Source organism: Nesterenkonia rhizosphaerae (assembly GCF_039544555.1).
Classification (GTDB): Bacteria; Actinomycetota; Actinomycetes; order Actinomycetales; family Micrococcaceae; genus Nesterenkonia; species Nesterenkonia rhizosphaerae.
Genome location: NZ_BAABLW010000007.1, coordinates 399,096 through 455,422, shown reverse-complemented (window position 1 = coordinate 455,422; position 56,327 = coordinate 399,096). Strand labels below are relative to the sequence as shown.

Genomic DNA, 56,327 nt, shown 5'->3' with positions numbered 1-56,327 from the left:
CTTCTTCGGGACAAAACCAGACTTGGTCAGTGCGGCGAACCAGGATGTTGATTCATCTGCAGCGCTCGCCCCAGGGGCTGCAGGTTCAACAATAGGCACGGGCGCAGTGGCGTCCTCAGGCGCATTCTGGTGAGGTCCTGCGGCAACATACCGTGCGATGGCCACCGCCCCGAGGAAACCGATCATGGCAGTAATGACCACGAAGAGAATGAAATCCTGGTGCCGCCTGAAAGCCATATCGGTGAGCATCACGGACCCGACGATGATCAGAATGACATCGACGCTGATCACACGGTCCAGCACCGAGGGGCCGCGGAAGACCCGGTATACCGCGCAAAGAGCGCCGATGGCCAGCAGCGCCTGAGTGATCCAGTAAGCGATCTCAAGCATCAGACCTCACCTGCCAAGCGCCGGGGGTCATCCGAGAGTGAAGTCAGCGGAGCATCCCGTTCAGTCTTGGAGAACCCTGCCATCCGTCCAAGTCGGCGTTCGGCTTTCACCACCGCCAGATCGGAACGGTTCCCGCAGGTGCGGATGATCAGTGCCTCCGTGCGCAGGGCGTCTCGGCGGATACGTTCGGCGTCGGTGTCATCGGTGACGTTCAATGCATGCAGATACAAGGTGGCGGTAGTGCGGTCCACATCGATCACCAGGGAGCCTGGCACCAACGCCAGGGAATGCCCGGTGAGGGTCACGATGAGATCATCATGGCTGCGCAGCTGAATGGAGATGATGGAGTTGCGCACCCTGGGGCCCTTGACCACAGCAATCCATGAGACCTGGAAGCTGGCGTAGACCATCTTGCCCAGGAACCGAACCAGGAAGACCAACCCCCAGAATAGGTTGATTCGCCCCGAACCGCGTAGCGGCGGCAGATAGAAGAGCCGAACGATGATCACGGCGTAGACCAGGCCAATGATGAGGGTGCCGAGCTCGAAGCTCTGCCACACCGCCATCCAGAAGAAACCCAGGAAGAGGATCAGTGGCAGTTCCAGCCGCAGCGGAGTCTTGGGTCTACGCATCAGTCACCGCTTCCTTCCTCATGCTGATCATGCTCAGGGTCATCAGCGTCGGTCTCAGTGCCGTCTTCCACGGTGGAGGAACCGTCCTCGTCGGTCTGGTGCTCAGGTTCCAGTGAGGTGCGAATAGGCGCAAACTCAGCTGCGCCGTCGTCGCCGGTGTTCAGGTCGATGAGGTGACCGGTGGTGAACTCCACCAGCTCCTCCCGCACACCGTCCACACGCTCCTCCCCCAGTACCGCCTCCAGGTAGGGAGTGCGTTCATACATATCCTGGGCAGCAGCGCGCGAGAAATTCATCAGCGGGCCGGCGAAGACTGTGAAGGCCACAGAAAGAATCACCAGAGCTGCAGTAGGAAGCACCATTGTGGGAGGCAGCAGCCGCTTATTCGCCGCCCGCGCGTGGGCCAGGGACTTCGGCGTCAGCAGCCGGCTGCGTTCCTCAACATCTTCGGCTTTCCGCCAGAAGCCGCGGGACCAGATCCGCGCGACTGCCAGCAACGTCAGCAATGAGGTGACCACCGAGGCCACCACCAGAGTCCAGGTGATCCAGGTGTTCTCTGCGATGCCGCCCTGCATCATGCCCAGCTTGCCGACAAAACCCGAGAACGGCGGAATGCCTGCCAAGTTCATCGCGGGGATGAAGAAGAGCACCGCCAGGGCCGGCGACAACTTGGCCAGACCACCGAGCCGGTCCACATTCGACGTACCAGCTCGGCGTTCAACCAGACCGGTGACCAAGAAGAGGGTGGTCTGAATAGTGATGTGGTGGGCCACGTAGTAGATCGTGGCGGCCATACCGATGATGCTGGAGAGCGCCAGGCCGAACACCAGGTAGCCGATATGGCTGATCAGCGTGAAGCTGAGCATACGTTTGATGTCCGCCTGGGCCAATGCCCCCATGATGCCGACAATCATGGTCAGTGCAGCCACAATCATGAGCGCCGTATTGATCCGCTCCCCTGGGAACAGCAGCGTTTCTGTGCGGATCATCGCGTAGATGCCCACCTTGGTGAGCAGCCCCGCAAAGACCGCGGTGACCGGAGCAGGGGCTGTGGGATAGGAGTCTGGCAGCCAAAAGGCCAGCGGGAAGACTGCGGCCTTGATGCCGAAAGCCACCAGCAGCATCACATGCAGCATCAGCTGGGTGCTGGGCTCCAGGTCCCCGAGCTTCAACGCCAAATCCGCCAGGTTCACTGTCCCGGTGGCGGCGTAGATCAGGCCGATGGTGATCAAGAAGAGCATCGAGCTCAGGATGGAGACCACCACATACGTCACCCCGGCCCGAATACGGGCTTCACCGCCGCCCAAGGTCAACAGCACATAGGAGGCGGTCAGGAAAATCTCGAAGCCCACGTACATGTTGAACAGGTCCCCGGCCAGGAAGGCATTGGAGACACCGGCCACCAGGATCAGATACGTGGGGTAGAAGATCGAGACCGGCCCGGAATCGTTCTTCTCCTCCGCAGCGCCCTGGCCCACTGCGTAGAGCAGCACGGCCAGAGTGATGACTGAGGAGATCACCAGCATCAGTGACGAGAACCGGTCAATGACCATCGAGATGCCGAAGGGCGCTGGCCAACCGGCCAGGCTCACGGCATGGGTTCCACCGTTCCAGACCTCAGAGAGCAGGAACATCTCCAGCACCACGGTAATGATCAGCGTGCCTACGGTAATCGAGCGCTGGGTGCTTTGGTGCCGGTAGAACGCAAATGCGAAGGCCGCGCCGAAGAAGGGCAGGAGCACCGCCAGGGGCACCAGAGTAATGATGCTGAATTCCATGGCTACTTCCTCCCCTCTTTCTGCTCGGCCTGCTTGCTGGCAGGTTCTTCGTCTGCAGTGTCCTGCTCCGGTTCGGGGACGTCCTCGGAGGTACGCAGCTTGCCGGTATTGGGGTCAAGCTCATCGATGAACTCGGACGTTTCGGTGCTGACCTCAGCGTCTTCTTCGGGGTCGTAGGCGCCGACCGCTTCGGCCACGCGGCGGTCCTCCTCGTCGTCGGCGACTTCATCCTGACGAGCCAGGACCCAGGAGCGATAGATCAGCGCGAGCATGAAGGACACCAGCGCGAAGGCGATCACAATGGCCGTCAGCAGCAGGGCCTGCGGCATCGGGTCCAGGTATTCCTCGGCGTCCACCCCGTCCCGCACAAGGGGCGATTCTCCGGCCCGTCCTGCGGTCTGCAGGATCAGCAGGTTCACACCGTTAGAAATCAGGATGATGCCCAGCAGCACCCGAGTCAGGGATCGCTCCAGCAGCAGGTAGATGCCCACCGCCATCATCACGCCCATCACCACCAGCAGCGTCAGATTCAGCGTCATCGCGCCACCCCCATGCTGGTTTCGGCGTGGATGCCGTGGCCCAATGTTGAGCTTCGCCGATTCTCCTGTTCGCTGCGCACGTCGATCTCCGAACCCAGGCTGCGCAGCACATCAACGATCAGGCCCACTACCACCAGGTAGACCCCGACATCGAAGAGCACGCTGGAGACCAAGTGGTGTTCCCCGATCACCGGGATCGCCAGATCCACAATGAAGCTCTGGAAGGCCTGCCCGCCGAAGATCAGCGGGAGCACACCGGTGAAGCAAGCCACTGCCAGACCCCAACCCATCAACGCGCCAGCAGAGAACGGAATCGCGGCTTCAAGCTCGTAGCGACCGCCTGCCAAGTAGCGCAGCACGAAGGCCAGACCCGCCAGCAGGCCGCCGGCGAAACCTCCACCAGGAGTGTTGTGCCCAGCCAGCAGCAGGTAGACGGAGAGCAGGATGATCGCGTGGAACATCAGCCGGGTGACCACTTCAAAAATGATGGAACGGTGCTCCGGGGCCAAGGTCCGCCCCGCCACCAGCCAGGCTTCACGGGCCACCGTGGCGAAGGAGCGGGCGACCTCCACCTCTTTGATCTGCTTAGGTGAGAGTGCTTTGTCAGACAGCACCCGTCCCACCGAACCGGTGGGCACCTCATGCAGTTGGCGACGCTGCACATCTCGGCGCTTCACGAAGATCAAGCTGGCCACACCGGTGGCCGCTGCGGCCAGCACGGTGATCTCACCGAAGGTATCCCAGACGCGGATATCCACCAGAGTGACGTTGACGATATTGCGTCCGTGGCCGACCTCGTAGGCCATCCACGGGTACTCAAGACTGATGGGCTCATGGATACGCGAGCCCATGGCGATCGCGGTGGCGTACATGATCACCAGACCGAAGGCTGCGCCCAGCAGTGCGCGGCCCACCCGGAAACGGGTGGGGTTCTGCGTCCAAATTCCAGAGGGCAGGCTGCGCAGGGCCAATACAAAGACCACCAACACAATGGACTCCACCAGCAGCAGAGTCAGCGCCAAGTCAGGGGCTCCCTGTAGGGCGAAGATACCGGCGATGCCCCATCCGCAGAGGCTGACCATCAGCACCGCCATAAAGCGTTTCGGCGCCCATACCGCGCCTAGGCCGCCACTGATGATGATCAGCGCGAGCACGATCTGCATCGGCTGCTCGGCCACAATGACCTCTCCAGGCCAGACCTGGCCGCTGAAGGCGATGACGCCGGCAGGAGCCGCCGTGGCCACCAGCAGGATGATGAAGAGATACCAGCCCAGGGAACCACGCTGGGTCTTGGAGGTCAGCCAGACAGCCACATCGTCCAGCGTCCTGATAGTGGCCCGGTACATGCGTTCCGCATCCAGAGCCGCCGGAACTGCGCGAGCGTCCGAGGTCACGCGCCCACCCAGCCAGAACAGGCCCAGACCGAGCGCCCAGGTCAGCACCGAAAGCCCAAGTACCGGAGTGAAGCCGTGCCACAGTGCCAGATAGGTCGGGTGAACCTCCGGTGCCACCGGATCAAAGAGCGTGGCAAACGGCTCGATAAGCGCCTGCACCGGTCCTGGGACCAGCGCCAGCAGTACCGTCAGGCCCGCCAGTACAGCGGGTGAGGCCAGGAATACCGCATCAGGGGTGCCGCGGAATGCAGTAGCCGGAAGCACTGCGCCGTCGTCGTCAGTTTTTGCCGCGAAAGCACCCCATAGGAACCGCACCGAGTACGCCACCGTCAGTGCCGAGGCAATGACGACGCCGACCATCACCACCCAGCCCCACACGGGACTGACAGCATCGGCCGGATGCAGCGCGTAGCTGTAGAAGGACTCGAAGACCACCTCTTTGGCAACAAAACCGAAAAGTGGGGGCAGGCCCGCCATCGAGGCTGCAGCGATTACCGAAATGACCAGCAGCGGTTTCTGCGCCCGACCGATTCCGGAGAGCACGCGCAGGTCACGTGTGCCAGTTTTGTGGTCGATGATGCCGACCACCATAAACAGAGCGGCTTTGAACAGACCGTGGGCCAGCAGCATCGCCGCACCCGCCAGAGCGGCGTCCTCGGTGCCCAGGCCGTTGACCATAATCAGGAAGCCCAGCTGGGAGACCGTGCCATAGGCGAGAACAAGCTTGATATCGGTCTGCCGCAGCGCGCGGTACGCGCCGACAATCATGGTGGCCAATCCCAAGCCCAGCACCAAGGGAAGCCAGAACGTGGAATCGTGGAAGCCAGGGGCGAAGCGAGCCACCAGGTAGACACCGGCTTTGACCATCGCCGCGGCATGCAGATAGGCCGAGACCGGCGTGGGTGCGGCCATGGCCGCGGGCAGCCAGAAGTGGAAAGGCACCAGCGCGGACTTGGAGATGGCGCCAAGCAGGATCAGCACCATGGCGATATCCACCGCCACGCCGGTCAAGGTGTCCGCGGCGGCCATGATCTCCGAGATCCGGTAGCTCCCAGCCAGTTGGCCGATCCAGAGCAGACCCACCAGCATGGCCAGCCCGCCCACAGTAGTGACAATCAGCGCCTGGATAGCTGACCGGCGTGCAAAAACACGGTGGGCTGAGTAGCCGATGAGCAGGAAAGACAGGATCGTGGTGAGCTCCCAGAAGATGAAGAGCATCACCAGGTCATCAGAGAGCACTAGGCCGAGCATGGCGGCGGCAAAGGAGAACAGCTGCGCCGCAAAGGGGCCAGCGGCGGTCTCGGCTGGCGGAAAGTACCGTGCGCAGTACAGCATCACCGCGGCGCCCACACCAGAGATCAGCAGGCAAAGCGCCAGCGCCAGTGCATCCATGCGGAAGGCCAGCTCGACGCCGAGCTGGGGAATCCACTCGAGGATCTCTGCTGGCGGAGCATTGGGCTGCCCAGAAGCAGCACCCTGCTCAGCCTCCAGGACCGCCGGGATATAGCTCAGCGTCCAGACGAAGGCTGCCATGAGGATAGCGGCAAGCAGATAAAACGTGGGACGCCCGAGGCGGCTGAAGATCCAGGGGGTCGCGATGCTCACTGCGAAGAGCACAGCAAGCACTACAACCATTAAAGAACCCTTTCCAACACCCTGAGAGTTCCCTCCATGTTAACAGGTATGCGTTACTATCCGCCTCGTGAGCACCCTTTCAGCGCAAAGCGCACAAGCCCTGGACAAGGCCCTTATTGCCAAATGGAGTCTTTGGAGCTGGGGCAACGCCACCGTCAGTGCACTGATGGTGACATTTGTCTTCGGCACCTACATCGCCGATGCGGTGGGCCCCGGCGGGCAAGGTGCGCAGTACCTGACCACCGCCAACCTGGTGGCCGGCGTCATCATCGCACTGACCGCACCGGTGATTGGCCAGCGCGCGGATAAAGCCGGGCGACGGCGCCTGTGGCTGACTATCAACACGCTGCTGGTGGTGGTGCTGTGCGCCGCCTGCTTCTTCGTGAAGCCAGAACAGTCCTATCTGCTGCTGGGGGTGAGCTTGATGGCAGCAATGACGCTGTTCGATGAGTTCGCCAACCTGAATTACAACGCAATGATCACCGATATCTCCGACCACAACCGCATGGGCCGGGTCTCTGGTATCGGCTGGGGCGCAGGCTACCTCGGCGGCATCGTCATCCTGGCCATCGCCTACTTCGGTCTAGTCGCCGGTGAGCCCCCCTTCCTCTTTGGGCTCAGTGATGACGAGGCGATCAATATCCGCGTCGTCGCACTCGTCGGTGCCGCCTGGTTCCTGCTCTGGGCCCTGCCATTGCTGTTCACTCGGATGAAAACCGCAGACCAGTTCACCGCTGATGAGCGGGTTTCTGTGCTGGAGTCCTACCGCCGGCTGATTCGAGTGGTGGTGGGGCTGTGGAAGGACGATCGGAACACCTTCTGGTTCCTGGTGGCCTCCGCGGTGTACCGCGACGGACTCAGCGCAGTGTTCACCTACGGCGCGATCCTGGGCGTGACCATCTACGGATTCACCGCAGGAGACATTCTGCTGTTCGGCATCGCCGGCAACGTGGTGGCAGCTCTGGGCGCCATCGCCGGCGGTTTCTTCGACGACCGCTTCGGCCCCCGGCGCGTCATCATCACCTGCGTCAGCGCGCTCATGGCGCTGGGAGCCATCATGTACTTCTTCGACGTCGAGCGCGAGATCCTCGGCATGACCATTACACCCACAGGAGCGTTCTGGGTCTTCGGGCTCTCACTGTGCCTGTTCGTAGGCCCGGCGCAGGCGGCATCGCGAGCCTTCGTGGGTCGGTTGGCACCGCCGGAACGAGCCGCCGAGCTCTTCGGCCTCTATGCCACCGCCGGCCGGTCCGTGGGCTTCTTGACCTCCGGCATCAGCGCCGTGCTGCTGACAGTGACCCTGGGCGCCGACGCGCAGGTGGAGGATGCAGAAAAGGCGCTGATCATCGGCATCGTCGTCGTATTGGCCGTGGGCCTGGCGCTGATCCTGAAGGTCCACAACCCCACCAGCACCGCCAAGATGCGGGAGCACTGAGCTGGTTGAACATCACAGCTAGTCCCGCGGGCGCCCCCCCCCGCCCGCTAGCCTCAGCACACTGAATTAACGTAAGAAAACTGCCGAAACTACCCCCAAAATCAGGAGAGTTTCGGCAGTTTCCTTACGTTTTGTGCGGTGCGGGCGTGGGCCTAGGAGATGATCGTGCGGTGGAAGTTCTCATGTGAACGCGAGGCGGTAGGTCCGCGCTGCCCCTGGTACCGGGACAGATGCACCCCGGCGCCGTAGCCGTGCTCAGCCGGCGAAGACAGCTTGAAGAAGCAGAGCTGACCGATCTTGGAGCCCGGCCACAGCTTGATCGGCAGAGTCGCCATATTTGAGAGTTCCAGCGTCACCTGACCGGAAAAGCCTGGGTCGATGAAACCCGCCGTCGAATGGGTCAGCAGTCCCAGTCGGCCCAGGGAGGATTTCCCTTCCAACCGGGCAGCAATGTCATCAGGCAGAGTCACCGTCTCGTAGGTGGCTCCGAGCACAAACTCACCGGGGTGCAGGATGAAGGGCTCTTCCGGGTCTACCTCGACCAGACGTGTGAGATCCGGCTGCTCCACCGAGGGGTCAATATGGGCGTATTTGTGATTGTCGAAGAGCCGGAACATTCTCTCCAGACGCACATCCACACTAGAAGGCTGGATCATCGATTCATCCAGGGGATCCAGCTGGATACGACCGGCGTTCAATTCAGCGCGAATATCAGCATCAGAAAGCAGCACTGAACCAAGCTACCACCGAAGCCCCGGCCCCAGGAGTCTGGGGCATAAGCCACACCGCACACTAAGGTGCCAGCGGTTTGCCGATCTTAGGATCATGCTTGCTGCGGGTGAAGACGGTGACGGTATCAGCGACCTCTTCCAGCTCTTGCAGCCCGATCTTTCCGGTCATAATGACACTGGTTTTCGGGTGCCGGGCACGTACAGCCCGGGCGACCTCGGCGGCGTCGATCAGCCCGTGATCCACGGCTCGGGTGATCTCGTCCAGGATCACCAGCCCGCCCTCCTCAGAAGCCATGGCCCGGCGGGCCTCCTGCCAGGCCCAGCTGGCCAGCTTCTGCGGGTCTTCCCCGCCCCAGGTCAGCCCGGGGGTGAAGACTGGCCAGCGGATACCATCAAGGGCGGTCAGGGCGGCTTCGGCCCCATTCCAGGCCCCGCCCTTGAGGAACTGGACCATAGTCACGCTCATACCCTGGGCGCTGGCCCGCACGGCATAGCCGAGCGCGGCGGTGCTCTTGCCCCACCCCTGCCCGGTCAGCAGCATCACAAAGCTCTGTGTCCCCACAGAGTCTGATCCTACGGGCTCCAGCCGGTCGGCGTATCCGCAAGCACCGCCGCGTTCCCACGCAATTCAGCGCATGAGCTGATCGGCACCCAGCATCCGGCGTCGAACCATGGAACTCAGCTGCTCAGCCAGCACCACCACAATGAGAATCATGATGATGATGGTCATCGCGGTATCCCACTGGCGCAGCGTGAAGGCCGGTGTCAGCTCCATGCCGATTCCGCCAGCGCCCACCATGCCCAGGATCGTCGCCCCACGGATCGACTTCTCCAGGCAGTACAAGCTGGTAGCGGTAAAGGAGGCGAAGGATGCCGGCAGGATCGCGGTGACCACCACAGAAATAGCGTTTGCTCCGGTGGAGCGCACCGCATCCAGGGGCCCGCGTTCCACCTCCTCGATGCGTTCGGCGAAGAACCTCCCAGCGAAGCCGATGACGTCCACGGCAATCGCCAGAATGCCAGCCAACGGACCCAGTCCCACGGCCATGACAAAAATCAGCGCCCAGACCAGATCCGGCACCGAGCGCAGCGTGGTGAGCACAAAGCGCATCGCCCAGGCCACCGGCAGAAAGGGTGTGGTGTTCTGCGCGGCCAATAAAGCCACCGGCACGCTGAGCACCACACCGATCACCGTGCCGATAATGGCGATCTCCAGGGTCTCCAGCATGGCCCAGGCCAAATTGCTGCCGCGATCAAGATTCGGCGGAAATGCACCAGTGGCAAACTGCCAGAGGTTCTCCGGTGCCCGCAGCAGCCGCTGCATGGAGATGTCCATCCGCCACAGGCCGTTGACCGCCAGCCCCAGCAGCACCGCCAGGATCACCATGGAAGACCAGCGCGGAGCGCGCCAGCGCGACGGCGGGGATGGCACCGCTGCTGCGCCGTCGGCGGGGATGCTGCCAGATCCGTCTGCCTCAGGCGCGGCTTCAGTGTGCTGCAGCATAGTCTTCATGCTCGGCCTCCTCGGTGTAGAGCCCTTCAAGCTGCTCATCGGCGACCTGGGACATCACAGTGTCCATCTCGACCTGACCGTTGCGCAGCGCCACTACCCGGTGCCCGTAGGCCCGGGCCAGTTCCAGCTGGTGCAGGGTGCAGATCAGCGTCAGTCCCTGCTCTTCGGTAACCTCCCAGAGCAGATCCATCACCGCACGGCCTGCGCGCGGGTCCAGGGCGGCCACAGGCTCATCGGCCAGCACGATCTGCGGACGCTGCATGAGCATGCGCGCAATTGCCACGCGCTGCTGCTGACCTCCGGAGAGCTGTTCGGCCCGGCGCTGGGCTACTGCACTGAGCCCCACACGCTCCAGGGCTTCCATCGCCTGTTCGCGCTGCTCACTGCGCGCAGTGGAGGCGAACCAGTTCCGCGGGGACCGCGCCCGCCCCAACGATCCGTGAATCACATTGGTGAGCACCGAGAGCTCCCGCACCAGATTGATCTTCTGGAAGACAACCCCGACGTCGCGGCGCAGTGCGGTGATCTCTCGCTTGCCCGCCGTCGTCACCTCGGTGCCAAGTACCTCCACGGATCCTGCGGTGGGGCTGATCAGCTTGGTGAGGCACTTCTGCAGAGTGGATTTCCCCGAGCCGTTCGCTCCCAGCAGCACCACGGTCTCTCCGGCGGAGACATCAAGGTCAACCCCGGAGAGCGCGCGGGTGCCGTTGGGGAAGTCCTTGACCAACCCGGATACTCGGATGACCCGCTGTTCAGCAGGGGGTTGGATCACTGCTCATCCTCGTCGGGCAGATCGGCGTACTGGTCAAAGCCTGCGGCTTCGAAAGCACGCCGCGTCGGGTCGTAGTCCACATCCTCTGCGGCGACAAATTCCGAACCGATGTATTTGTCATTCTCGCCGGTCTGCACAATGGCCTCGAGCAGAATGTCCTGGTTCTCCAGCAGGCTGTCCTCCAGATGCTGGGCGCATTCATCCCCGAGCCCCACACGGGCGATAAAGAGGTCGTTGGGAAGGTCCGGCCCTTCCTCGAGGATCTCCACGGCGTCGGCGCCCATGAGTTCCTGCAGTTCCTCGAAGTCCTTGATGCCGGTGCCCAGGGCATCCCCATCGCCACCGGCGAAGGCTTCCAGCTGAGTATCTGAGAGCGGAACGATGGTCACGTCCCCGGCCTGCGGGTCAAGTCCTGCGGAGTCCAGCATCTCCAGCGGTCCCAGGTGTCCGGAGGTGGAGCCGACTTCCTTGGTCAGCATGGTGCCGCCTTCGAGGTCTGCCACCGATTCCAGATCCGAGTCGGTGCGCTTGAAGATGGCGGCCTTGTAGTTGTCGCGGGTGACTCCCACCAGCGGGATCGCGTCGGCTTCTGCCTTGAGCACCACGTATTCGGCTGGGCCGGTGAGCAGCACATCGAGGTCGTCGTACTCCAGGGCGGTGGCAGCGGCGGTGCGCGAGGACATCGGCTGGAATTCCACGTTCAGTCCGGTGACCTCTTCAAGCGCCACCCGGAAGTCCTCGAATTCCAGGACCAGGGTCTCCAGTCCTTCGACTCCGGTGTCGGAGAAGCGCAGCGGCTCGTGGGCAGCGCAGGCCCCGGCACCATCAGCAGCGGCAGCCTCAGCGGTATCGTCGGCCTCCGCGGAGTCGCTGCCGCAGGCAGCCAGAGTGAGCACCGCTGCTGCAGCGGCAGAGAGCGCAAGAAGGCGTCGTGACATGAGGGTTCCTCCAACTAGGTGCATGTGAGTGGTTCGCGAACTCAGTGTCCTCCGCTGATGTGAACCGTCTTTGATCGTTCAGTGAACTGCCGGGAAAGTTCCGGTGAAGCCACCTCAAATGTGGGTTACGTGAAGGTGAACGACGACGACGCCGCAGGTCAGCCGGGATCCGCCGGTCGCCGGGGAGTATTGTGGGGCGCAGCAATTGGTTGAGGGCGGTGTCTTCTCCCGCCCCATAGACCGACTTTGCGCCTGCCTCAGCATGCCCCGTCCAGAAAGGAGCGCCGGATGACCGCAGTCCTTTCAGGTTTCACTGTGGTGTGGCTGATTATCGCTGTGGGCTTCGCCCTGGGACGATTCAAGATCCTGGGCAGCGAGGCCCGGCTGATTCTGAGCCGAGTGGTCTTCTTTGTGGCCTCCCCCTGCCTGCTCTTTGTGACGATCTCCAATGCCTCCATCACCCAGGTGCTGGGACCGCAGTTCGGCGTGGCAGCGGTAGGGGCCTTCACCACATTGGGCCTCTACCTGCTGGCCGGTAAGTTCCTGCTGCGCGGGCGACGGTTCTCTGAATTGGTGGTGGGCGCACAGAGTGCTTCCCAGGTCAACGCCGCGAACCTCGGCTTCCCCATCGCGATGTATGTGCTCGGCGATATCTCCTTGGCTGCTCCGGTGGTGATGTTCCAGCTGGCCATCTATATGCCGGTGCTGGTGGCCACCTTGGATCAGTGCACCGCCAAGCAGAGCAGCACCGCTAAGGTCCGGCCTTCTGCGCGGGTCGCGGTGCTGCGCCGGGTTCTGCAGACCGTTGGCAACCCGGTGATCGTGGGAGCCCTGCTCGGCCTGCTCTTCTCCTGGCAGCAGTGGCACTTCCCAGGCCCAGTCCAGGAGTCCATCGAGCTGCTCTCCGGTGCAGCGATTCCGCTGCTGCTGCTGTCCTTTGGACTCTCCCTGGTGGGCAGCCATCCGCTGGACAAGGCCTCTGGGCGCCGTCGAGATGTGCTGCTGGCCTCGGTGATCAAACTGATCATCCACCCTGGCTTGGCCTACCTGATTGCCGCTTTCCTCTTCGGGCTGGAGGGCACCATGCTCTTCGCCGCAGTGGTGATGGCATCGCTGCCGACAGCCCAGAATGTGCTGGTCACCGCCGTGCGCTATCAGACAGGTGAGATCGTGGCTCGGGATACTGTGCTGGTCACCACGGTGTTGGGCATTCCGGCGATGCTCGCCGTGGCGCTGCTGATGGGATAACACCTCTTCGGCAGCGATAACCCAGTACGCTTGTGCCGATGAGCACCTCCCCTACTCCGCCACCGCCACCGCGGCCGGGTCACTCCGGCCAAGGCCACCGGAATCAGCCTTCCAACCCACCAGCACCGCGGTTGAGCGCTGATGATGAGTCAACCACTTTTATGGACCGGGTAGCCCACGACGACGGCGACGCCGCTGAGCAGAAACCTGCCTCTGCCTATGGCCTGTATCTGGGCTGGGGAGCGGCCCTACTGCTGGCAGTGATTCTGGCGGTGGTCGCGGTCTGGCAGGTCAACGAACGTGTCTACACCCCGGAGGCAGCCGCCGAGCACTACTGGGAAGCTCTGAACCAGGGCGAGGGTCGAGAAGCGTTGGGCTTCCTCTCCTCGGCACCGGAGTTTGATCAGGTCACAGTTGATCATGTGCTGCTCGACGGTGACGCCCTGCAGCGTTCTGCTGAGCTTGTCGAAGGCGCTCAGATCGGCGGTGATGAGGATATGGCTGAGGTCAGCTTCATAGTGGGCTCTGAGAATTACCGCACTCCACTGCCCACCGTGCTCGCCGGTACTACATGGGGGTTCTTCGATGACTGGCGGGTCGCGCCGTCGGCCATCACCTGGTTTGAAGTGGAAGTCCCCGGTGCACCCCAGGGCGGCATTGGGCAGGTCCAGGTCAACGGAGCACCGGTGAATCTTGACGAGGAGACTGCCCGGCTATCTGCCTTTGTCCCCAGCGCCGTCGAGCTCTCGGTGGACAGCCAGTGGCTGGTGGGATCGGCTGAGCATGTGGTGGTCCATCCCCCGCAGGATCAAGATTCCGCAGAACGGGTCACGCTGGACCTGGAGGCCTCGGAGGCAGCCGTTGAGCTGCTTCACACGGAGATCCAGGAGTTCTTCGACGGCTGCTCCGAAGAACAGGTGCTGATGCCAGCAGGCTGCCCCGTAGGGGTGACCACCAATCATCAGGTCAATGCCAGCACCATCGACTGGCAGTTCCCGGACCCGGAGGATGTGACCCTCAGCTTTGACGCCGAAGGGTGGCATATCAGCTACGAGAGCCTCATTGCTGAGGTCAGCTACGAAGCTCGGCACTACCACACCGGTGAACAGCTCACCGAGACCGAACAAGTGCCCTTTGACCTCGATGTCCGGGTGGGAGCCTCCGGCGAGGACCTGATTATTACTGTGGCCGGACGTGACGCTGCCCCGGCTGAACCCGCAGGATGGTAAATCAGGGACCATTCAGGGCAAGCTCAGGGGGATGTGTATGCGGGCCTCGAATAGACTCGACCTGTGCCCACTGAGATGACGGAAACCCGCGATCCCGCGGACTTGAGATCCGCCGTCGACCCTGAAGTTCTGGAGGTCAGAGGGCTTACCTCAGTTCAGGTGGCCGAGCGGCAGCGGTTAGCGCTGGCAAATGTGCAGCCGCATACCACCTCACGCTCAATTGCAGAGATTCTGCGCACCCACCTGATGACGCTGTTCAACTTGATCATCGGGGTCTGCGCGGTGGTGATCATCCTGCTGGGCCGCTGGCTTGACCTGCTTTTCGCGGTGGCCGCCGTGGGGAACGTGATCATCGGTCTCATCCAGGAGTACAGCGCCAAACGAAAACTTGATGCCATCGCCCTGCTGCATCAGGACAATATCCGGGTCCTGCGTGATGGCATGGTGCTGCTGGTGCATCGGGAACAGGTGGTGCTCGACGACGTCGTGGAGCTCCGCCGGGGAGATCAGGTCCCTGCTGACGGTGTAGTGCTCTCCTCAGATGCGCTGGATATCGATGAGTCCATGTTGACCGGTGAGGCCGTACCGGTCTCCAAGCATCGCGGGGATCAGGTGCTCTCCGGCACGGCGGTGCTTTCCGGCACCGGGCGGTTCCAGGTGACTGCCGTGGGCGAGAAGGCCCATGCCGTGAAGCTGGCCGCTGAGGCGAAGAAGTACCTGAAGATCAACTCCGAGATTCGCCGGGCGCTGGAGAAGATCGCGTTCTGGCTTTCGTTGGCGCTGCTGCCTATTACTGCGGTGGTCTTCAACGGACAGATGCAGGCCCACGGCGGTTGGGCTGCGGCGTGGGAGTCCACGGCATGGCGCGAGGCGATGGTCACCGCCGTCTCGTCGGTGACCGCGATGGTTCCGGCGGGGTTGGCGCTGATGACCACTATTGCTTTCGCTGTGGCGGCGGTGAAGCTGGCGCAGAACCAGGTGCTGATCCAGGAACAACCCGCAGTAGAGATTCTGGCCCGGGTGGATGTGGTCTGTTTTGATAAGACCGGAACCCTCACTGATGGCACTATCGCTTTCCACGGGGCAAGCCTGCTCGATGAGGAGGGCATTCCGCTACGCTGGGAACGCGGTGCTGCTGGGACAGCTGTTGAAGGCACTGCGGAGACGGCTGCACTAGGCCGGGCCATGCAGGGCGACACAGCGCTGGCGGGTACCCGCCCCTGGCAGCAGGTGCTGGCGCATTTCGGCGCTGATGAACTGGCCAATCCCACGGCTGCAGCGCTGAACGTCCCCTTCACCGCCCTGCCGCGGCACCGTCCGGTAGCCCACGTACAGTTTTCCTCCATGCGTCGTTGGTCATCGGTGAGCTTCGCCGACGACGCCGGGGAGCTCGCCGGGCACTGGGTGCTGGGCGCTCCCGAGATTCTGCGCAGTCCGGCCGCTGCCCCTGATGTCAATGTTGCCCGGCTGCTCTCCCATACTGATGCGATAGCCGCCCAGGGCTTGCGTGCCCTGGTGCTGTGTTGGGCTCCTCTTCGGCCAGCCGGGGATCCTGGGGATCTGAAAACCACAGTCTCAGGCTCCGGGAAGTCGGCAGATCAGGCTCCGGAACGGCTCCCGGCCCAGATGCGCCCGGCGACGCTACTGACGTTTAAAGAGAATGTCCGTCGTGACGCCGCCGAAACCCTCGAGTTCTTCCGCGAGCAGAACGTGGCGCTGAAGGTGATCTCCGGAGATAACCCGCATACGGTGGCCGCAGTGGCCCGTGACGTGGGCATGGTCTTCGATGATGATGGCGTCGATGCCTCTCAGCTTCCTGATAGCGAGGAGGCGCTGCGTTCGGCGGTCTCTACGCATACCGTATTCGGGCGGGTCACTCCCGAGCAGAAATCCGCCATGGTCAAGGCGCTGCAGGCCAATGGTCACGTGGTTGCGATGACCGGTGACGGCATCAATGATGCCCTGGCGGTGAAGAACGCGGATCTCGGAATCGCCATGGGCAACGGAGCTCCGGCTACCAAAGCGGTCTCCCGGATGGTGCTGTTGGATGGTAAGTTCTCCCGGCTTCCAGGGGTGCTGGCGGAGGGCCGCAAAGTCATCGCCAATACTGAGCGCCTGGCACATCTGTTCCTGACAAAGACCGCCTACGCCATCATCCTGGGCATGTTCTTCGCCTTGGCCTTCTGGCAGTTCCCGTTCCTGCCCCGGCAGTTCTCCACTGTGGATTTTCTGATGATCGGCTGCCCCGCGTTCTTCTTGGCGATTATGCCTAACACTCAGCGCTACCGCGGCGGGTTCTTGAAACGTTCGGCCCTGTTCTCGTTACCTCCTTCGCTGGCCATTTGTGCCGCCCTGATCGCAGTCAGCGCCTTCGGCCGGCATTTCCAGGAGGAGGCTTCGGAGATCCAGACTGCTTCCTTCATCTGCCTGGCCCTGGTGGGCCTGTGGGTGCTCAACACTGCCCTGCGACCGCTGACCGGAGTCCGCATTGTGCTGATCGCTGGAATGTACCTGCTGCTGACTGCGGTGCTTTTGGTACCGATATCCCAGCAGTATCACCTGTTCACCCTGCCCAGTGCCGAGTTGCTGGCAGCGGCCTTCGTGGCGTCGTTGGTGGGCTGCGGACTCGTGGAAGTCGGACACCGCGGCTATGTGGCGTTGGTGGAGAAAAGGTACGACGACGCCAGCTGAGCAGCCGGTGTTCGCTACTGGGCCGTCGTCGTTGAAGTCGAGCTCAGGTTTCATCAGAAACTCTGTCCGCACTGACCCTGGCTGAGTACGTGGTGAATCAGGGTTCTTTCAGGGTTAATTCGGGGGATTCTCCCAGTGACATGGGAGGTTTTATCCCGTTAAGTTGAAAGAGCAGCCTTTTGACCCACCGCGACAAGGAGCACATCATGGGACTGATTTCACTCGGCGCAGGCGTGGCCATCGGCTATGTACTGGGCAGCAAGAACGGTAAAGAGAAGCTGGATAGGCGCCTGGACTCGGTGAAGAAGTCCGCCGAGGAGACCTGGCAGGATCCCAAGGTACAGGATTTCGTGCATAAGGCCTCTGAGACCGCCACACGGGTGGCTCACGATGTCGCCGAGAGCGCAAAGAAGGCCGCGGCCTTCGCCTCCGAGACAGTCAATAAAGGCAGCGAGACGGTCGCAGAAACTGCAGAGGCAGCCGAGGTCAAGGTAGAAGAAGCCGCCGAGGAGTACGCAACGGCTGAGACCAAGAGCACCGGCCACAGTGATGGGCATTCGGGTTCCACGTCGAACTCCGAAGGCCGGGACACTGACGACTGGACCAACGAGGGCGGCGCTAAGTCCTAACTGGCGCAGCATTGGTACAGCACCCAATAAACTGTGGGGCATGCCAACGGAACTCACCAGCGATATCGGCTCTCACCCGGGCCACACCCCACGGGACGAGACGGAACAGGAGCCGGTTACTCAGGACGACGCCGCCGAGGCGGAAGATCAGCCGCTTCCGGAGAATGCGGTCGAGCGCTTCATCGCCGAGCATGTCCAGCCGCGACGTCATGAGTTCCGCAGTGCCGAGCAGCTGCCCAGTGCGGCTCAGCTGCTCGGCACTGCCCTAGCTCGGCGTCGGATTGAGGTCAGGAAGATCGTGGAGGGCCGCTGGGCGTTCTATTTCGCAGGCACGGTCATCGGTGGCTTGTCCCACGGCCTCACCACTCTGGTCAGCGCTCATGCCAGGAGAGTGCTGGGCGACCCCGAAGCGCTGCGCGGTCACTTGAAGTTGATGGATATCCCCTGTGCCGAAGAAGACACCGAGTCTTCGGGACTGCGCCTGCCTTCGGGGCTGCAGCTGCGAGGCTTTGTAGTGGGTCGAGAACTGGCCAGCATGCTGGCGCTGATCCCACCCTATGAGTACGACGACGCCGTCGGCGGCCCGGAGGCCGTTCGCCTGCTGGACAGCACAGCCGCTGATTCCGGTGCCGGGCTGCCGCAGGTGATCGCCGCTGACGTGACCGAGCTGGTTTCTGAAGACATCAGCTCCCTGGCCGTGGATGCAGTCCGGGCAGTCCCGGGGCTCTTCGCCGCCGGTGTGGACCTCGAGGTCTTCTCTTTGGACTCGTTGCGCTCAGCCGTGGTGCTGGATGTGGATGAGAGCGCTGATCTGTTGCCCCATCACGTCCCTACCCTGGGTCCGGGGCGCGATGTCGCCGATGCAATTGCTGAGCAGATACTCATCAGCGCAGCCCTGTGACGCTTACCGGACGCTATCCTTAGACCTTATGGCTCAGACCTACTTTCCCGCCTCGGCTCCGCCGCCGCCACCACCGCGGGCTCAGCGCCCTGATGTAGAGCTAGGTTCTGAACCTTCGGCTACTGAGTGCTTCATCGCTGAGCACATCGAGCCACGCCATGAGGCCCTGCGCCGCTGGAGCTCCACCCTGCCCCATGAGGAGCTGCTTCAGCGTGCTGCCCGGCGCAAGAAGATGACGATTAAGAAGATCACTGATTCCAATCAGCTCTTCTTCCTCTCCGGTGTGGTCGTGGGCGGTATGGACGGGGTGATCACTTCGCTGGTCAGCCACCAGGCTCGCCGAGTTTCGCGTTCCAAGGCGATGACCAAACGGTATCTGACCGCGTCAGATGTTCCCACCCCCAAGGGCAAAGCCATTAACCCCACAGAGTTCTCTCGTGCGGTGAAATATTTGAAGTCCTTGGGTGGCCCTGTGACGGTCAAGCCTTCTTCCGGGCGCGCGTCGAAGGGCATTACCGTCAATGTGACCCGGGAATCCCAGCTGCGTCAGGCTTGGCAAGCCGCCATGGCCGCACGCTCGGCCACCAGTGAGTCGCGGTACCTGATTGTCATGGAGGAATACACTCCCGGTCTGGACCTCCGCGCTTATGTCGTGGGGTCCACCGTGGTCGGAGCTGTGGCCCGCCTGCCGCTCTATGTGGTGGGTGATGGAATCTCCACGGTGGGCAGCCTGGCTGATGCTGAGATCTCCCGCCGGGGACCCAATGAGTATTTGAAGGGCCGTCAGCCCGAGGTGACCGACGCGATGCTTGCGCCACTGGAGCTGACTCGGGACTCGGTGCTGCCCTTCGGAAAGCTGCAGCCACTGTCTGCCATCGCTGACACTACCCGCGGCGGCGGTCTTGCCGTTGACGTGTTGGATCTGCTCGCAGATGAGCTCAAGGAGCTTGCGGTCGAGGGTCTCTGGGCGATCCCCGGGCTCGGCGCCGCTGCGGTGGACCTGCTGGCACCTTCACTGGGATCGGCGGAGGGCGCTGTGGTCCTGGATGTGAATCCCTATGCCAACATCATGCAGTTCCACTACCCCGCCTACGGGGAACCCCGACGGGTCAATGATGCGGTGATGGAGGAGATCCTGGAACGCGCCTCCCGCTAGCTTCGGGCACGAGGGACTAGCGCCTGCGCAGCTGGTACTGCGCCCCGTGATGGTTCTCAGGCAGGTGGTCTCCGGCGCCGAAGAGCTTGTGCCGCAGCGTTCCGGGAGTGTATTCGGTCTTGTACCGACCGAGCTCCTGCAGTCGCGGGACCACGTACTCCACAATGTCCTCAAATGTGCCCGGGGTGATGTGGTAAGCCAGGTTGAAGCCGTCCACATCGGTCTCCTCCTGCCACTCAATGAGCTGCTGAGCCGCGGAGGCGCCGTCGCCGATGATGACCGGACCGAAGCCGCCGACGCCGACCCACTCAGCCAGCTGCCGAACGGTCCAGGCTTCATCTTCCCGTCCCGAGGCCTTCTGAAAGGTCTCCACGGTGGACTGGATGGCGTTGGACTTCACATCCCCAATGGGCTGGTCCAGGTCGAATTGGGAGAGGTCGATGCCCATCCATCCGGACATCAGCACGAGCCCGCCCTCCGGGTCGACGTACCGGGTCAGCTCGTCGTATTTGGCCTGGGCGGCGGCGTCGTCCTCACCGGTGACGATGGTCTGCATCGCGAAGATCCGTACGTCGTAGGGGTCGCGTCCGGCCTCGGCTACAGCCTGGCGGATGCGCTCCACCGACTTCTTGGCCAGCTCCTTTGTTGGTGGATTGATGAACACCGCCTCAGCGTGCTTGCCTGCGAAGGCTCGGCCGCGGGTGGAGGCGCCGGCCTGGTAGACCACGGGCATACGCTGCGGGGAGGGCTCCACCACTGAGATGCCGGGAGTCTTGAAGAACTCGCCCTCGTGCTCGATCCGGTGCACTTTGGAGGGGTCGGTGAAGAGCCCGGTTTCCTTATCGGCGACGACGGCGTCGTCCTCCCAGGAGCCCTCCAGCAGCTTGTAGACCACGTCCATGTACTCGTCGGCGTGGTCGTAGCGCCTGTCATGCTCCATCTGATCCTCCTGGCCCATGTTCTGGGCGGCGGAGGGCAGGTAGCCGGTGACCACGTTCCAGCCGATCCGGCCGGAGGTGAGGTGGTCCAGGGTGCCCAGCCTGCGGGCGAAGGGGTAGGGGTGTTCGTAGGCGGTGCCGGCAGTGATGCCGAACCCCAGGTTCTCCGTCACCGCCGCCATCGCTGAAACCAGCAGGAAGGGATCCTGCAGCGGGATCTGTGCCCCGGAGCGGAGCGCGGCCTCCGGGCTGGAGCCGTAGACGTCATAGGGGCCGAGCACATCAGCGATGAAGAGACCGTCGAAGAGTCCCTTCTCCAGGATCTGCGCCAGGTGCGTCCAGTAGCCGATGGTGTTGTAGTCCCGAGCCCGATCCTCGGGATGGCGCCATAGCCCCGGGGACTGATGGACCACACAGTTCATATCGAAGGCGTTGAACAGAATCTCGCGCTTGCCCTGCGGTGTGGTGGGGTAGCTCATCGTGTGCTCCTAGTCAGTCGTATTCGGGTGGTCGGTGGAACTGGTGGGGTTACTTCACCGCTCCGGTAGTCAGTCCTTCTATCAGGTAGCGCTGCAGTAGCACGGCCACCGCGAAGATCGGGATCACTGCCATCAGCGAGGAGGCCGCGATTCTGCCGAAGTCCTGGACCCGTTCGCTGAGCATTCCGGCCAGGACCACCGGCACCGTCTGGGTGTCCTGACTCTGGGTGAGGAACGTGGCGAAGAGGAATTCGTTGTAGTTCAGAATCACTAGGATCACCCCCACCGCGATCAGCGCAGGGGCGAGCATGGGTGCCACTACGCGAAGCAGCAGCTGCAGCTCATTGGCGCCGTCGATCCGCCCGGCCTCTTCGACCTCCACCGGAATCCTCCGGATGAACCCGTCTAACAGCCAGATAGCCACCGGGACATTCATCAGCGCGTAGACCAGAGTGAGGCCCTCCAGGGTGTTGGTCAGCCCCAGGACCCGCAGCAAGGTCAGAAGCGGAATGATCGCCACAACCGGCGGTAGGAGCCAGGGACTGAGTACCAGTCCGGAAAGTGTCTTGCCGCCGGTGCGGTGGCGGGCGATGGCCCAGGCTGCGGGCAGCGCGAAGGCCAGGGTCAGCAGCGCCCCGGCGAAGGCGGCGGTCAGCGAGTTCCCCACCGCCCGGGGAATCGCCGAATCCCAGGCATTGGTCCAGTTCCCCGCGGCAGGCTGCGCCGGAAACAACATGCCGGCAGCGATCTGCCCCTGGGTCATAAACGAAATTGACACCAGGTAGAGCAGCGGCACCAGCACTGCGGCCAAGCTCAGCAACACCCACCCGTTGGCTAACAGCGAGGGCTTCGGTCGTCGGCTTCGGTAAGTCGTCTCTTCTGCGGTCGGACTCGCCGGCAGTGTGGTCTCAGTCATCGCGCAGCCTCTTCATCACCAGGAAGACCGGGATGGTGACCACAGTGACCACCACGGCCAGAAGCAGCGTGATGGTGGCGGCTATCCCGACGTCGAAATTCTGCAGCGCGGAGCGCCAGATCAGGTAGGCCGGCACCTGTGTGGAGGAACCGGGCCCGCCGGAGGTCATCACATGCACCAGGTCAAAGACTTTGAATGCCAGGATCAGCCGGATCAGGAATGCAGCCACAATCGTGGCGGCCACGCTGGGAACAGTGATGTGCCGGAAGCTCTGGAAGGTGTTCGCCCCGTCCAACTGGGCGGCCTCAAGGATCTCTTTGTCCTGGCCGAGTAGGGCGGTGAAAACGAGCAACACGACCAGCGGCGTCCACTCCCACACATCTGCCAGCCCCACCCCGAAGATCGCCCAGGTGGTGTCGGAGAGGATCGCATAGGTCCCGGAGCCGGGGGTGAAGCGGCGGATGAGGGTGTCCAGCAGGCCGCCGGAGGGACTGAAGATGAAGGAAAAGAGAATACCGACGACGACGGGCGGCACAATCATCGGCAGCAGCAGCACAGTGCGCACAAATGGTCCGGTCCGCAGCGTACGCCAGAGAGCGACGGCGGTGACGGTTCCCAAGACGGTGCTCACTGCGGCCACGCCGAAGGCGTACCCGGTGCCCAGCAGCAGCGAATGCTGCACAGCATCGGAGCCCAGGGCGGTCTGGAAGTTGGCCCCGCCGACGAACTCCTGAAACGGGTTGCCCAGACTGGAGCGGGTCAGCGCTGCGGAGGCGATGAAGGCCAGCGGGTAGGCGGCAAGCACCAACAGCACCAGGACACTGGGGCTGATGAAGAGCCGGTGATAGAAGCGCGCCGATGGGCGGAGTCGACCGGACCTGCGTCGATTCCGGTTTCTGGCAACGGGCGGTCGACCCGAAACCGACTCGCCTGCATCGGTCTCCAGCTCCGGCAGAAGCGCAGGGCCCTGCTCAGCGGTGGGAGTCGCCGTCGCCGGTGGGGGTGGGGACAGGGTTCTACTGTTCAAAGAGCCGCTCCCATTCCTGCTGCACTGTGTCCAGTGCTTCCTGGGCGGATCCACGCTGTCCGGACAGATAGGCGGCAAGCTCCTCGGTGAGGATCTGGGCCGCCTCGGTGGCGCGGGCTCCGGTAGGCCATGCCAGGGCACCCTCAAGCGTGGAGGCGTTGACCTCCTGCAGCTCCGGGAACTGCTCACCGTAGGTCTCATCATTCAGCGATGAGATGCGGTTGGGGTCAATGCCGGTGGGCGGCAGTGCGGTGAGCAGCTGGGAGTTGATGTCGCTGGAGGCGGCCCAGGCGATGAACTGCTGGGCCAGGTCTGTCTTGTCTGTGTTGCCGGCGATGACCCAGCTGAATCCGGCCACCAGTGAGGCCCGCGGATCCTGGCCGGCCTCTTCCCGCGGCAAGTAGGTCACGCCCCAGTTGCCGGTCACCTCGGATCCGGAGGCGGGGTCTTCGGATCGAACCCCCAGGTCGGTCCAGTTCTCGATGAAACCGACCTTGCCGGCGAACCACGCAGAGTTCCCGGCGCCGAAGTCGGTCTCCGCCGGTGTGGGCAGCGCGTAGTCCCAGATGTCCTCCAGAGCTTCCAAGGACGCCACAGCCTCAGCGGAGTTGATGGTGGGGCTGCCGTTCTCATCCAGGAATTCGCCTCCGAAGCCGGCAAGCCTATTGGCGAAGCTGGCCCCGAGAATCATCGGGGACTGCTCCCCGAAGACCGCTGCCCCATACACGCCGTTGTCGGATTCGTTCTCGGTGATGGTCCGGACCTGCTCGGCGTACTCCTCCCAGGTGCTTGGCGGCTCGTCGAATCCATTGCGCTCCAGGATCTCGGAGTTGTAGAACAGCGCGTGGATATCTCCGTCGAAGGGCAGTCCGTACATCTCGTCGTCGACATATGCGTAGGGCTCCCAGAGTGTTGGGATGAAGTCCTCGACGTCGATCTCTGGGGTGGCCTCGACGAACTCAGTGATGGGCTGAATGCTGCCGTCCGCCGCCAGGTCACCCAGGGAGACGTACCAGGGTGCGGAGACGTCATAGGTGTTCGCACCGGACTGCTGGTCCAGGGTCAGCTGGGAGGCGATCTCGTCATAGGGAACGGTGGTGACCGTGACGCTGACCCCGGTCTCCTCCTCGAAGCGCTCTGCCAACCAATGGCCGGCACCTTCGTGGGAGGCGTTGAGCAGGATGTTGAGCTCCTGACCTTCGTAGTCGCCTGCGAAGGCATCTCCTTCGCTCGGGCTGGCGCTGCTGTCTCCCCCGCAGGCAGTCAGGCCCAGGGCTAGTGCGAGGGTGCCGGCGGCGAGATCGGAGAATCTGGAAGTGCGTGTCATCGTGGGTGTGTCCTTCGCTGAGTCTGGGGTGTGGCTCCGGCGTGGTCAGCCGGAGAATCGGGCCAGGAATTCTTCTTTGGGCACTTCCGTCGCTTCTGCGCTGAGATGCTGGAAGGCTCCGCGGTACTGTGCGCCGGGGTGCGTGTAGGGCAGTCGGTCGGAACCGGTGATCGAAGCGCGCAGGCTCGCTGAGCCGGTGCTCTGCTGGGGCTGCCGGGCCAGGCCGCGGTCGCGCAGCACGGGCAGCACATGCTCGATGAACTCGTCATAACTGCCGGGCAGGGTGGAGTTGATGATGTTGATGCCATCAATCCCGGCCTGCTGCCAGGCTTCCAGTTCGTCGGCGATCTTCTCCGGGGTCCCTACAACCCGAGTCGACTGAGCCCGGAATCGTGCCAGATCCCGCAAGGTCACACGGCCATTCGGTGCCATGCGTTTGATCTCCGAGAGGTGTCCCTGAGCACCTTCAGTGTGTTCTAGATCGTCCAGAGGCGTGTCGATGGGGAGGTGCCCCACGTCCACGCCTAGGCTTCCTGCGGTATGGGCGATCAGGGCGTGGTCATCGATTGAAGCGTCAAGGTCTGCAGCATTGGCCTGTGCTTCGGCCTCGGTGGAACCGACAACAAATGAGAGCCCCTGAATGAACTTCAGGTCTTCGGGGCGGCGTCCGAACTTCTTGGTCCGCTCCTTCACGTCCCGAGCGTGGGATGCTGCGATCTCCCGGTTCGGCGCCATGGAGAAGGTGGCCTCAGCATGCCGGGCTGCTACATCGCGTCCACGCTCGGAGGACCCTGCCTGGAACAGATACGGGGTCCGCTGCGGCGAGGGCGAGGACAGGTGAGGGCCCTCCACCCGGTACCGGTCGCTGTGGTGGTTGATCTTGGAGACCTTGGCAGGGTCTGCGTGCAGTCCGAGGCCGCGGTCATGCTCGGCGGCCTTATCCTGCAGCAGCGCATCATCTGCCCAGGATCCTTCCCACAGCTTGTAGCAGACATCCAGATACTCCTCAGCCCAGGCGTATCGGTCGGCATGCTTGGCCAGTCCGTCAGCGTCGAAATTGCGGTGCGCGTTCTCCTGGGCGGTGGTCACCACGTTCCAGCCCACCCGTCCGTTGGAGAGGTGGTCGAGGGTGGAGAGCTGCCGGGCGAAGTTAAACGGGTGCGCCTGAATGACGGAGGAGGTTAGCGCCAGGCCGATCCGCTCAGTGACCGCCGCCAGCGCAGAGATCAGCACCAGCGGGTCATTTGAGGGCACCTGCAGCCCCCGGCGCACATGGGAGGCCCACCCTCCCTCGTGGTCGCCATAGAGACCTACGACGTCGGCGAAGAAGGCGATATCGAAACCTGCGGCTTCCAGCTTCTGTACCAGGGAGATCCAATGAGGCAGTTCGTTGAAGCGATGCTGCTGCGCCTCCTCACGGCGCCACGCCCCGCCGATGATGTGGCTGGTGGTGTTCATCAGAAATGCCGAAAGTACCAGGGGTTCACGGGACATTCATGCCTCCAAAGCTGCACGGGGCACCCGCAGCCGGGCGCCTGTAGAAGATGTGGCGGCATCATGGTTCTTCGACGCCGCAGGGGATGCCCCGGCAGCGCTGCGAACTGCGCAGTGCCGCGGTAGGAGCACAGGATCAGGTGTAGAGCGAGAGTGGCTGGAACTCCCCGTTGAGGAAGTGCGCGCCGACTTCGAGCTTCTTGTAGTCCACCGGGTCATGCAGCGAGTGGGTGCGGATATTGCGCCAGTAGAGGTCGAAGCCGTGTTTGGAAGCCGTCGAGGAGGTCCCGGTGGCTTCGAAGATCTGGTGTGTCAGCTGCGTGGCAACATCGGAGGAGATGACCTTCAGCTCTGCGATCTCGACAGCCAGTTCGCCGCGGACCTCTTCGGTGACGGCCGCTCCCAGGGCAAGCACCTGCTCGTAGCGGCGGTTGATCTTTTCCGCCAGGGCGGCCACTGCTGCAACCTGGGATTTGAAGTCACCGACCAGGCGCTGCACGAAAGGATCGTGGCGGTATTTCTCCGCCGTTGAGAGGAACCAGGCATTGGGACGGGCATTGATCAGATCCCGAGCCTTGTTCAGCGCACCCTCTGCGATGCCCAGGTAGAGGTTGCCGAAGGCCAGCTGAATCCCGGGTGTGACCAGTGTGGAATAGGGCTCATCGGTGAGATAGCCCAGGACATCCTCAGGGTTCACGCGCACCTGATCGTAGGTCACGGTGTTCGACGAGGACAGGCGCTGCCCCAGGAAGTCCCAGTCATCGACGTAGGTCACACCTTCGCGCCCGTTCTCCAGAACGAAGGCCAGAATCCGCCCTGCTTCGGGTCCTGCGCTGATGCGTGCGTTGACCAGCAGCGCGTCTCCGACCGCGGATCCGGTGGAGTAGCGTTTCTTACCGTTGAGCACCCAGCCCTCAGCCTCTGGTACCAGGGTCAAGTCGGGATCGGTGGGGTTGACGGAGTCGCCCCAGATCCACTGCCCGGCAGCGGTGGCACGGAACCAGCGCTGCCGTTCGGCGGCGTCGGTAATTGTCAGGACGATGTTGCCTTCGTTGATGTAGTGGTAGGCCAGCAGCTGGGAAATGGAGGCATCCGCGCGGGCGAGGATGCGCACCACGGTCAGGGCGGTGGACCAGTGGCCGCCGCCTCCGCCGTGCTCCTTCGGCACCAGCAGGCTCACCAGTCCGGAGTCTTTGAGGAGCTTCGCCTCAGCGAAGGGGGTCGCATTGGCACGGTCGCGCTGGATGGCGTCGGCTGCCAGCTTCTGCGCTAATTCCTCAGCGATTCCGCTCCAGTGCTGCAGCTCTTCCTCGGTGGCCCAGCCGGCGTCAACCCAGTGTGAGCGCGGCTGAAGTGCTGTATCTGTCTCTGCTGGTGGGGTCAGTGTAGTTTCAGACATCCTGGTTCCTTTCAGGCTTTGGTGGTGTCAGGTTCGCCGACGCTCCAGAGGCGGACCGGGTCGGTGCCGTTGACCCGAAAGTCCCCGGCGATCCGGGCCTTATAGACCCATGGGTTGTGACTGGTCACGGTCCGGGCATTGCGCCAGTGGCGGTCCAACCCTTTGCTGCGGTCTGTGCCGGAGGCTCCCAGAGCGTCGAATACTCGGGTGGTGGCCTCCAGCACCGGCTTATGCAGTGCCACCTGTGCACGTCCGGTGGCCAGCTCCACCTGGTTGGCTGCCTCCAACTGCTGCTCCGCATCTCCTCCAGCGGCGGCGAAGGCCGCATCCAGGGCACGCGCTGTCTCTAGCACTTGAGCACGCGCCAGGTGAGCTACCGCATCGACTTCCCCCACGGCCTGGAGCAGCTGCGGGTCGGTGTTGGGAGTGGCGGTATTGGCGTGGGTATAGGTGCGGCTGCGGGTGGACAGTGCTGCGGCGATATCCCGTGCCGCCGCTTCGGCGATTCCGGCGAGCACAATGAGCAGCACATGCTGGTACAGCGCGGTCTGGTACGGGAACCGCTCGTGCAGCAGCCGCAGTTCGGATTCGGCCACTGCGGCGTTTTCCAGCACCATAGAGCCCGAAGCCGTTGTGCGCTGGCCGATCCCGTTCCAGTCGTCCTGGATTGTCACTCCGGGCTGGTCCCGGGCCACCAGCACCGCAAGCTCCTGGCCCTGTTCATCCCGGGCGGTCACATCCAGCCAGTCCGCAAACAGGGATCCTGTGGTGTAATACTTCACCCCATTGACCACCGGCCCGCCTGCGGACTCGGACACCACGGTTCCGGAGCGGTGAAATCCGCCCTTCCCCGGTTCGGTCCAGGCGTTGCCTGCGAGTTCACCGCGGCCCAGGCGCTGCAGCCAGCGACGGGCGGGCTCATCGGGTTCACCGCGCCACAATGCGTCTTCCTGGACCGCGAGGTGACCCCGAATGGCCTGTGGGATATTGCTGTCCTGGGCGGCGAGCTCCACCAGCAGCTCGGAAGTCTGCACCCAGTTCAGTCCGAAGCCGCCGTAGGACTCCGGCACCCGGAGTCGGCCGATGCCTGCCTCTGCTAGGCGGTCGATCTCCGCTGTGGGAAGCACTCGGTTCAGTTCGCGTTCGAGCGTTCCTGCACCGACGGCCTCAATGGCATCCAGCAACTGCTGCGGAACCGGCAGCTGCGTGGATACGGGCACACTGATAGACATGAAAATTCCTCCATCGATTCTGGCGTTAGCACCATGACTCCCTGTATTGGGGAGCCGGGTTGCTGCGACGTCATCGGGCCAGATCCCTCAGTCGCTCTGGATGGGTTGTTCAGTTATTTACTCTAAATGATCAGTGATCATTATCGTCAATTCAGTCGGTGCGGAGCGTCACAAACCGTAAGACAGCCAGCACCTTGGTGCCGGTTTAAGCCCAGGTTTTCAGAGCTTTGCGCTCAATAAGCCCCAGCAGTGCGTCAGAGAACTTGCCGAGCACAGCAAGCATCACAATGGCCAGCAGCAAGCGGTCAGTGCGCCCGTTGTTCTGGGATTCAGTCAGCAGGAATCCCAAGCCCTCTGCCGCACCCAGCAGCTCCGAAGCCACCAGGAACAACCACGCTTGAGCCAGCCCGATCCTGAGCCCAGCGAATACAGTGGGTACGACGGCGGGCAGCTGGACAGTTGTCAGCAACCGCACCCCGTGGAACCCGAAGGCCCGGCCAGCCTCTACAAGCTGCGGATCCACATGCCGTAGTGCAGTGTGAACTGCAGTGAAGACGGGGAAGAAGGCACCGATGGCGATCAGCAGCACCTTGCCTTCTTCGCCCAGCCCGATCCACAGCAGGATCAGCGGCACCCACGCCAGTGAGGGCACCGCCCGGACAGCTCCCACGGTGGGGTTCAGCAGGGCATCGGCTAGCCGGGAGAGGCCCAGCAAGGACCCCAGCAGAAGTCCAGCGCCAGCGCCAACCGCAAAGCCCAGCAGGACCCGCTGGAGGGATATCCCGATATGGGCGGTCAGGGCCCCTGATTCAAAGAGCCCAACTCCGGCATTGAACACCCGCTGCGGTGGGGGTAGCTGAACATTGGTGAAGATATTCAGCACATCAGTGGCCAGCCACCACAGCACCAGCAGCACAATAGGGACGATCAGCCCCAGCAGGATTTTCCCGCCGGGCAGTCTTCGGCCCGCGCTGGTTCTGCCAGCTGAAGCGGAGCTGTTCTGAGCGGGCTGGTCAACGGGTGTGGCAGGTGCAGAAGTCATGATCGTTCAGGTCCCCTGATTAGTCTTCTTCATCGGAGATATTGGCCTCATCGGCGGCGTTCTCGGTGCCGGCGGCGTCGGTGGCTTCACGGTTCTGCGCGAACTCGGGGTGGAACAGAGTCTCCAGAGCCTCATCCACCTCATCTTGACTGTCCACATCCCCGTTCTCTACGAAGTAGGGACCCGCGGCCTCCAGCGCCTGGCGCAGCTGATCCCCGGGAACCGGGTCGATATCGAAGTTCACGCGCTCACCGAGGACTCGCTGCGCAACCTCCAGCTCGATCCCGGAGTACTCGGCGAGGATCTCCGCGGTTTCCTCCGGGTTCTCGATCGCCCATTCTCGGGCTTGCTCGTACACGTTGACCACAATCTGGACTACATCGGGATGTTCTTCGATGAAGTCGGCGGGGGCACTGAGGACTGAATAGCTGTTGAAGTCCACATTCCGGTAGACCAACTCCGCACCGTCGAACTCAGCACCTGCCATGATCGGGTCCAGTCCGCTCCAGGCATCCACCTGGCCGCTGATCAGCGCCTGGCGGCCATCTGCGTGCTGCAGTGCCTGGACCTCGACATCGTCAAGAGACAGACCGGCCTCATCCAGGGATCGGGCGAGGAAGAAGAACGGGTCGGTGGCCAGAGTTGCTGCCACAGTCTTGCCTTCCAGATCCGCAGGGCTCTCAATACCTGAATCAGGCATCGTCACCAGTGCGGTCCATTCCGGCTGAGACTCAATGAGGATGGTCTGGGTGTCAGTGCCCACGGAGCGGTTCAGCAGCGCCGCAGACCCGGCAGTGGAGCCGATGTGAATATTGCCGGCGCGCAGGTTTTCGTTGGCTCGGTTGGAGCCGTGGGACTGAACCCATTGGACGTCGACGTCGTGCTCGGCAAGTTCCTCTTCCAGCCAACCGTGTTCCAGAATCACCAGAGACAGCGGGTTGTAGGTGGCGAAGTCGATATTCAGAGTCTCAAGCTCGTCATTGCTGCCTCCGCAGGCGGTAGCCGAGAGCATGGCTGTCGCCGCTGCGACGCCGATCAGAGACTTGAGCTTCAAAGATGCAGTGGGCATAACGGGGCCTTTCAGGCAATAAAGAACGGCAAAACACAAAGGTCTTTAGGGCAGGGATCGGCGAGCGGCCAGGGCCGGGGAGCTCAGTGCGAGTCCACGCCGAGGCCCGCGTAGAGTTCTCCACGCAGTCGGGCCAGTTCCGCTGATGCTCTCTCCCGGGGGCGCTGCCCGGGAACGGTGAGCAGCTGTTTGATGGTGGCCCCTTCTGGAGCGCCTGACTCTTCACCCGCTGCAGACGTTGGTGCGCCTAGCAGCAGGATTCGGTCAGCCAATTGCAGGGCCTCATCCACATCATGAGTCACCAGCAGCACGGTGGTGCCGGTCTGGGCGTGCACATCCAGCAGCAGGTCCTGCATTTTCAAACGAGTCAGGGCGTCCAGCGCACCAAAAGGCTCATCCAGCAGCAGGACGCCGGGTCGGCGGGCGAGCGCCCGGGCCAGTGACGCCCGCTGAGCCATGCCGCCAGAGACTTCGCGGGGTCGCAGATGAGCGCGTTCAGCCAGGCCGACGAGCTCCAGAAGCTCGTCCACCCGCTGGTTGCCCTCAGGTTTGGGCAACCCCCGCGGGAGCCCCATGTGAATGTTCTTGCGCAGTGATCGCCAGGGCAGCAACCGGGGCTCCTGGAATCCGACGGCGGTGCGCGGGTCGTATTTGGCCACCGGCTCACCGTTGATCAGAATCTCACCCTGATAGCCGTGGTCGAGTCCTGCCACGGCACGCAGCAGCGTGGACTTACCACAACCCGAGGCGCCTAATATCGCCACCACTTCCCCAGGGCTGACCTCCAGGCTGACATCACGCAGCACTGTGCGCTGCCCAAACTGCCGGCCCACATCACGGAAGCTCACGTTCAGCGAGTCCTGTCCACTGCTCTCAGCTGCTGTCTCAGAGGTGGGGACCGGAGTCTGGACGCGTTCAAGGGTGGGTACAGATGACATGAAGAAACTCACTCCCATCGGTTCTGGCGTTAGCACCGTGACTGCTGATGACTCAGCCAGCCGGGTTGCTGCGACGTCGTTGGGCCAGATCCCTCAGTCGCTCTGGATGGTTTGCTGCAAAGCTGTTACAGCGTAAATGTTCACAGCTTGTCTACGCCACACTCAGTGACCAACGCCAGTCACAAAATGCAATGTCTCGGAATGTGACACGGTTTTTGCTCAGCTCAGGAAGCGCGGCGTACGGTTAAAGCGTCCATCTCGAGCGGCCGAGAGATCTGGCTCTTTGACGCCGCAGCAACCCGGAGCTGTTTTTATCAGCACTGCCGGGTGCTACCGCCAGGACCGATGGGAGCGTGTATTCCTTATGACCTTGTCAGCGGCAACTCTGGCCCACCCCAATGCAGGGCACAAGCCCAGCAGCGACGACTCCACCGCACACAATCCGTCCAGTTCCGGAGTCCAGTCCCTGGATTCTCTGCAACTGCGCCGCGCCTTCGCGCAATTTCCCCAGGGCGTAGTGGTGGTGGCTGCACACATCAACGGAGCCCCGGAAGGCCTGGTGGCCTCCACCTTCACCGTGGGAGTCTCCCTAGAACCGGCGCTGGTGACATTCGCCGTCCAACACAGTTCCAATACCTGGCCCCGACTCCGGGAAGGTGCCTCCCACCTGGGAGTGTCAGTTATCGGCGCCGACCATCATGGGCTGTGCCGGCAGATTGCCTCCAAGGACCGCGCCGGGCGTTTCACCGGAGTGGACTACACCACCGACGACGGCGCGCTGCTCCTCGATGGTGCACCGCTGTGGCTTAAGACTCGGGTCTATAACGAGTTCACCGCCGGCGACCACGACATTGTGGTCCTAGAAGTTCTGGACCTCGGACTCGACGAACAGGCCCCGGGCCTGGTTTTTCATCGCAGCGAATTCAAGCCGCTTTCCGAAGCAGCCTGAGCTGCCTGATCCGTCCGCAACTTAAGTCCCCCAAGCGTAAGCAGAACTGTGCCCACTACCACTCCCCGCACCAACCAGTCCCCCTACACTGCCCAGGTCCACACCTGGGACACGCCCAGCGAAGCCAGCGGTGATGAACGACAGCGCCTGGACTTCTGGGATCAAGCCGCTTCCCTTCTCGAGTGGGACCGCCCCTGGCAGACCACCCACCACTGGACACCACCGAACCCGCAGACCCGCCGCGGACCGGTGATCCGCTGGTTTGAAGAAGGCAAGCTCAATGCCGCCGTCAACTGTGTGGACCGCCACGTGGCCGCCGGACGCGGGAGCAAAATCGCACTGCACTTTGAGGGTGAACCCGGTGATCGCGCCGATATCAGCTACGCAGAGCTGAAGGACCTGGTCAGCCAGGCAGCCAACGCCCTGCAGCGGCTGGGCATTGGCCACGGCGACCGTGTGCTCATCTACCTCCCGGTGCTGGTGGAGACCATCGTGATCACCCTGGCCTGCGCCCGCATCGGAGCCGTGCACCAGTTGGTCTTCGGCGGCTTCTCGGCTGAAGCGCTGCGCTTCCGCGTCTCGGACACCGGCGCGAAACTGCTGGTCACCTCTGATGGGCAGTACCGCCGGGGTGCAGCAGTGCCGGTGAAGGAGAATGCCGACGCCGCCGTCACCGGCCTCACTGTCGATGAAGGCGGCAGCGTGGAGCATGTCCTGGTGCTGCGCCGTACCGGCAGCGACATCTCCTGGACCACTGATGACCTCAACGGCGACGGCCTGGGTCGAGATGTGTGGTGGCACGACGTCGTCGACACCGCATCGACAGACCATGAGCCGCAGTTCTTCGATGCGGAGAATCCGCTGTTCATCATGTATACCTCCGGCACCACGGGCAAGCCCAAGGGCCTGGTGCATAGCACTGGCGGGTATCTCACCGGTGCGCTCTACAGCTATCTGCGGCTCTTCGCCCACCCTGATCCGGACCAGCGCGATCATGATGTCCATTGGTGCACTGCCGACTTAGCCTGGGTCACCGCCCATACCTACGAGATGTATGGCCCGTTGGCCGCCGGGGCCACCCAAGTGATCTACGAAGGGGTGCCCAATGTGCCCCATCCTGGCCGGCATTTTGAGATCATCCAGCGCCACCGGGTGACCAGCTACTACACCGCCCCGACCCTGGTGCGCTCCCTGATGGGCTGGTTCCCCTCAGGGATCCCCTCCGAGTACGACCTCTCCTCCATCAGGCTGGGCGGCACCGTCGGTGAGGCCGTCAACCCCGAGGCCGCTGACTGGCTGCGCCGCGAAGTCGGCCGGGACACCCGCGACGCCCAAGGCCGCCCGGCGCTTCCGCTGGTGGATACCTGGTGGCAGTCCGAGTCCGGTTCCACTGTCCTCTCCCCTCTCCCGGAGCTTCGCGAGGCGGGACTGTTCAAACCCGGATCGGTTGCTCGGCCCCTACCGGGATGGTCAGTGGAGGTAGTCGACGAGTTCGGCAACCCCAGCGGTACCGACATCCAGGGAAATATCGTCATCACTCGTCCCGGGCCCTCCATGGCGCGCGGGGTATGGGGCAATCCCGAGCGTTTCTTCACCTCCTACTGGGAGAAATACGCCCATGCTGAAGATAGCCGTGGCTGGTTCCTCGCCGGGGACGGCGCCCGGCGCGATGCGGGCGGCGATATCTGGATTCTGGGGCGCATAGACGACGCCATCAACGTCTCCGGACATCTGCTCTCCACCATTGAGATTGAATCCGCCCTGGTGACCCATCCCGATGTGGTGGAGGCCGGCGTCGCCCCCTGCTACGACGCGACGACCGGTCATGCCGCCGTCGCTTTCACAGTGCTCTCCGCTGCAGCCAGGGAGCGCATTGAAGGTGATGCTGCCGCCGAAGAGGAGCTCATCCAGTCCCTGCGCGCGCACGTGGGTAGCGTCATCGGGCCGGTGGCTAAGCCCCGGACAGTCATCCCTGTGCCGGAGGTGCCCAAGACTCGCTCCGGGAAGATCATGCGACGGCTGCTGACCCAGCTCCATGACGGGGACACACTCGGCGACACCACAAGTCTTCAGAATGAACCCTGCGTCCCTAAGATCAAAGAGATCTGCGAACAGCGGAGCACAGCTCCTAAGAAAGAGGTTGTTTCATGAGCGAGCACGACAGCGCGCGCAACTCCGGCAGTGCCCAAGCCAACCGCACCGGCGGTGAGCGCACGCAGTTCGGCTTCCGCACGCGCGCCCTGCACGCTGGTGCTGTACCCGATGCCGTCTACGGCAGCCGGGCAGTGCCCATCCACCAGTCCACCTCTTTCGTGTTCAAAGACACCGACGACGCCGCGAACCTCTTCGCGCTGCAGAAGTTCGGCAATATCTACTCCCGCATTGGCAACCCCACAGTGGCCGCACTGGAAGAACGCCTAGCATCCCTTGAGGGAGGCATCGGAGCGGTGGCCACCGCCTCGGGTATGAGTGCCGAGTTCCTGGTCTTCGCCGCACTCTGCCAGCAAGGCGATCACATTGTGGCCAGCTCCAAGCTCTACGGCGGCACCGTCACCCAGCTGGATGTTTCGCTGCGCCGCTTCGGAATCGAGACCACCTTTGTGAACTCGGACGAGGCCGAGGATTTCAAAGCCGCGCTACAGGAGAACACCAAGCTGATCTTCACCGAGGTGGTGGCCAACCCCAGCTCCGATGTCGTCGATCTCCCGGGACTGGCCAAGGTCGCCCATGACCACGGCATCCCGCTGGTGGTGGACTCCACGCTGACCACCCCGTATCTGCTGCGTCCCATTGAGCACGGCGCAGATATTGTGACCCACTCAGTGACCAAGTTCCTCGGCGGGCACGGTACTACCCTGGGCGGCGCGATTGTGGAATCCGGGAAGTTCCCCTGGAACAACGGCAAATTCCCGCAGATGACCGATCCGGTGGAGTCCTACGGCGGGCTCTCCTGGTGGGGGAACTTCGCCGAATACGGTTTCCTGACCAAAATCCGCGCCGAGCAGCTGCGCGACTTCGGACCATCATTGACCCCGCAGGCTGCCTTCCAGCTAATCCAGGGTGTAGAGACCCTCCCCCAGCGCATGGATGAGCATGTGGCCAACGCCCAGAAGGTCGCCGAATGGCTTGAGGCAGACCCCCGTGTGGACTACGTGAACTTCGCCGGACTACCCAGCCACCGCCACCACGAACGGGCTCAGCAGCTGCTCCCCAAGGGAGTGAGTTCGGTCTTCAGCTTCGGCATCGCCGGCGGACGCGAGAATGGCGAACGCTTCATCGAAAGCCTGCAGCTGGCCTCCCATCTGGCCAATGTGGGCGATGCGCGCACCCTGGTGCTGCACCCGGCCTCGACCACTCATCAGCAGCTAACTGCTGCACAGCTAGAAGCTGCAGGCATCCCCGAGGACCTGATCAGGATTTCTGTGGGCCTTGAAGATGTTGAAGACATCATCTGGGACCTGGACCAGGCCCTGACGGCTGCGACTAAGGGAGAGAACTGATGACCACCGCCAGTGCTGAAAACACCGCCGAGCACCCTCACGGCCGGTGGGAGGAACCAGGTCCAGCCCGTCGACTTCAGCTGCTGCGGGAGGCCAAATCCGTGGCGATTGTGGGCATGTCCAATAAACCTGCTCGCGCCAGCTACTTCGTAGCGACCTACTTACAATCCGACTCCAGCTACAAGCTCTACTGGGTCAACCCCGGGCTGGTGGGCAAAACAGTGCTTGGCGAGCCCGGTTACGCCTCGTTGAACGACCTTCCCGAGGCACCCGATATTGTGGTGGCCTTCCGCAAGCCGGAAGATCTTCCCGCCCTAGCAGAGGAAGCAGCCGAAGCCGGGGCGAAGACGCTATGGGTGCAATTGGGCCTGCATTCTGATGAAGCCATGCAGCGCGCCACTGACCTGGGACTGAACGCGGTGCAGAACCGCTGCATCAAGATCGAGCATGGGCGCTTCCACGGCAACCTGCATCTGGGCGGATTCGACACCGGAGTGATCAGCGCGAAACGTCAGGTGACTGACTCCCGCTGAGGTACGTCATTCCGCGGCAGAGAGTCGCGCCACAGAGGAGCCTCGTCCCGCAGATAGTTGCAGGACGAGGCTCCTCTGCTTCTCGGGCTGGTTGGCACCTACAACCTCACTCGAGATCGTGCCCTGGTGGTACTTGCGGGCAGACCAGCAGAAGTTACCAGTTTTTATTTACTCCAGGCGATTAATACCTAGTAAATTCTACTAGGTTGCTGTTTTAACGGCACTTAAATAGAGTTATTGACACCGTAAAGGGATTATTGACTTCCTGCCGTACGCACTGACCCAGAGGCGAACTCATGACGCGTCATTCCGCACCCCAGCACTCCCCCACTGACGACCAGCCTTCCGGCCAGGGCCGGCGTAAGGCCCAAGCCATTCTGGCGGGCGGTCTCGTCCTAGGCATTGGAGCTGCGGTGACGCTCGCGGCCTGGAACGACTCTGAGTTCGCCCAGGGCGTCTTCGGCGCCGCATCCTTCAACCTGGAGGGCAGTGAAACAGGACCGGAAGGCCCTTACCAGAATCACGACGAGCTGGCTGAGGCAGCGACGCTGAACTTCGCTGCCGCCAACTTAGTGCCAGGGCAGACGGTCTACGAGCCCTTCTGGGTACGCCTGGACGCGGCCACCACCGTCAACGGCACAGTGGAGGCCGGCGGTGTCTCGTTGGTGGACAGCGACGGCGCAAACATCGAGAACTTGTCTTATAGCGTCATTCACATTGATCCTGATGCCGTCTGCGACGCAGACGCCTCCGGCGAGGAGATCCTGACCGGCGAGACACTGGCAGCCAGCCCGGCTGACAGCGGGTCCTCACCCTTCGCCCTGACATTCGGCGTAGAAGAAGAGGCAGGGACCCCGGTCCAGCTGTGCTTCGCCGTCACAGCAGTCGACGGCGAAGCACTCGTTCAGGGCGAGTCCACCGAGGCCACCTGGGAGATCATCGCTACTTCCGACGACGCCTGATGCCAGCGGGCCAAGGACCCTGTACTCCCATGAGGTCGCATGCGACAAGAAGGCGACAACGGCGCCAGCTGCGTCGTTCACGCCGAATACGAGCCCTTTTGGCCGTGGGGCTCGTCCTGGGTGTGGGGGCCTCCTCCACCCTAGCGGCGTGGAATGATTCGGAGTACGGCCAAGGGACCATCTCCTCCGGCGTGTTCATCACGCAAACTTTTGATCCCGCTGCCAGCGGTGGTACGTGGCGCGCAACCGATGAAGGCTCGCCGGCGACGATGACCTACAGTGCGGCAAGCGGGCTGACGCCCGGACAACACACCTATGGCGTATTCAGCGTCCGCACCTCACCGGATTCTGTACCTGGCACGCTGCTCTTCAACGGCGCTGCCCCCAATACTTCCGCGCTGCATGGTGCTCTGCGCTACGGAGTCCGGATCATCAGCGACAGAAACTGCACCGAGGGCTCTTTCAACGGCGCTTCCGGCAGCACCGTCGTACCGAATGGGAGCATTCTGAGCACTCCTGCCGCATCCGCGCAGAACGCGCCCACAGGAGGCACCACCATCCATTACTGCATTCGCGTGACGCTTCCCAGCGGAGCCCCAAATTCGCTTCAGGGCCAGACCACGACACCGCGGTTCTCCGTCACCGGCACCAGCTCCTAGCGCTTGAGAGGGAGGTCAGCATTTTCGCCCGCATTCGGTTCATCGTCATAGAGGCCCTGCTGTGGATTGCGGCAGCGGCAGGGCTGATCTCGATCGCCCTCGTGTTCTGCGCCTATGCGTTCAACATTTCGCTCATCATGTTCCGCACCGGTTCTATGGAGCCCACAATTCCTGCAAGTTCTGTGGCCGCGGTCCAGGAAATCGAGGCCTCCCAGGTTGAAGTGGGAGATGTGCTGACAGTTGATCGTCCCGGCCAGCTACCGGTGACCCACCGCGTGACCTCAGTCAGCGCAGGTTCTACAGCGCATGAGCGTGTCATCACCATGCAGGGTGATGCCAACGAGGCGGAGGACCCTGCACCCTATGTCATCACTGAAGCGAGACAGGTGTTGTTCTCCGTTCCTGGGGCGGCGAACGCGGTCAGCCAGATGAGCAACCCGTATGTGCTGGGCGGCGTGACCCTTGGTGCGTCGGTTCTGGTGATGTGGGCTTTCTGGCCCAAGGGGACCGGCAGGTCGCCTGTGCGAGCCGCCCGCACACGCTCACGTTCCGTGGCAGCCTCTGAGGCACCAGGCTCCGAGGAGAAGGACGCTCGTCGCGGTGATGCGCGTGCACAAGCGGCACCTGTATCTGCGCCGGCAGGAGATACCCGGCGAGCTCGGCGGATGCGCCGCGAATCTGCACCCACGATGATTCTGATGATCACCCTGGGTGCAGGATCGATCATCCTGGCGACCCCCGACCGTGCCGCAGCCCAGCCGGACGAGGAACTGCTCACGGAAGTGGTCACGAGCCGATACTTCACGCTGACGTCTACCTACCGTCCTGACCAGCGTGTGAATATGACACCAGGCAGCACTGCAGTCTGGGACTTGGCAGTCGACGCCGAAACTCCCACACCGGGTTCTGTGAGCGCAGGGATAGCCATCTACGGGGATTTCCCGTTGGTCGTCTCCGTCCAAAGATGCTCATCCGAGTGGGCATACATGCCGCGGGACGCGCAGCCAGCTGCCTGGAGCTGCAGCGAGGCCCCAGGGACTGTCCTCGATGACTCGATCATCGCCTCGGACGGCACTGTCGAATGGTTCTATGAGTTCAGCTCAGAAGAAGAGGTGTGGCTGCGGGTGATGACCACCTTGCCTGACGGCGTCCCTGTTCCACCAGAGGCTGAGTCCCTGGTGAGGGTCTATATAGAGGGCGCCGCCCTTGAGGATGGCCTGGTAGTGGACAACGGGCTCGGCGTCACCGGTACGCCGTCGGACGGGTCGGACCAGGGTCTGCGGGATCCAGACGGGGAACTCGCCCAGAGCGGGTTCGGGCTGCTGTGGCTGGCAACAGTAGCTCTAGGAACAGTGGCCGTCGGCAACCTCCTGCGCGCCCGTGAGAAAAAGAGCATGGCACGCCATGAGTACTGACACCCCTACCGGACAGTCCAGATCCCGGGAACTGGTCGGCTTCGGGAGAAGTCGGCGCGTCCTTATGGCTATTCTGATCCCGACAGTGGCTTTGAGTCTCGGCGCGCTCAGCGCAAAGGAGCAGCCAACAGAGCACACCGATGCCACATGGCAGTCCCAGCAACACGCCGCGAGCCCGCTGACCTCCGGCATTATTCCCGCGCCGGCTCTGGTTTCCTGTCGCTACCTGCCTGGGCTTCTTGGTCTGGGAGCACGTGTCGAGCTCACCTGGTCCCTTCCGCAGGGCTACACGCTCAGTGAAGCACAGGTGCACGCCTCCACTTCTGGTGTGGGCTCGGTTCTTGCACCTCTGACCGGCTTCAGCATGACGCAGAACACCGTCATCAGCTCCGGTAACTACGTCACCACAGTGCCGGTCAACCTTCTGGGCGGTCTACTGGGTCTCGGCTCCGAGCTGGAACTCTCCGTAGTGGTGTCCCGCCATGGTTGGACCACCCAGAACCCCCGTATAGCAAGGGCGAACCCTGGCCTTGTGGGTGGCCTTGGCGGTTCCTGCCGGCTGATCTAGGAGACGAACGGTCGTCGTCGGGCCTGCTCAGCTATCGGCTGGTGGTGGGACGAGCCTTCTCTAGCCCTGACCGCTCCAGTCTGCCAGTACTAGGACTCGCCCGTCTGTGGTCCATTGGCCTCAGGTTCTGCCACATCTGTACTGCGCCTATCTGTACTGCGCTTATCTGTACTGCGCTTATCTGTGCTGTGGTCATTTGAGCTGCGGTCCTCGGTGTCAGTTTGCTGCAGCGCAGACACGCCAAAAAGCGCCTTCAGTGCGGATTCAGTCGTCGAATCGGCACTGCGAGCAGCCTCCACATTGGTGTCGGCTACAGAAAGCACAATCTCCCGGCGCTGGACCTTCACGCTGCGCGGTGCGTCAATGCCGATCTTGATGCCGTCACCGCGTACTTCGAGAACGGTCACCACTACATCGTCCCCGATCAGAACCTGTTCTCCGACCTTCCGCGTCAACACCAGCATGGAGCAATCCTAGTCTTTGAATCGGTCATACCGGTCCTTGGGCGCCTCTTCCACCATCAACTGCGCCCAGCACGGGAAGACCCAATTGCCGCACCGACTCAGGCGAGGTCGTCTCCTCTACGCCCAGCGGCAGCACGCCATCGACTTTCCTATGCTCGGCCAGAACACTGAGCCAGGCGCGTGTGTCCTCCGGCTTCCTACGTGCATCCACCGCCGCCCACAGCTGATCGGCCTCCAGGATCACCGGAGCATCAGCGCCGCTGCGCACCTGTCCACGGGGGAACTTCAGCGGCACCAAAGCTAGGACCGGCACCTGCTCCGCCACCGCTTCGGCACGAGCCAGCAACAGGCTGCGCCGCACCTCGTGCAGCGAATCCTCCGCATGCCGGGAGGCATCCCAGGTAACAGCCTGCTGAAGGCCCAACTGGTCACCTGCCAGCCGGGCATGGTCGGCTAAACCGGCGACGACGACCACGGCCCCTGCTGCCGACAAAGGAACCGGGGCACCTGGGCCCTGTTGCGGGCCCGGCTCACGCAGCGCCTTCCACAGGTCATCCATCAGGCGGGCGAAATCCTCATCCTGGTCATCCAGAAGCCCCCGCTCACGCATCCGCTCCGAAGGCAGTCTGCCCTGAGATTCAACGAATCTTTCAGCCTCGACGGACGACGAAAGGGACATGGGCGACGACAGGGACACAGTATCGCGGTCGTCGTTCTGCGCCTGTGTGCCAGTCCCTGATGGACCGGCCGCGGCGGTGGAACCGGGCTGGCTCCTCTCGCGCTCGGCATGGGCTTCGAAGTTCTTCTTCGGCGGCGGGGGCAGCAGTTTGCGCTCTCCTGCGGCGGCGCCCAACTGCGAGCCGGGGGCAGTACCCGGGGCCGACACCTCCACAGTGACCTCGTAGTAGGCGCGCCCGAAGAATCCCGCCACCCCGCCTGCGCTGATGCGTTCTGTCGCAACAATCCTGGCGCTGGGCCCGTATTGTTCCACAGCCTGAGCACCCAGCTGGGCCAGCGATGACCCTCTAAGACGGAATCTGTTCTGTTCCACGCACCACCCCTACTGTCTCGATCTCTGATCCCACGGCGGAAGCCTCCTGGTAGGACAACACGGCAAGGCCCCCGGCCTGCGGTGAGACCAAACGGCGCACGGCAGGACGCAGCGCCGGCGCACAGACCAGCACCGCGTTCTGGCCGCGGCTCTCCACCTGCGCCACGACATCCCGGACAGCCGCGTGAATCGCCTCTATTCGAGATGGCTCCAGCACAATCTGAGCACCGTTCTCGCCGGGTCGCAGGCCTTCCAGCATGGCCTGTTCCAGGCTGGGGTCGAGCATGATGACCCTCAGCCGCCCGTCGTCGACGTATTTATCTGCAATGACCGGTCCCAGCGCGGATCGGGCAGCCTCAATCAGTTTCTCCGGCTCAGTGGAGGACTTGGCCTGCAGCGCCAGAGCCTCGTAGATGCGCGCCAAGTCGTTGACCGGCACCTGCTCCTCGAGCAGACCCTGGAGTACGCGCTGGACTTCAGCCAACGTCATCAGTGAGGGCACCAGTTCGTCTACTGCGTTGGGGCTGTATTCCTTCAGCGCATCGGTAAGCACCCGCACATCCTCACGCGTCAGAAGTCGGGCGGCATTCTTCTGAATCAACGTCGATAGGTGGGTGACCACTACTGAGACCCGGTCAACGGTCATGGCACCGGTGAGTTCAGCGTTGTGCCGAAGCTCCGCAGGCACCCATTTGCCTTTGAGTCCAAAGACCGGTTCGGTCAGCTCAGGTCCCGGAAGTGACCCGAGATTGTCCCCGAGCGCCAGGATCTTCCCGCGCGGAATCTGGCCGCGTCCCACCTCCACTCCAGCCAGTCGGATCGCATAATGACCGGCCGGAAGCGCCACGCTATCGCGGGTGCGCACGGGTGGAACGAGGATGCCCAGATCCATGGCGATCCGCTTGCGCAGCGCTTTGACCCGGGCCAGCAGGTCATCACCTCCGCCACCCACAATGTCCACCACATCGGGCGCCAGCTGGATCTCCAGGGCGTGCACCTTCATCTGTTCGATCAAGTCCTGGGTGGTCTCCTCAGGGGTCGCGACAGCCGCTGCCTCTTGACGCTGGGCTTCCACCTCATCGGCGGCCTTCTGCCTGCGCATCCGCCAAGCGGCAAAGATCAGTACCGCGCCCACGCCCAGGAACGGAAGCCTCGGCATCCCGGAGATCAGGCCGATGCTGATGGCTGCCACACCTGCTACCAGGAGCGCAGTCTGGGACTGCGAAAGCTGGCGTGAGGCCGTCGAGCCCAGATCCGACTCCGCCTGGGAACGGGTCACGATCATGCCAGTGGAGACGGCCATCAACAGCGCCGGGATCTGAGTCGCAAGTCCATCGCCCACGGTCAGCAACGCGTAGGTGTTCAGGGCATCCTCAACACCCATGCTCTGCTGCAGCATGCCGATGGCGATGCCGCCCGTTAAGTTGATGAGGGTGATGACGATGCCGGCGATCGCATCTCCCTTGACGAACTTCGAAGCACCGTCCATCGCCCCGTAGAAATCAGCCTCAGCGGCGATCTCCTCGCGCCGTCGTCGCGCCTCTGTCTCGGTGATCAGACCGGCGTTGAGGTCCGCGTCAATGGCCATCTGCTTGCCCGGCATCGCGTCCAGAGTGAAGCGGGCGCCCACTTCAGCCACACGTTCGGCACCTTTGGTGACCACCACGAACTGGATGACTACCAGGATCAGGAAGATCACGAAGCCCACAATCAGGCTGCCGCCCACGGTGATCTGTCCCAAGGCCCCGATCACTTCACCGGCGTACCCGTTAGTGAGCACCAAACGCGTGGAGGCGACGTTGACGCCCAGGCGCAGCAGCGTCATGACCAGCAGCAGCGAAGGGAACACTGAGAAGTCCAGCGGTCTCTTCACGAACATCGTGGTCATCAGGATCAGCACCGCCGTGATGATGTTGATGACGATCAGGACATCCAGCAGGGCGGCCGGGATGGGGATGACCAGCAGCATCACAATGGCCACCACCCCCAGCGGGACCGCCATCTTCGGGAAGTTCACCAGTTTCACTGGTCCTCACCTGCTCTCTGAACTGCTGCGCTGTGCTGCGGAGGTGACCGGACCATCCGGCACCGTATGGACTCCGGCGGCCGATCCGCGGGCTTTAAGCGCCATTACGAAGGCCAGTACCTTGGCCACGGCGGTGAAATGCTCCACCGGGACGTCCTGGCCCACTTGGCATTCGGCGTGCAGGGCACGCGCGAGGGGCACATCGCGGACCAGCGGGACGCGGTGCTTCTGTGCCTCTTCGCGGATGCGGGTAGCCACATGACCAGCCCCGCGCGCCACGACTTTGGGGGCTGCCATGCCGGGGGTGTACTGCAGGGCTACTGCAAAATGCGTGGGGTTGACGACGACGACGTCGGCTTGGCCCACCGCAGAAATCATCCGGTTCCGGCTGACCTGCAGTTGGCGCGAGCGGCGCTGCTGCCTGACCAGCGGATCACCGTCAGTGCGTTTATTCTCGTCCTTGATCTCCTGGCGGGTCATCATGGTGTGCTTACGGTTGCGCCGGGACACCACCACAATGTCGATCGCCGCCAATGCGATCCCAGCCAAGATCGATGCCTGCAGCAGCATCAGGGTGCCGCCGCCGGCTGAGGCCAGCAGGGCTGACATCGGCAGCATGCCGACCTCCAGCAGCTGCGGAATCAGCGCCTGGATCACGGCGTAGAGCATGATCCCCACCACTGCAGTTTTCAGCAGTGCCTTAGCCCCCTGCCACAAAGCCTGCAGACCGAAAGTGCGCTTCAGTCCGCTGACCGGATTAAGGTGGTCCACCTTGAGCCGGAACTTTCGGAAATGCACGCCTCCCTGGATAACTGCCCCGGCGGCTACGGCCACCACAACAGCCGCCAGCATGGGCCACAGCACGGCCATCACCGAGGCCAGCCCTTCACCGAGCAGCTCCACGACAACCTGCGGCTGGGGGGAGGCCACCACCGATTGCACCGCACCCAACTGCTGCCTCCCTGCTTGGAGTCCGGCCTGCAGCACCATCGGGAGGGTCACAGCCGCAGCCGCGATCCCCAGCCAGGCGGTAAGGTCCTGGGAGCGTGAGAGTTTGCCCTTCTCGCGGACCTCTTTCATCCGCTGCGGGGTGGCCTTTTCTGTCCGCTCTCCGGCTGGCTCTGACATCAGATCACCCCCCGGAAGAGTTCAAGTCCGGCACCCACCAGGGTGGAGACTGCTGAGGGCAGCACCACGAACACTGTGCCGGCTAGGGCCAGAGTGAGGAAGATCTTCAGCGGGAAACCCAGGGAGAAGGCGTTCAGCGCGGGTGCCACGCGGGTGAGCAGGCCGAGTCCGGCATCTGCTAAGAACAGCACCACCAGCAGCGGCCCGGCGATTTCTACCGCAGCCAGGAACATCTTGCCCACTCCGGTGATGGCGTTCCCGGTCAAGGCACCCAGGTTCAGCCCCGCGCCCAGAGGCAGCGCGTCGAATGAGCGGAAGAGCCCGGCGAAGACCAACTGATAGGCACCCGAGGAGACCAGCAGAGCTATAGCAGCTAAATAGAAGAGCCGCGTGAACTGTGCGCCGTTGATCTGAGAGCCGGGGTCAAAGGCCATAGCCAGCTGGAATCCGCCAAAAAGGTCAACCAGTCCACCGGCGGATTGGATGGCCGCGAAGACCAGCATCACCAGAAACCCCAGCCCTGCCCCGGCGATCACTTCCTGGATCAATGCCGCCAAGTACTGCCAGGTATCCAGTGGGACATAGCTCTCCAACGCCCGGGGGACCACCGGCAGCGCCAGGGCGGCACCCATCCCCGCGCGGATGCGCATGGGAATACCGCCGTGGGAGAAGGGCGGGGCGATAACGATGAACGCAGTAATCCGCACCGCTACCAGCAACGCGGCCTCTATCCAGGTCAGCGGCAGAGTGACTTCCACTAGCCGCCTCCCAGAAGGGAGGGCAGCCGGTCAAAGAGCAGGTGGGTGAACTCCACGATCTCGGTGATCATCCAGTGCCCGCAGACCAGAAGCGCGATGGCCACCGCGGCCGCTTTGGGCACGAAGGATAGGGTGATCTCCTGGATCTGCGTCATCGACTGAAACAGCGAAATCGCGAAGCCCACGACCAAAGAGGTGATGAGGATAGGCGCGGCGAGCTTGGCAGCTGTGAGCAGCCCTGCCATGCCGATGTCTAGTACAGCGTTGGTATCCATATCCGCCTCAGCTGTAGCTGCCCACCAGGGCAGTAATGATCAGTCCCCAGCCGTCCACCAGGACGAACAGCAGGATTTTGAACGGCAGCGAGATCATCACCGGCGGAAGCATCATCATGCCCATAGACATCAGCGCGGAGGCCACCACCAGGTCGATCACCAAGAACGGCACGAAGATCACAAATCCGATGATGAAAGCCGCGCGCAGCTCCGAGATCATGAAGGCTGGGATCAGGGTGGAGAGCGGCACATCCTCAGGGCTTGCTGGATTCTCCATGGAGGCCGCCCGGTGCATCAGCGCAATATCTTCCTCACGGGTGTGGGCGATCATGAATTCGCGCAGCGGGCCGGAACCGGCTTCCAGCGCCTGCTCAAACCCCATCTCGCCGCCGGTATAAGGCCCTATGGCAATGTCATTGATCTGCGTGACCACCGGGGCCATGATGAACAGTGAGAGAAACAGCGCCAGCCCGGCCAGCACCTGATTGGGCGGGATGGTCGGCAGCGATATGGCATTGCGGGTCAGCGCCAGCACCACGAAGATCTTGGTGAAGGAGCTCATCATCAGCAGCAGCGCCGGCGCCACCGAAAGCAGCGTCACCGCGATGAGCACCATCATCGCCGAGCTGGGGCTGCCGTCTGGTCCGTTGATCTCTACGGAGAGCCCGACGACGCCCACGCTGCTGAGCCCCTGGAGTTCAAGCATCGGTCAGTGTCCCCGCCGGTTCTTCAGTGCCTGGGCTGCCTGGCGCCAGGTATCACGGGAGAACACTGCCGCCGGTGACGGGGCCGTCTTCTGCTGCTGCCGAGCCGCACTGAGATAGCTGAGGAAACTGCCGTTGGGCTGATCTAGGCCAGAGTGCTCGTGCCCGGATTGCTCCCGACCAGAGTGTTCCTGGCCAGTGCGTGCCGGGTCAGAGTGTGCCGCGTTAGTGTGTGCCGTGTCAGACGGTGCTGGCTGGGCTGGACTGTATTGCCGGGTAGGGCTGTACGGCTGGGCAGGGTTCTCCAGCGGAGCGGAGTGTGCCAGCTGGCCAGGCGGGGCGGGAAATGCTCTGAACTGGGTGGGGTCTTGTCCCGCACCGCGCAGCTTATGGCGGTCCAAAGTGGTCACGGAATGGTCGGTGACACCCAGGACGTAACGACGCTCGTCAAATTCCACCACCACCACCGAAGCTTTGGCGCTGAGTCCCTGACGGGCGATGACCTCAATCTTCTGTTCCTTGCTGCTGAGACCTCGTGCCGCCACTCGTCGGCCCAGGAACCAGATCAGCCCAAGGACTGCGGCCAGTGCGACGACTACCCGCAGGAAGACGAAGAGCGGCTCAGCCTCTGCCACTTAAGAGATGCCCTCGGCGGCGTCGAGGATCCGGGTAATACGCACACCGTAGTCCTGATCCATCACCACAACCTCACCCTGGGCAATCAACCGCCCGTTGAGCCGCACATCAGCAGGCGCACCGGCGTTGCGGTCAAGCTCAATCACGGCCCCGGGCTCCAGGGCCAGCACGTCCCTGACGGAGACGCGGGTGCGGCCGATCTCCACGGTCAGCCCCATCTGCACGTTGTTGAGGCGGTTGAGCCGTGCCGCCACACCAGCATCTTCTGAATCAGCGGGCATTGAAGCCCGCACAGCCTGCACGACCGCGCTCGCGGGATCCTGAGCAGCATCACGAAGTCGGACCGCAAACCAGCCTGCTGCCCGGGTCTGGCCGTCAATGTTTGCCTGCAGGATGAACAGTGCACTGCGCTCATCATCCAGCAGTGCCTGAGCGGAGTCAGCAGGGGCGTTGGAGAGTACGCCGTTGCCCAGAACTCCCACCGCAGCTTCCAGTGCTGGCCGCAGCACGTCGTCTATGGCCACCAGGGTGGGGTCCAACGCCGCAGAGTCACCCAGCACACTGGGGTCCAGATGGACGGCAAGGTCAGCGTTGGCCTGTCCTACAAAGGAACCTGCGGCGAGGTGACCGGCCCCGCTGAAGATCGCGTCGTCGTGGGCTGTCGCCACGGGCTGCGGGGTCACGGGTGTGCTCACAGGCAGTGCTGCCGCGAGTGCCTGAGCTGCGGCGGAGGCCTGAGCAGTCATAGCGCCGGTGGATTTCGGCATGGTGTCAGTCATAGTGCTTCTAGACTCGGCTTTCTTCAGTGGAGACGACGACGGCGGCTATCCGGCCGGATTGATTTCCTGCGACCGCGCTCCCGAGCCGCTGTCCATCAACGGTCAGAAGCAGCGGTCGGTCTGCAGGATGCGGCAGCGGAAGCACATCTCCCACTGCGAGGTTCAGGACCTGGGCCGGAGTGATGGTGGTATCTGTCACGGCCAGGGCCAATTCCATGGGGACGCTGACCAGGTGCTCGCGCAGCGCGTCCTCGGCGTAGTCCTCTTGAACTGCGGTGGATTCCTCACCCAGCTGCGGCAGGACGCTCTCTGCCGGAATCGCCAGGCTGGACTGCACGGTAGCTTCACCCACCTGGACGGTAAATGCTGCCGTGATCATCAGATCTGACTTGGCAGCAGCCTGCGCGAACTGCGCGTTGTGATGGATAGTGCCCACAGCCAGAGGTTTTTTCAGCAGCCCGCCGAGTGAGTAGTGCAAGTCCTCAAGAGTCTCAGTCAACAGGTTGCTGATGAGCGTCTGCTCGATCCTGGTGAACTTCCGCTCCTCAGCGACGATCGCCGTAGGGCTGCCCAGAATATGCGAGACCCAGTTCAGTGCTCCGGCGGCTGGGAACTGCAGCACGGCGTGCGCATCCGAGCCGCTGACTGTGCACAGCACCATCGCGGTGGCTGGAGGCAAACTCGCCACGTAATCGTCGTAGGTCATCATCTCGACCTGGCCCGGTGTGACCGAAGAGAGCACACGGACTCGAGCAGTGAGCTGGGTGCCCCACTGCCGAGCGAAGGTCTCGAAGGCCAGTTCAAGGGTGCGCGAATGTTCGCGGGAGAGAGTGGTGGGTCGGCGGAAGTCGTAGAGAACCGCACGGCGTTTCTCCACCTCTTCCGGAGGTATGACCGCGCCGGTCTTCTCGGCGAGAAGGTACATCACAGCTTCCACCATCGGCACCTACCCAGCACAGCGTTAGCAGTTCGGGGGCGAGTTTTTCCTGCCGCGGCTATTGGCGGGAGGCCGCCGGACCGACCGGAGCCGTACTCAGCTCTGGCAGCAGGTCACGCACGCGTTCAACCTCATCGGAGAGGATAGTGACGTCCACCCGGCGGTTGCGCCACAGATCTTCGCTGATGGGATGTTCATGCCCATAACCGACCGCAATGATGCGTGCCGGGTCGACGCCGCCGCTCTCTACCAGCTCCCGCAGCACCCCGGTGGCCCGCGATGACGACAGCTCCCAGTTCGTAGGAAACGGATCGGCAGGGGTGCGGTGATCGGCATGGCCGCCCACCTCGTACTGACGCTCAGCTTCGCTCAGAACTGGGGCAATGGCCGCGAGCACTTCCACACCGTCTTGAGCAAGTTCTGCACTGTTGGATTCGAAGAACGTCTCCGCACCTACCAGGCGCACCGTGAGCCCGCGGCTGTCCAGCGCAAACTCTGCACTGCCCTCGTGTCCGGCTGATGCCAGGCGCGCCTGCAACTGCCGCTGCAGTTCCATGAGGTCGTTGACCTCCTCCTGAGCGGCGGCCCGCAAGTCTGCTTCGCCCTCGAGCTCTTGAGCATCTGGCAGGGTTGTCAGCAGGCCTTCCTGCCCCACCAGCTCAGAGGAGACCACCACTCCTTCAGCAGTATCTGCATACTCACTCTCGGTCACGCCAAAGCCCGAGGCCAATGAGGATCGCAATGCCTCGTATTTATCCTGGTCCACAGTGGACATCGCGTAGAGCACGATGAACAGACACATCAGCACCGTGACCATATCCATATAAGAGGCCATCCAGCGATCCGGATTATCTGCTCCCTGTGCCGCACTCATCAGCCTTGCATGGCTCCGTCAGTCGCCGGGGTGGAAGCGGGCGCCCCGGTTTTCCGTCCCGCTCCACTGAGTTCGTCCTCAGGCACCATGCCTTGCAGCTTCTCCTCCAGAAGCATCGGCTGGATGCCCTCCTGAATGGCCAGCAGCCCCTCCCTGACAAGATTCATCCGGGCGGTTTCAAGCTGGCTGAGCCGGCCGAGCCGGGCGCCCAGCGGCAGCCACATGAAGTTCGATGACACCAGGCCCCACAGTGTCGCCACGAAGGCCGCAGCGATCATATGTCCCAGTTCATCGGGCTCTGAAAGGTTCTCCAGCACATGCGTCAGCGAAACCACGGTGCCGATGATGCCCACAGTGGGTGCATAGGCGCCCATAGAACTGTAGAAGCGGGCGGGCACGGCGTCGGCAGCTTGTTTAGTGCTGATGTCATCATCAAGCTGACCCCGCAGGGCTTCGCCGTCGATGCCATCTGCCATTGACTGCAGACCACGCGCCAGGAACTCATCTTTTGTGCTGCGCGCTTCCGCCTCCAGCGCCAGGAGTCCTTCGGTTCGCGCGATCTCCGCCAGTGAGACCAGTCTTTGGATCTGCTCCGCCGGCGGTCCTACCTTCCCGCGGAAGGCTTTGGGCAGGGCTTGGAGGGCACGCAGACCATCCTTCAGGGTTCCTCCGGCCAAGGTGATCGCAATAGTGCCGAAGAACACCAGAATCATCGGCGCGGGCAGGAAGATGCTCATGATGTTCGCGCCCTCGAGCACGATCATGGCGAACATGGCCAAGAAGGCCAGCAGTAGGCCTACTAGTGTTGCCGGATCCATCAGCCGTCCTCCCCCCTGACAGTGGGCTGGGCAGCTGCTGCTACTACTCGAGCCCGGTAACCGATGATGAGTTCTACTACCTGCTGCATTGCCTCGGTCACCACATAGCGTTCGCCGTTGACCATCAGCAATACGGTGTCCGGGTGCTCTTGGATGCGTTCAATGAGGTCAGGGTTGACTGCAAAACGGCTCCCGTTCAGCCGGGTCACGACGATCATGTATCCGTCCTTTCAGGATTCACTGTCGGCCGGTGAGGCGGGAGCCGTTAGCTGGCTCAGCGTTTGAGGTTGGTGAGCTCCTGCAGCACTTCATCACTGGTGGTGATGATTCGGGCATTCGCCTGGAATCCGCGCTGGGCGACGATCAGGTTGGTGAACTCCTGCGAAAGGTCCACATTGGACATCTCCAGAACACCGGAGACCAGACTGCCCACGCCCGCCTGTCCCGGTGCCATGAAGTTCACGCCACCTGAGTTCGCGGTGGCGGTGTAGCCGGATTCTCCGACCTTTTCGAGTCCGGCGGGATTGTCCACCTGGCCAATCACGATCTGGGCGATCGTCTGGGTGGAGCCGTTGCTGAAACGTCCGGTGACTGTGCCATCAGTACCGAGGGTGTAAGACTGAAGGACACCAGCGGCGTAGCCGTCCTGGCCGGTGACAGCGGCGTTGTCCAGCTCCGCGTAGCTGGTCAGAGCCGAGAGGTCCACGGTGACGCCGGCAACGGTGACTGCAGCTCCGGTGAGTGCGCCGGTGGCCGCATCCCGCTGGAGTGTTCCGGTAGCTGTGGCGTCGCCTGCTGCCGCCTCCACACCCCAGCCGTCGCCCGTGCGGGTGAAGGTCAGCGTCAGCGTGCTGCTGGTGCCATCTGCATTGAAGATCTCGCGGTCGATGGTACGGGTCTCTCCCACAGTTGCCTCAGCGGGAAGATTGCCAGAAACTGTCGCATTGCCGGTGGCCTGTCCGGGGACGGTCAGGCCGGTGGGCAGCACGATGTCCTCCAGTGCCCCTCCGGCAGGCAGAGCACCATTGACCGCCATACGGCCCTGAACGATCCCACCGTCGGGGCTGACCAAGCGGCCAGCGGCGTCGAAGTCGAAGGATCCTGCTCTGGTCAGCACCTGCTGGCCGCCTTTGTTGAGCACAAAGAAGCCATCGCCGGAGATCATCATGTCCGTGGCGCGATCCGTGCGCTGGGCGGCACCCTGGGTGAAGTTGGTGCTGGTCCCTGCCACCTGGACGCCGAGGCCCACCTGGGCCGGGTTGCCGCCGCCGGTCTCTGCACCGGGTGCGGCAGCGCCCTGGGTGATCTGGCTCAGGGTGTCCTGGAACTGGGTGGACTGGCCTTTGAAGCCAGTGGTGTTGACGTTGGCGATGTTGTTGCCGGTGACATCAAGCATCGTCTGGTGGGAGCGGAGCCCGGAGATTCCGGAGTTCAGTGAGCGAAGCATCTCTTAGGTGCCTTTCTGGGGGTAGTGAAGCAGGTCGGCGGAACGTGAGGGATGGGGTCAGTCTGTGGACGCTGCTGCGTCTTCGGACCGGGGGCTGGCGACAGCCGCAATCGCGGAGTAAGGGTAGGGGGTGCCATCGATGGCGACGGTGGGACCGGCGGGGCCGAAGGATACTGCCGTCACCGTTCCGGTGACCGGTTCTGCGCCGTCGGTGGTGACGACCTGGCCGATCAACGCAGTAGCAGCACTTCGCTGTCCCATGCCCAGCAGCTCCTTCTGAGCAGTGGCCATGGCAGTCAGCTGTTCCATGGAAGCCAGCTGAGTGGTCTGAGTGATCATGTCATTAGTGTCCATAGGTGAACTCGGGTCCTGGTTGGACAGCTGGGTGACCAGCAGCGACATGAATACCTCGCTGTCCATGGTCTGCTTCAGCTCACGGCCCGGTGTCATAGCCTCGTTGCCTGTTCTGCGGGCTTGGTCAATGAGCGCAGGGTCCACAGCAGGCCCTTGCACCCCGGATATGGGCGTCGGCGGCATAGTGTTGTCTCCTCTATCTCTCAGGCCAGGATTGCTTCTCAGGCCAGCAGGTCCAGGCCGGATGGTGGGCGAGTGAACGACAGGCTGCCAGAGGCTGGCCGATCTTCGTGGTCCGCATCGATCTCACGGTCCCGGGCATCTACAGGCTGCAGACTCGATGTCGCATCAGGGGACTGTGCCGGATCACGTGATTCAGCCCCCAGCTGCTGCCCACGCTGCTGATCAGGACGTGGCTGTTGGTCAGTGCGCTGATCCGGGCGCTGTTGATCTGAACGGTGCTGATCAGCAGCTGGGGCGTCTGCATCGGATACTGTCACGGCACCGGTTCCGGCGCCGAGGCCGGCCAGGTCGCGACGCAACTCGGTCAGCATGGCGCGCAGTGCCTCGCGACCGGACTCATGAGGTGCGAAGAGTTCGATACGCAGTCCCTCAGCTCCCAGGCTTGCCCGGACGGTGACCGGCCCTAGGTTCTCCGGAGCCACATTGATGGTGAGCACCTGCTGCCCCTGCCCGCCGCTGAGAGCTGCTGCGGCGGCGCTGCGCGCGATGGGACCTGCCAGCTGGGCATTCAGCGGCGGTGTGTTGCTGCTGCCGGGCATGCGGCCTGTCTCGGTGACAGCTTCAGCAGGTGCAGCGGCAGGCTGCATGAGTGGCGCTGCCCCAGCGGGATTCTCCACCGGCGTTGGCGCCGCCGTCGCGGTGGGGCCGGGAACTGAGCCAGGGCTCATGACCGGCTGCGACTGGGTGATCTGGGACTCCGGTACGAACTCAGCCGCTGCAGTGACTGGCTGACCAGCGGCTGGTGAAGTTGTCCCGACGGCGTGCACCGGAACCGTGAGCCCGGCAGATGCAGCCTCCGGGTGGGCACCGACTGGAGCCGGGAAGCGCCCCTGAACGGCTCCCGAGCTGTTGACTACCGGCTCGGAATCGGTCAACTGCTCACTAGGACCGGGCTGATCGAGGTGGCGGGCATTGAGATTCAGCTCAGCTGGCAGCGCTTCATCCTGCAGTGCGGCTTCCTCGTTCGACCCCGAGCCCACTGCCTGGGCAACGCTGTGCGTCAGTGTGCTCTCCACAGCTGCCAGGGTCTGCGCCGGGGCTTCGCCGGAGGGTATACCCAAGGCCGAGGTCTGCGCCGTCGTGTGACCTTGGGTTCCGGTGAGGCCCGCTGTCCACTCCCGCCCAGTCCTGAGAAGCTCAGCGCCCGGGAACACCGCCGATAGCGAAGAGATCCGGTGAGGTTCCGCCTCGTGGGGCGGCATAACTACCTGCGGAACCGTCTCAGACTGACCAGGTTCACGCTGGGCGCCCTCCGGAGCTGCTGAATCCGGTCCTGCTGTGTCAGGTGCAGGGTCATCTTGTGCTGCCTCATGAGCCGTTATGTCATGCACTGGGTTCTGAGCCGCTGGGTCTTGAGACGCAGGGTCCTGAGGCGCTTCGCCCTGATACACCGAGCCATGGAGTCCCGTGTGCTGATGTGCAGTCGCGGGAACAGTCTGGTGCTCGGTCGAAGCCGGATCAGCTGCCACTGGCTCAGCCTCACCGGCAGTAGCGGGACCGGAGCGTGGACGCGCAGTATCTGACCGCACCTGCTCTCTGGCGTTGCTGAGCAGCTCTTCAAATCGGCTGGCCTGTTCCCCCGCCGGGGATGCGGCACGGCCGGCGCGTATGCCACTGGCTGGCGAGGATGAGGTGAGCAGTGGGCTCGTCAGCTGCGCTCCGGATGTCATCGCTGCGTCCCTTCTGACATCCGTTCACTTGCACCGACAGCAGCCTCAAACATGGTGCGCTCGGCGGCCACCTGATCTGCCGCGTTGAGCCTCACTGCGCTGGCCTCACTCCCGCTTCCGGACTGCGCAGTATCTTCCACCACCCGGCGGATGGTCATGATGCCGCGACTATCCGTCACGTGGCTGACCGGATCGATGGCCACCGACCGGCCGGGCCGGGGCGCGTGGATCATCTGCCCCTCCCCCACGTAGATCCCAATGTGTCCGCCTTCGTGGGTGACGATGAGATCTCCGGGCCTTGCCTCGTCCAGGGATGGAACTTCCTCTCCCATCCGCGCCTGATCGATGGCAACTCTGGGCATGCTCACGCCAAGTTCGCTCAGTGCCAGCTTGACCAGACCCGAGCAGTCCAGCCCGGTTCGTGGGTCGTTACCACCCCAGACGTAGGGCACGCCCAGGTATTTTCGGGCGGTCTCTACCAGCTGTTCGCCAGCGTCACCGCCGTTGGGGACAGACTCGGCCGTGCCCAGCGCGGGCAGGCTGACACTGCCTGAGGCAGCAGCAACACCCCCACCTGCAGAGAGCTGCTGCTCAGTCGACGGGCCGGAGTAACTGAGCACCCGCATCAGGGCCTCGAACTCAGGTCCGGCCATGTCAGCCCCGGAAAGCTCAGTGGCCACCGCCGAGCCCGCACTCAGAGACTGGTTGCCGGAGAGCATCCCCGGGGACGTCGCGGTAGAAGGTGCGGCACCGGCAGAGGGCGCCGTCGTGATCGGTGGCTGTGTGCCAGTGACAGCAGAGAGTGCAGATTCAATCTGCCCCACGCGGCCCAATGCGGCAACAAAAGTCATCGCGACCCTCCCTTCGCGGTGTACTGATGGCTTCGCTGAGCTGCTTCGTCGAGGACGGACTGCTCACGAACCAGCTCCTCAACCTCTTGCTGCTGCAGATGACGCTGATGGAGCTTCTCCACGACGCCGGTGGCGCGCTTGGCCTGCGAGTATGCAGACTCGGCATCCTGGACCTGCTGTTCTGCCTGCGCGGCGAGCGCATGGAGTTCTGTAAGCATGCTGCGCGATGACGAGCGCGCCGCAGCAATAGCCAATAGCGCTGCGGGACTGCTGGGGTTCTCACCACCGGTGTTGGTTTCGACGAAGCGGGCCAGCCGCTGGTTGGTGTTCTGCTGATCCTGTCGCGCTGACTGCAGGCGGCCAGCGGCCTGCGTCTCTTCCAGGTGACGCAGCCGCATCAGACCGGCCAGGGGGAACCTGCGGCTCATAGCTGACCGCCTCCAGCCTGTCGCAGCTGGTCAGCCAGGGCGTGGAGTCGCAGCAGGGTGTCCTCAAGCCGAGCTGTCTCCTGCAGTCCCTGCTGCAGGAAAGCGTCTATTGATCTCTGATGCTCCAGCGCGACGTCGACCAGCGGGTTGGCTCCGCGCTGATAGGCACCGACATCCAGCAGATCCTGGGCCGAGCGCCGGGCTGCAAGCACCCTACGCAGCACAGTGGCGTCTTCAGCATGTGCCGGAGTGATCACCCGGGAAGCGACTCGAGACACCGAGCTCAGCGCATCGATCGGTGGGTAGTGCCCCAGCGTGGCCAGCTTCCTGTCCAGGACCACATGCCCATCCAGGATGGAGCGGGCGGCGTCGGCGACCGGCTCATTATGATCGTCACCGTCCACCAGCACCGTGTAGATACCAGTGATGGTGCCGTGCTCATCGGAACCGGATCGTTCCAGCAACCGAGCCAGCAGCGAGAAGGTCGAGGGCGGGTAGCCGCGTGTGGCCGGTGGTTCTCCCACCGAGAGTCCGATCTCGCGCTGAGCCATGGCCACCCGGGTCAGCGAGTCCATCATCAGCAGCACTTTCTGGCCCTGGGCGCGGAACCACTCGGCGATCCGGGTGGCCGTGAATGCGGCTCGCAGTCGCATCTGAGCGGGCTCATCGGAGGTGGCGACGACGACCACTGAGCGCGCAAGCCCTTCTGGCCCCAGATCATCTTCCAGGAACTCCCGGACTTCACGGCCGCGTTCGCCAATGAGCGCGATGACGTTGATATCGGCTTCCGTCCCGCGCGCCACCATGGAGAGCAGCGAGGACTTGC

At 63.1% G+C, this 56,327-nt stretch carries 54 protein-coding genes and 3 riboswitches (2 of these 57 cut by a window edge); of the genes, 15 read left to right on the top strand and 39 right to left on the bottom strand.

What is annotated here, in order from left to right; genetic code table 11:
- The 5 genes in view from ABEA23_RS07810 to ABEA23_RS07790 are tightly spaced (at most 2 nt apart) and all read right to left on the bottom strand, a layout consistent with a single transcriptional unit that may run on beyond the window.
- Positions 1–390, bottom strand: the 5' portion of a protein-coding gene (locus ABEA23_RS07810) for an MrpF/PhaF family protein (RefSeq protein ID WP_069956274.1). Its footprint begins 15 nt before the window's first position; only the first 390 of its 405 coding nucleotides appear in the window; it begins with the start codon at positions 388–390; its stop codon lies beyond the left edge, outside the window.
- Complete coding sequence (locus ABEA23_RS07805) at positions 390–1,022, bottom strand: Na+/H+ antiporter subunit E (RefSeq protein ID WP_345477497.1); 633 nt, start codon at positions 1,020–1,022, stop codon at positions 390–392. Before ABEA23_RS07805 ends, ABEA23_RS07810 begins: the two co-directional genes overlap by 1 nt.
- On the bottom strand, positions 1,022–2,800 hold the full coding sequence (locus tag ABEA23_RS07800) for a Na+/H+ antiporter subunit D (protein ID WP_345477496.1): 1,779 nt from the start codon (positions 2,798–2,800) through the stop codon (positions 1,022–1,024). The genes ABEA23_RS07805 and ABEA23_RS07800 overlap by 1 nt, the downstream gene beginning before the upstream one ends.
- Before the next feature lie 2 nt (positions 2,801–2,802).
- Positions 2,803–3,339, bottom strand: a complete 537-nt coding sequence (locus ABEA23_RS07795) for a Na(+)/H(+) antiporter subunit C (protein WP_345477495.1) — start codon at positions 3,337–3,339, stop codon at positions 2,803–2,805.
- Positions 3,336–6,368, bottom strand: coding sequence for a Na+/H+ antiporter subunit A (locus tag ABEA23_RS07790; RefSeq protein ID WP_345477494.1), 3,033 nt, complete (start codon positions 6,366–6,368; stop codon positions 3,336–3,338). The genes ABEA23_RS07795 and ABEA23_RS07790 overlap by 4 nt, the downstream gene beginning before the upstream one ends.
- Before the next feature lie 67 nt (positions 6,369–6,435).
- Here ABEA23_RS07790 and ABEA23_RS07785 point away from each other — a divergent pair, with 67 nt between their 5' ends.
- Entirely contained in the window at positions 6,436–7,803 is a 1,368-nt protein-coding gene (locus ABEA23_RS07785; RefSeq protein WP_345477493.1) for an MFS transporter, read from the top strand.
- A gap of 152 nt (positions 7,804–7,955) precedes the next feature.
- Here ABEA23_RS07785 and dcd read toward each other — a convergent pair whose 3' ends face one another.
- The 5 genes from dcd to ABEA23_RS07760 form a co-directional block, all read right to left on the bottom strand.
- The gene (gene dcd / locus ABEA23_RS07780) at positions 7,956–8,534 is read right to left on the bottom strand and encodes a dCTP deaminase (protein ID WP_345477492.1); all 579 of its coding nucleotides are present in this window, start codon (positions 8,532–8,534) and stop codon (positions 7,956–7,958) included.
- Between the two features lie 61 nt (positions 8,535–8,595).
- Complete coding sequence (locus ABEA23_RS07775; RefSeq protein WP_345477491.1) at positions 8,596–9,096, bottom strand: cob(I)yrinic acid a,c-diamide adenosyltransferase; 501 nt, start codon at positions 9,094–9,096, stop codon at positions 8,596–8,598.
- 66 nt (positions 9,097–9,162) lie between these two features.
- Positions 9,163–10,047 carry a phosphonate ABC transporter, permease protein PhnE gene (phnE, locus tag ABEA23_RS07770; protein ID WP_345477490.1) on the bottom strand — a complete coding sequence of 295 codons (885 nt, stop codon included), beginning with the start codon at positions 10,045–10,047 and terminating at the stop codon, positions 9,163–9,165.
- A complete protein-coding gene (phnC, locus tag ABEA23_RS07765; protein ID WP_345477489.1) occupies positions 10,022–10,819 on the bottom strand; it encodes a phosphonate ABC transporter ATP-binding protein in 798 nt (265 codons plus the stop codon). The genes phnE and phnC overlap by 26 nt, the downstream gene beginning before the upstream one ends.
- Complete coding sequence (locus tag ABEA23_RS07760; RefSeq protein ID WP_345477488.1) at positions 10,816–11,757, bottom strand: PhnD/SsuA/transferrin family substrate-binding protein; 942 nt, start codon at positions 11,755–11,757, stop codon at positions 10,816–10,818. Before ABEA23_RS07760 ends, phnC begins: the two co-directional genes overlap by 4 nt.
- 288 nt (positions 11,758–12,045) lie before the next feature.
- Between ABEA23_RS07760 and ABEA23_RS07755 the strand changes: the two genes are divergently transcribed.
- The 6 genes from ABEA23_RS07755 to ABEA23_RS07730 all read left to right on the top strand — a co-directional run bounded on the left by ABEA23_RS07755 (position 12,046) and on the right by ABEA23_RS07730 (position 19,611).
- Positions 12,046–13,005, top strand: coding sequence for an AEC family transporter (locus ABEA23_RS07755; RefSeq protein WP_260072482.1), 960 nt, complete (start codon positions 12,046–12,048; stop codon positions 13,003–13,005).
- Positions 13,006–13,043: 38 nt separating this feature from the next.
- A complete protein-coding gene (locus ABEA23_RS07750) occupies positions 13,044–14,234 on the top strand; it encodes a hypothetical protein (RefSeq protein ID WP_345477487.1) in 1,191 nt (396 codons plus the stop codon).
- 63 nt (positions 14,235–14,297) lie between these two features.
- Positions 14,298–16,925, top strand: a complete 2,628-nt coding sequence (locus ABEA23_RS07745) for an HAD-IC family P-type ATPase (protein ID WP_345477486.1) — start codon at positions 14,298–14,300, stop codon at positions 16,923–16,925.
- Positions 16,926–17,131: 206 nt separating this feature from the next.
- Positions 17,132–17,554, top strand: a complete 423-nt coding sequence (locus ABEA23_RS07740) for a hypothetical protein (RefSeq protein WP_345477485.1) — start codon at positions 17,132–17,134, stop codon at positions 17,552–17,554.
- A gap of 40 nt (positions 17,555–17,594) precedes the next feature.
- Positions 17,595–18,455: a hypothetical protein gene (locus ABEA23_RS07735; RefSeq protein ID WP_345477484.1), complete on the top strand. Its 861-nt coding sequence runs from the start codon at positions 17,595–17,597 to the stop codon at positions 18,453–18,455.
- Between the two features lie 28 nt (positions 18,456–18,483).
- Complete coding sequence (locus ABEA23_RS07730) at positions 18,484–19,611, top strand: hypothetical protein (RefSeq protein WP_345477483.1); 1,128 nt, start codon at positions 18,484–18,486, stop codon at positions 19,609–19,611.
- Positions 19,612–19,627: 16 nt separating this feature from the next.
- Here the strand turns inward: ABEA23_RS07730 and ABEA23_RS07725 are convergent, their stop codons facing one another.
- From ABEA23_RS07725 to ABEA23_RS07680, 10 genes are all read right to left on the bottom strand, one after another.
- Complete coding sequence (locus tag ABEA23_RS07725) at positions 19,628–21,028, bottom strand: LLM class flavin-dependent oxidoreductase (protein WP_345477482.1); 1,401 nt, start codon at positions 21,026–21,028, stop codon at positions 19,628–19,630.
- Between the two features lie 49 nt (positions 21,029–21,077).
- Positions 21,078–21,944, bottom strand: a complete 867-nt coding sequence (locus ABEA23_RS07720) for a carbohydrate ABC transporter permease (protein ID WP_345477481.1) — start codon at positions 21,942–21,944, stop codon at positions 21,078–21,080.
- Positions 21,937–22,971 carry a carbohydrate ABC transporter permease gene (locus tag ABEA23_RS07715; RefSeq protein WP_345477480.1) on the bottom strand — a complete coding sequence of 345 codons (1,035 nt, stop codon included), beginning with the start codon at positions 22,969–22,971 and terminating at the stop codon, positions 21,937–21,939. Before ABEA23_RS07715 ends, ABEA23_RS07720 begins: the two co-directional genes overlap by 8 nt.
- Positions 22,961–24,298 (bottom strand): extracellular solute-binding protein, encoded by a 1,338-nt coding sequence (locus tag ABEA23_RS07710; RefSeq protein ID WP_345477479.1) that lies wholly within the window; start codon positions 24,296–24,298, stop codon positions 22,961–22,963. Before ABEA23_RS07710 ends, ABEA23_RS07715 begins: the two co-directional genes overlap by 11 nt.
- 45 nt (positions 24,299–24,343) lie before the next feature.
- Positions 24,344–25,792: an LLM class flavin-dependent oxidoreductase gene (locus tag ABEA23_RS07705; protein ID WP_345477478.1), complete on the bottom strand. Its 1,449-nt coding sequence runs from the start codon at positions 25,790–25,792 to the stop codon at positions 24,344–24,346.
- A 136-nt stretch (positions 25,793–25,928) separates the two neighbouring features.
- Positions 25,929–27,191, bottom strand: a complete 1,263-nt coding sequence (locus tag ABEA23_RS07700; protein WP_345477477.1) for an acyl-CoA dehydrogenase family protein — start codon at positions 27,189–27,191, stop codon at positions 25,929–25,931.
- A gap of 11 nt (positions 27,192–27,202) precedes the next feature.
- Positions 27,203–28,423: an acyl-CoA dehydrogenase family protein gene (locus ABEA23_RS07695; protein WP_345477476.1), complete on the bottom strand. Its 1,221-nt coding sequence runs from the start codon at positions 28,421–28,423 to the stop codon at positions 27,203–27,205.
- Positions 28,424–28,430: 7 nt separating this feature from the next.
- Positions 28,431–28,530, bottom strand: a riboswitch (SAM riboswitch).
- 98 nt (positions 28,531–28,628) lie between these two features.
- The gene (locus ABEA23_RS07690; RefSeq protein ID WP_345477475.1) at positions 28,629–29,465 is read right to left on the bottom strand and encodes an ABC transporter permease; all 837 of its coding nucleotides are present in this window, start codon (positions 29,463–29,465) and stop codon (positions 28,629–28,631) included.
- Between the two features lie 19 nt (positions 29,466–29,484).
- Positions 29,485–30,534 (bottom strand): aliphatic sulfonate ABC transporter substrate-binding protein, encoded by a 1,050-nt coding sequence (locus ABEA23_RS07685; protein WP_345477474.1) that lies wholly within the window; start codon positions 30,532–30,534, stop codon positions 29,485–29,487.
- A gap of 83 nt (positions 30,535–30,617) precedes the next feature.
- Positions 30,618–31,472, bottom strand: a complete 855-nt coding sequence (locus ABEA23_RS07680) for an ABC transporter ATP-binding protein (RefSeq protein ID WP_345477473.1) — start codon at positions 31,470–31,472, stop codon at positions 30,618–30,620.
- Positions 31,473–31,483: 11 nt separating this feature from the next.
- Positions 31,484–31,585: riboswitch (SAM riboswitch) on the bottom strand.
- Between the two features lie 137 nt (positions 31,586–31,722).
- A riboswitch (SAM riboswitch) is annotated at positions 31,723–31,824 on the top strand.
- 12 nt (positions 31,825–31,836) lie between these two features.
- Between ABEA23_RS07680 and ABEA23_RS07675 the strand changes: the two genes are divergently transcribed.
- The 8 genes from ABEA23_RS07675 to ABEA23_RS07640 all read left to right on the top strand — a co-directional run bounded on the left by ABEA23_RS07675 (position 31,837) and on the right by ABEA23_RS07640 (position 40,058).
- A complete protein-coding gene (locus ABEA23_RS07675) occupies positions 31,837–32,421 on the top strand; it encodes a flavin reductase family protein (protein ID WP_345477472.1) in 585 nt (194 codons plus the stop codon).
- 48 nt (positions 32,422–32,469) lie between these two features.
- The gene (locus ABEA23_RS07670; RefSeq protein ID WP_345477470.1) at positions 32,470–34,572 is read left to right on the top strand and encodes an acetate--CoA ligase; all 2,103 of its coding nucleotides are present in this window, start codon (positions 32,470–32,472) and stop codon (positions 34,570–34,572) included.
- Complete coding sequence (locus ABEA23_RS07665) at positions 34,569–35,921, top strand: O-acetylhomoserine aminocarboxypropyltransferase/cysteine synthase family protein (protein ID WP_345477469.1); 1,353 nt, start codon at positions 34,569–34,571, stop codon at positions 35,919–35,921. The genes ABEA23_RS07670 and ABEA23_RS07665 overlap by 4 nt, the downstream gene beginning before the upstream one ends.
- The gene (locus ABEA23_RS07660) at positions 35,921–36,454 is read left to right on the top strand and encodes a CoA-binding protein (RefSeq protein WP_345477468.1); all 534 of its coding nucleotides are present in this window, start codon (positions 35,921–35,923) and stop codon (positions 36,452–36,454) included. Before ABEA23_RS07665 ends, ABEA23_RS07660 begins: the two co-directional genes overlap by 1 nt.
- 296 nt (positions 36,455–36,750) lie before the next feature.
- The gene (locus ABEA23_RS07655) at positions 36,751–37,416 is read left to right on the top strand and encodes a SipW-dependent-type signal peptide-containing protein (protein ID WP_345477467.1); all 666 of its coding nucleotides are present in this window, start codon (positions 36,751–36,753) and stop codon (positions 37,414–37,416) included.
- Between the two features lie 104 nt (positions 37,417–37,520).
- Positions 37,521–38,075 (top strand): SipW-dependent-type signal peptide-containing protein, encoded by a 555-nt coding sequence (locus tag ABEA23_RS07650; RefSeq protein ID WP_345477466.1) that lies wholly within the window; start codon positions 37,521–37,523, stop codon positions 38,073–38,075.
- Positions 38,076–38,212: 137 nt separating this feature from the next.
- Complete coding sequence (locus ABEA23_RS07645) at positions 38,213–39,490, top strand: S24/S26 family peptidase (RefSeq protein ID WP_345477465.1); 1,278 nt, start codon at positions 38,213–38,215, stop codon at positions 39,488–39,490.
- 64 nt (positions 39,491–39,554) lie between these two features.
- Positions 39,555–40,058 (top strand): hypothetical protein, encoded by a 504-nt coding sequence (locus ABEA23_RS07640; protein WP_345477464.1) that lies wholly within the window; start codon positions 39,555–39,557, stop codon positions 40,056–40,058.
- Positions 40,059–40,147: 89 nt separating this feature from the next.
- On the opposite strand, the gene csrA is transcribed toward ABEA23_RS07640, so the two are convergent.
- The 19 genes from csrA to ABEA23_RS07545 form a co-directional block, all read right to left on the bottom strand.
- The gene (gene csrA, locus ABEA23_RS07635; protein ID WP_345477463.1) at positions 40,148–40,522 is read right to left on the bottom strand and encodes a carbon storage regulator CsrA; all 375 of its coding nucleotides are present in this window, start codon (positions 40,520–40,522) and stop codon (positions 40,148–40,150) included.
- 25 nt (positions 40,523–40,547) lie between these two features.
- The gene (locus tag ABEA23_RS07630; RefSeq protein ID WP_345477461.1) at positions 40,548–41,573 is read right to left on the bottom strand and encodes a hypothetical protein; all 1,026 of its coding nucleotides are present in this window, start codon (positions 41,571–41,573) and stop codon (positions 40,548–40,550) included.
- On the bottom strand, positions 41,548–43,575 hold the full coding sequence (locus tag ABEA23_RS07625) for a flagellar biosynthesis protein FlhA (RefSeq protein WP_345478644.1): 2,028 nt from the start codon (positions 43,573–43,575) through the stop codon (positions 41,548–41,550). The genes ABEA23_RS07630 and ABEA23_RS07625 overlap by 26 nt, the downstream gene beginning before the upstream one ends.
- A gap of 30 nt (positions 43,576–43,605) precedes the next feature.
- Positions 43,606–44,727: an EscU/YscU/HrcU family type III secretion system export apparatus switch protein gene (locus ABEA23_RS07620; RefSeq protein ID WP_345477460.1), complete on the bottom strand. Its 1,122-nt coding sequence runs from the start codon at positions 44,725–44,727 to the stop codon at positions 43,606–43,608.
- A complete protein-coding gene (locus ABEA23_RS07615; protein WP_345477459.1) occupies positions 44,727–45,485 on the bottom strand; it encodes a flagellar biosynthetic protein FliR in 759 nt (252 codons plus the stop codon). Before ABEA23_RS07615 ends, ABEA23_RS07620 begins: the two co-directional genes overlap by 1 nt.
- Positions 45,485–45,760, bottom strand: a complete 276-nt coding sequence (gene fliQ, locus ABEA23_RS07610) for a flagellar biosynthesis protein FliQ (RefSeq protein ID WP_260072460.1) — start codon at positions 45,758–45,760, stop codon at positions 45,485–45,487. The genes ABEA23_RS07615 and fliQ overlap by 1 nt, the downstream gene beginning before the upstream one ends.
- 7 nt (positions 45,761–45,767) lie before the next feature.
- Positions 45,768–46,466: a flagellar type III secretion system pore protein FliP gene (gene fliP / locus ABEA23_RS07605; protein WP_345477458.1), complete on the bottom strand. Its 699-nt coding sequence runs from the start codon at positions 46,464–46,466 to the stop codon at positions 45,768–45,770.
- Between the two features lie 3 nt (positions 46,467–46,469).
- A complete protein-coding gene (gene fliO / locus ABEA23_RS07600; protein ID WP_345477457.1) occupies positions 46,470–47,099 on the bottom strand; it encodes a flagellar biosynthetic protein FliO in 630 nt (209 codons plus the stop codon).
- A complete protein-coding gene (gene fliN / locus ABEA23_RS07595) occupies positions 47,100–47,879 on the bottom strand; it encodes a flagellar motor switch protein FliN (RefSeq protein ID WP_345477456.1) in 780 nt (259 codons plus the stop codon).
- 7 nt (positions 47,880–47,886) lie between these two features.
- Positions 47,887–48,804 carry a flagellar motor switch protein FliM gene (locus ABEA23_RS07590; protein WP_345478643.1) on the bottom strand — a complete coding sequence of 306 codons (918 nt, stop codon included), beginning with the start codon at positions 48,802–48,804 and terminating at the stop codon, positions 47,887–47,889.
- 70 nt (positions 48,805–48,874) lie between these two features.
- Positions 48,875–49,690: an OmpA/MotB family protein gene (locus ABEA23_RS07585; protein ID WP_345477455.1), complete on the bottom strand. Its 816-nt coding sequence runs from the start codon at positions 49,688–49,690 to the stop codon at positions 48,875–48,877.
- Entirely contained in the window at positions 49,690–50,508 is an 819-nt protein-coding gene (locus tag ABEA23_RS07580) for a motility protein A (protein WP_260072454.1), read from the bottom strand. The genes ABEA23_RS07585 and ABEA23_RS07580 overlap by 1 nt, the downstream gene beginning before the upstream one ends.
- A complete protein-coding gene (locus tag ABEA23_RS07575; protein ID WP_260072453.1) occupies positions 50,508–50,726 on the bottom strand; it encodes a flagellar FlbD family protein in 219 nt (72 codons plus the stop codon). The genes ABEA23_RS07580 and ABEA23_RS07575 overlap by 1 nt, the downstream gene beginning before the upstream one ends.
- A 56-nt stretch (positions 50,727–50,782) precedes the next feature.
- A complete protein-coding gene (locus ABEA23_RS07570) occupies positions 50,783–51,955 on the bottom strand; it encodes a flagellar hook protein FlgE (protein WP_345477453.1) in 1,173 nt (390 codons plus the stop codon).
- A gap of 57 nt (positions 51,956–52,012) precedes the next feature.
- Complete coding sequence (locus ABEA23_RS07565) at positions 52,013–52,492, bottom strand: flagellar hook assembly protein FlgD (RefSeq protein WP_345477452.1); 480 nt, start codon at positions 52,490–52,492, stop codon at positions 52,013–52,015.
- Positions 52,493–52,530: 38 nt separating this feature from the next.
- The gene (locus ABEA23_RS07560; protein ID WP_345477451.1) at positions 52,531–54,222 is read right to left on the bottom strand and encodes a flagellar hook-length control protein FliK; all 1,692 of its coding nucleotides are present in this window, start codon (positions 54,220–54,222) and stop codon (positions 52,531–52,533) included.
- Positions 54,219–55,073: a C40 family peptidase gene (locus ABEA23_RS07555; protein WP_345477450.1), complete on the bottom strand. Its 855-nt coding sequence runs from the start codon at positions 55,071–55,073 to the stop codon at positions 54,219–54,221. Before ABEA23_RS07555 ends, ABEA23_RS07560 begins: the two co-directional genes overlap by 4 nt.
- A complete protein-coding gene (locus ABEA23_RS07550) occupies positions 55,070–55,501 on the bottom strand; it encodes a flagellar export protein FliJ (protein WP_345477449.1) in 432 nt (143 codons plus the stop codon). Before ABEA23_RS07550 ends, ABEA23_RS07555 begins: the two co-directional genes overlap by 4 nt.
- A protein-coding gene (locus tag ABEA23_RS07545; protein ID WP_345478642.1) for a FliI/YscN family ATPase crosses the window boundary here: on the bottom strand, positions 55,498–56,327 show its 3' portion. 538 nt of this gene lie beyond the right edge of the window; only the last 830 of its 1,368 coding nucleotides appear in the window; its start codon lies beyond the right edge, outside the window; the stop codon is at positions 55,498–55,500. Before ABEA23_RS07545 ends, ABEA23_RS07550 begins: the two co-directional genes overlap by 4 nt.

Coding starts and splice junctions, on each gene's coding strand:
- ABEA23_RS07695 (WP_345477476.1), bottom strand. CDS start 28,423: ATGTCTATCAGTGTGCCCGTATCCACGCAGCTGCCGGTTCCGCAGCAG.
- ABEA23_RS07755 (WP_260072482.1), top strand. CDS start 12,046: ATGACCGCAGTCCTTTCAGGTTTCACTGTGGTGTGGCTGATTATCGCT.
- ABEA23_RS07800 (WP_345477496.1), bottom strand. CDS start 2,800: ATGGAATTCAGCATCATTACTCTGGTGCCCCTGGCGGTGCTCCTGCCC.
- ABEA23_RS07710 (WP_345477479.1), bottom strand. CDS start 24,298: ATGACACGCACTTCCAGATTCTCCGATCTCGCCGCCGGCACCCTCGCA.
- ABEA23_RS07730 (WP_345477483.1), top strand. CDS start 18,484: ATGGCTCAGACCTACTTTCCCGCCTCGGCTCCGCCGCCGCCACCACCG.
- ABEA23_RS07805 (WP_345477497.1), bottom strand. CDS start 1,022: ATGCGTAGACCCAAGACTCCGCTGCGGCTGGAACTGCCACTGATCCTC.
- ABEA23_RS07735 (WP_345477484.1), top strand. CDS start 17,595: ATGCCAACGGAACTCACCAGCGATATCGGCTCTCACCCGGGCCACACC.
- ABEA23_RS07720 (WP_345477481.1), bottom strand. CDS start 21,944: ATGACTGAGACCACACTGCCGGCGAGTCCGACCGCAGAAGAGACGACT.
- ABEA23_RS07760 (WP_345477488.1), bottom strand. CDS start 11,757: ATGTCACGACGCCTTCTTGCGCTCTCTGCCGCTGCAGCAGCGGTGCTC.
- ABEA23_RS07570 (WP_345477453.1), bottom strand. CDS start 51,955: ATGCTTCGCTCACTGAACTCCGGAATCTCCGGGCTCCGCTCCCACCAG.
- ABEA23_RS07590 (WP_345478643.1), bottom strand. CDS start 48,804: ATGTACCTTCTCGCCGAGAAGACCGGCGCGGTCATACCTCCGGAAGAG.
- ABEA23_RS07645 (WP_345477465.1), top strand. CDS start 38,213: ATGTTCCGCACCGGTTCTATGGAGCCCACAATTCCTGCAAGTTCTGTG.
- ABEA23_RS07740 (WP_345477485.1), top strand. CDS start 17,132: ATGGGACTGATTTCACTCGGCGCAGGCGTGGCCATCGGCTATGTACTG.
- csrA (WP_345477463.1), bottom strand. CDS start 40,522: ATGCTGGTGTTGACGCGGAAGGTCGGAGAACAGGTTCTGATCGGGGAC.
- ABEA23_RS07550 (WP_345477449.1), bottom strand. CDS start 55,501: ATGAGCCGCAGGTTCCCCCTGGCCGGTCTGATGCGGCTGCGTCACCTG.
- ABEA23_RS07675 (WP_345477472.1), top strand. CDS start 31,837: ATGACCTTGTCAGCGGCAACTCTGGCCCACCCCAATGCAGGGCACAAG.
- ABEA23_RS07565 (WP_345477452.1), bottom strand. CDS start 52,492: ATGCCGCCGACGCCCATATCCGGGGTGCAAGGGCCTGCTGTGGACCCT.
- fliP (WP_345477458.1), bottom strand. CDS start 46,466: ATGCTTGAACTCCAGGGGCTCAGCAGCGTGGGCGTCGTCGGGCTCTCC.
- ABEA23_RS07625 (WP_345478644.1), bottom strand. CDS start 43,575: ATGGCGGTCCCGCTGGGGGTGGTGGCCATTGTGATGCTGCTGGTCATC.
- ABEA23_RS07585 (WP_345477455.1), bottom strand. CDS start 49,690: ATGAGTGCGGCACAGGGAGCAGATAATCCGGATCGCTGGATGGCCTCT.
- fliQ (WP_260072460.1), bottom strand. CDS start 45,760: ATGGATACCAACGCTGTACTAGACATCGGCATGGCAGGGCTGCTCACA.
- phnE (WP_345477490.1), bottom strand. CDS start 10,047: ATGAAGACTATGCTGCAGCACACTGAAGCCGCGCCTGAGGCAGACGGA.
- ABEA23_RS07555 (WP_345477450.1), bottom strand. CDS start 55,073: ATGACTTTTGTTGCCGCATTGGGCCGCGTGGGGCAGATTGAATCTGCA.
- ABEA23_RS07700 (WP_345477477.1), bottom strand. CDS start 27,191: ATGTCTGAAACTACACTGACCCCACCAGCAGAGACAGATACAGCACTT.
- ABEA23_RS07660 (WP_345477468.1), top strand. CDS start 35,921: ATGACCACCGCCAGTGCTGAAAACACCGCCGAGCACCCTCACGGCCGG.
- ABEA23_RS07795 (WP_345477495.1), bottom strand. CDS start 3,339: ATGACGCTGAATCTGACGCTGCTGGTGGTGATGGGCGTGATGATGGCG.
- ABEA23_RS07655 (WP_345477467.1), top strand. CDS start 36,751: ATGACGCGTCATTCCGCACCCCAGCACTCCCCCACTGACGACCAGCCT.
- ABEA23_RS07665 (WP_345477469.1), top strand. CDS start 34,569: ATGAGCGAGCACGACAGCGCGCGCAACTCCGGCAGTGCCCAAGCCAAC.
- ABEA23_RS07750 (WP_345477487.1), top strand. CDS start 13,044: ATGAGCACCTCCCCTACTCCGCCACCGCCACCGCGGCCGGGTCACTCC.
- ABEA23_RS07690 (WP_345477475.1), bottom strand. CDS start 29,465: ATGACTTCTGCACCTGCCACACCCGTTGACCAGCCCGCTCAGAACAGC.
- ABEA23_RS07790 (WP_345477494.1), bottom strand. CDS start 6,368: ATGGTTGTAGTGCTTGCTGTGCTCTTCGCAGTGAGCATCGCGACCCCC.
- ABEA23_RS07560 (WP_345477451.1), bottom strand. CDS start 54,222: ATGACATCCGGAGCGCAGCTGACGAGCCCACTGCTCACCTCATCCTCG.
- ABEA23_RS07725 (WP_345477482.1), bottom strand. CDS start 21,028: ATGAGCTACCCCACCACACCGCAGGGCAAGCGCGAGATTCTGTTCAAC.
- ABEA23_RS07685 (WP_345477474.1), bottom strand. CDS start 30,534: ATGCCCACTGCATCTTTGAAGCTCAAGTCTCTGATCGGCGTCGCAGCG.
- ABEA23_RS07705 (WP_345477478.1), bottom strand. CDS start 25,792: ATGTCCCGTGAACCCCTGGTACTTTCGGCATTTCTGATGAACACCACC.
- ABEA23_RS07575 (WP_260072453.1), bottom strand. CDS start 50,726: ATGATCGTCGTGACCCGGCTGAACGGGAGCCGTTTTGCAGTCAACCCT.
- ABEA23_RS07580 (WP_260072454.1), bottom strand. CDS start 50,508: ATGGATCCGGCAACACTAGTAGGCCTACTGCTGGCCTTCTTGGCCATG.
- ABEA23_RS07620 (WP_345477460.1), bottom strand. CDS start 44,727: ATGTCAGAGCCAGCCGGAGAGCGGACAGAAAAGGCCACCCCGCAGCGG.
- fliN (WP_345477456.1), bottom strand. CDS start 47,879: ATGACTGACACCATGCCGAAATCCACCGGCGCTATGACTGCTCAGGCC.
- ABEA23_RS07680 (WP_345477473.1), bottom strand. CDS start 31,472: ATGTCATCTGTACCCACCCTTGAACGCGTCCAGACTCCGGTCCCCACC.
- ABEA23_RS07640 (WP_345477464.1), top strand. CDS start 39,555: ATGGCTATTCTGATCCCGACAGTGGCTTTGAGTCTCGGCGCGCTCAGC.